This window comes from Photobacterium sp. ABD4_091 (genome assembly GCF_056160145.1).
This window is the reverse complement of record NZ_JBSWWQ010000002.1, coordinates 1-57,671: the sequence shown is the minus strand read 5'-3', so window position 1 is coordinate 57,671 and position 57,671 is coordinate 1. Positions and strand designations below refer to the sequence as shown.

Annotated in this window: 41 protein-coding genes and 3 pseudogenes (1 of these 44 running past the window's edge); 15 read left to right on the top strand and 29 right to left on the bottom strand. The window is 47.1% G+C overall.

Annotated elements, in window-relative coordinates:
• Positions 1 to 851 carry the end of an AsmA family protein gene (locus ACXAGQ_RS14605; RefSeq protein ID WP_475254814.1) on the top strand. Its footprint begins 3,196 nt before the window's first position, so the window shows 851 of its 4,047 coding nt (coding positions 3,197-4,047); its start codon lies beyond the left edge, outside the window; its stop codon occupies positions 849 to 851.
• Positions 852 to 953: 102 nt separating this feature from the next.
• On the opposite strand, the gene ACXAGQ_RS14600 is transcribed toward ACXAGQ_RS14605, so the two are convergent.
• From ACXAGQ_RS14600 to ACXAGQ_RS14590, 3 genes are read right to left on the bottom strand one after another with little or no spacing between them, the layout of a single operon-like run.
• A complete protein-coding gene (locus ACXAGQ_RS14600; RefSeq protein WP_475254813.1) occupies positions 954 to 3,617 on the bottom strand; it encodes a M14 family zinc carboxypeptidase in 2,664 nt (887 codons plus the stop codon).
• Positions 3,614 to 5,074 (bottom strand): ATP-grasp domain-containing protein, encoded by a 1,461-nt coding sequence (locus ACXAGQ_RS14595; protein ID WP_475254811.1) that lies wholly within the window; start codon positions 5,072 to 5,074, stop codon positions 3,614 to 3,616. Before ACXAGQ_RS14595 ends, ACXAGQ_RS14600 begins: the two co-directional genes overlap by 4 nt.
• Positions 5,071 to 6,063, bottom strand: coding sequence for an ATP-grasp domain-containing protein (locus ACXAGQ_RS14590; RefSeq protein ID WP_475254810.1), 993 nt, complete (start codon positions 6,061 to 6,063; stop codon positions 5,071 to 5,073). The genes ACXAGQ_RS14595 and ACXAGQ_RS14590 overlap by 4 nt, the downstream gene beginning before the upstream one ends.
• Before the next feature lie 179 nt (positions 6,064 to 6,242).
• Between ACXAGQ_RS14590 and ACXAGQ_RS14585 the strand changes: the two genes are divergently transcribed.
• Positions 6,243 to 7,346, top strand: a complete 1,104-nt coding sequence (locus ACXAGQ_RS14585; protein ID WP_475254809.1) for a M20 family metallopeptidase — start codon at positions 6,243 to 6,245, stop codon at positions 7,344 to 7,346.
• Positions 7,347 to 7,806: 460 nt separating this feature from the next.
• Complete coding sequence (locus ACXAGQ_RS14580) at positions 7,807 to 9,027, top strand: response regulator (RefSeq protein WP_475254808.1); 1,221 nt, start codon at positions 7,807 to 7,809, stop codon at positions 9,025 to 9,027.
• Between the two features lie 35 nt (positions 9,028 to 9,062).
• Here the strand turns inward: ACXAGQ_RS14580 and ACXAGQ_RS14575 are convergent, their stop codons facing one another.
• The gene (locus tag ACXAGQ_RS14575; RefSeq protein WP_475254806.1) at positions 9,063 to 9,926 is read right to left on the bottom strand and encodes an SMP-30/gluconolactonase/LRE family protein; all 864 of its coding nucleotides are present in this window, start codon (positions 9,924 to 9,926) and stop codon (positions 9,063 to 9,065) included.
• 122 nt (positions 9,927 to 10,048) lie between these two features.
• Positions 10,049 to 10,456, bottom strand: a complete 408-nt coding sequence (locus ACXAGQ_RS14570; RefSeq protein ID WP_475254805.1) for a GNAT family N-acetyltransferase — start codon at positions 10,454 to 10,456, stop codon at positions 10,049 to 10,051.
• Positions 10,457 to 10,787: 331 nt separating this feature from the next.
• On the opposite strand from ACXAGQ_RS14570, the gene ACXAGQ_RS14565 reads away from it, so the two are divergent.
• From ACXAGQ_RS14565 to ACXAGQ_RS14545, 5 genes and pseudogenes are all read left to right on the top strand, one after another.
• A complete protein-coding gene (locus ACXAGQ_RS14565; RefSeq protein ID WP_475254804.1) occupies positions 10,788 to 12,635 on the top strand; it encodes an ABC transporter ATP-binding protein in 1,848 nt (615 codons plus the stop codon).
• 249 nt (positions 12,636 to 12,884) lie between these two features.
• A complete protein-coding gene (katG, locus tag ACXAGQ_RS14560; protein WP_475254802.1) occupies positions 12,885 to 15,086 on the top strand; it encodes a catalase/peroxidase HPI in 2,202 nt (733 codons plus the stop codon).
• A gap of 299 nt (positions 15,087 to 15,385) precedes the next feature.
• Positions 15,386 to 16,141, top strand: coding sequence for a DUF1826 domain-containing protein (locus ACXAGQ_RS14555; protein WP_475254801.1), 756 nt, complete (start codon positions 15,386 to 15,388; stop codon positions 16,139 to 16,141).
• A gap of 281 nt (positions 16,142 to 16,422) precedes the next feature.
• A pseudogene (locus ACXAGQ_RS14550) lies at positions 16,423 to 16,656 on the top strand (IS66 family transposase); the annotation flags it as partial.
• A 229-nt stretch (positions 16,657 to 16,885) separates the two neighbouring features.
• Entirely contained in the window at positions 16,886 to 18,436 is a 1,551-nt protein-coding gene (locus ACXAGQ_RS14545) for a hypothetical protein (RefSeq protein ID WP_475254800.1), read from the top strand.
• Between the two features lie 147 nt (positions 18,437 to 18,583).
• On the opposite strand, the pseudogene ACXAGQ_RS14540 reads toward ACXAGQ_RS14545, so the two are convergent.
• The 3 genes and pseudogenes from ACXAGQ_RS14540 to ACXAGQ_RS14530 form a co-directional block, all read right to left on the bottom strand.
• Positions 18,584 to 18,955: pseudogene (locus tag ACXAGQ_RS14540) on the bottom strand (ISAs1 family transposase); the annotation flags it as partial.
• Positions 18,956 to 19,570: 615 nt separating this feature from the next.
• Positions 19,571 to 21,038 (bottom strand): annotated as a pseudogene (ltrA, locus tag ACXAGQ_RS14535) (group II intron reverse transcriptase/maturase).
• Positions 21,039 to 21,697: 659 nt separating this feature from the next.
• Complete coding sequence (locus tag ACXAGQ_RS14530; RefSeq protein WP_475254799.1) at positions 21,698 to 22,594, bottom strand: LysR family transcriptional regulator; 897 nt, start codon at positions 22,592 to 22,594, stop codon at positions 21,698 to 21,700.
• A gap of 139 nt (positions 22,595 to 22,733) precedes the next feature.
• Here ACXAGQ_RS14530 and ACXAGQ_RS14525 point away from each other — a divergent pair, with 139 nt between their 5' ends.
• Both ACXAGQ_RS14525 and ACXAGQ_RS14520 read left to right on the top strand, forming a co-directional pair.
• The gene (locus ACXAGQ_RS14525) at positions 22,734 to 23,633 is read left to right on the top strand and encodes an NmrA family NAD(P)-binding protein (RefSeq protein ID WP_475254798.1); all 900 of its coding nucleotides are present in this window, start codon (positions 22,734 to 22,736) and stop codon (positions 23,631 to 23,633) included.
• Positions 23,634 to 23,789: 156 nt separating this feature from the next.
• Positions 23,790 to 26,726 (top strand): AMP-binding protein, encoded by a 2,937-nt coding sequence (locus tag ACXAGQ_RS14520; RefSeq protein WP_475254797.1) that lies wholly within the window; start codon positions 23,790 to 23,792, stop codon positions 26,724 to 26,726.
• An 88-nt stretch (positions 26,727 to 26,814) separates the two neighbouring features.
• Here ACXAGQ_RS14520 and ACXAGQ_RS14515 read toward each other — a convergent pair whose 3' ends face one another.
• From ACXAGQ_RS14515 to ACXAGQ_RS14485, 7 genes are all read right to left on the bottom strand, one after another.
• Positions 26,815 to 27,945, bottom strand: a complete 1,131-nt coding sequence (locus tag ACXAGQ_RS14515; RefSeq protein ID WP_475254796.1) for an ABC transporter ATP-binding protein — start codon at positions 27,943 to 27,945, stop codon at positions 26,815 to 26,817.
• A gap of 37 nt (positions 27,946 to 27,982) precedes the next feature.
• Positions 27,983 to 28,705 carry an HAD family hydrolase gene (locus ACXAGQ_RS14510; protein ID WP_475254794.1) on the bottom strand — a complete coding sequence of 241 codons (723 nt, stop codon included), beginning with the start codon at positions 28,703 to 28,705 and terminating at the stop codon, positions 27,983 to 27,985.
• The gene (locus ACXAGQ_RS14505; RefSeq protein ID WP_475254793.1) at positions 28,695 to 30,158 is read right to left on the bottom strand and encodes a CehA/McbA family metallohydrolase; all 1,464 of its coding nucleotides are present in this window, start codon (positions 30,156 to 30,158) and stop codon (positions 28,695 to 28,697) included. The genes ACXAGQ_RS14510 and ACXAGQ_RS14505 overlap by 11 nt, the downstream gene beginning before the upstream one ends.
• 75 nt (positions 30,159 to 30,233) lie before the next feature.
• Positions 30,234 to 31,517 carry an extracellular solute-binding protein gene (locus ACXAGQ_RS14500; protein WP_475254792.1) on the bottom strand — a complete coding sequence of 428 codons (1,284 nt, stop codon included), beginning with the start codon at positions 31,515 to 31,517 and terminating at the stop codon, positions 30,234 to 30,236.
• A gap of 6 nt (positions 31,518 to 31,523) precedes the next feature.
• Complete coding sequence (locus ACXAGQ_RS14495) at positions 31,524 to 32,417, bottom strand: carbohydrate ABC transporter permease (RefSeq protein ID WP_475256586.1); 894 nt, start codon at positions 32,415 to 32,417, stop codon at positions 31,524 to 31,526.
• Positions 32,418 to 32,511: 94 nt separating this feature from the next.
• Positions 32,512 to 33,396 carry a carbohydrate ABC transporter permease gene (locus tag ACXAGQ_RS14490; RefSeq protein ID WP_475254791.1) on the bottom strand — a complete coding sequence of 295 codons (885 nt, stop codon included), beginning with the start codon at positions 33,394 to 33,396 and terminating at the stop codon, positions 32,512 to 32,514.
• A 157-nt stretch (positions 33,397 to 33,553) separates the two neighbouring features.
• Positions 33,554 to 34,420 (bottom strand): LysR substrate-binding domain-containing protein, encoded by an 867-nt coding sequence (locus tag ACXAGQ_RS14485; protein WP_475254790.1) that lies wholly within the window; start codon positions 34,418 to 34,420, stop codon positions 33,554 to 33,556.
• 341 nt (positions 34,421 to 34,761) lie between these two features.
• Here ACXAGQ_RS14485 and ACXAGQ_RS14480 point away from each other — a divergent pair, with 341 nt between their 5' ends.
• On the top strand, positions 34,762 to 34,962 hold the full coding sequence (locus ACXAGQ_RS14480) for a hypothetical protein (protein ID WP_475254789.1): 201 nt from the start codon (positions 34,762 to 34,764) through the stop codon (positions 34,960 to 34,962).
• Positions 34,963 to 35,051: 89 nt separating this feature from the next.
• On the opposite strand, the gene ACXAGQ_RS14475 is transcribed toward ACXAGQ_RS14480, so the two are convergent.
• From ACXAGQ_RS14475 to ACXAGQ_RS14455, 5 genes are read right to left on the bottom strand one after another with little or no spacing between them, the layout of a single operon-like run.
• Positions 35,052 to 36,155 carry an ABC transporter ATP-binding protein gene (locus ACXAGQ_RS14475; RefSeq protein ID WP_475254787.1) on the bottom strand — a complete coding sequence of 368 codons (1,104 nt, stop codon included), beginning with the start codon at positions 36,153 to 36,155 and terminating at the stop codon, positions 35,052 to 35,054.
• The gene (locus ACXAGQ_RS14470) at positions 36,152 to 36,910 is read right to left on the bottom strand and encodes a glycerophosphodiester phosphodiesterase family protein (protein WP_475254785.1); all 759 of its coding nucleotides are present in this window, start codon (positions 36,908 to 36,910) and stop codon (positions 36,152 to 36,154) included. Before ACXAGQ_RS14470 ends, ACXAGQ_RS14475 begins: the two co-directional genes overlap by 4 nt.
• A 9-nt stretch (positions 36,911 to 36,919) precedes the next feature.
• Positions 36,920 to 37,762, bottom strand: a complete 843-nt coding sequence (locus ACXAGQ_RS14465) for a carbohydrate ABC transporter permease (RefSeq protein WP_475254784.1) — start codon at positions 37,760 to 37,762, stop codon at positions 36,920 to 36,922.
• The gene (locus ACXAGQ_RS14460) at positions 37,749 to 38,618 is read right to left on the bottom strand and encodes a carbohydrate ABC transporter permease (RefSeq protein WP_475254783.1); all 870 of its coding nucleotides are present in this window, start codon (positions 38,616 to 38,618) and stop codon (positions 37,749 to 37,751) included. The genes ACXAGQ_RS14465 and ACXAGQ_RS14460 overlap by 14 nt, the downstream gene beginning before the upstream one ends.
• 41 nt (positions 38,619 to 38,659) lie before the next feature.
• On the bottom strand, positions 38,660 to 39,892 hold the full coding sequence (locus tag ACXAGQ_RS14455) for an ABC transporter substrate-binding protein (protein ID WP_475254781.1): 1,233 nt from the start codon (positions 39,890 to 39,892) through the stop codon (positions 38,660 to 38,662).
• A 262-nt stretch (positions 39,893 to 40,154) separates the two neighbouring features.
• On the opposite strand from ACXAGQ_RS14455, the gene ACXAGQ_RS14450 reads away from it, so the two are divergent.
• The 3 genes from ACXAGQ_RS14450 to ACXAGQ_RS14440 all read left to right on the top strand — a co-directional run bounded on the left by ACXAGQ_RS14450 (position 40,155) and on the right by ACXAGQ_RS14440 (position 43,756).
• Entirely contained in the window at positions 40,155 to 41,018 is an 864-nt protein-coding gene (locus tag ACXAGQ_RS14450; RefSeq protein ID WP_475254780.1) for a MurR/RpiR family transcriptional regulator, read from the top strand.
• A gap of 157 nt (positions 41,019 to 41,175) precedes the next feature.
• Complete coding sequence (locus tag ACXAGQ_RS14445; RefSeq protein WP_475254778.1) at positions 41,176 to 42,147, top strand: LysR substrate-binding domain-containing protein; 972 nt, start codon at positions 41,176 to 41,178, stop codon at positions 42,145 to 42,147.
• Positions 42,148 to 42,490: 343 nt separating this feature from the next.
• Positions 42,491 to 43,756 (top strand): dicarboxylate/amino acid:cation symporter, encoded by a 1,266-nt coding sequence (locus tag ACXAGQ_RS14440; RefSeq protein ID WP_475254777.1) that lies wholly within the window; start codon positions 42,491 to 42,493, stop codon positions 43,754 to 43,756.
• Between the two features lie 680 nt (positions 43,757 to 44,436).
• On the opposite strand, the gene allB is transcribed toward ACXAGQ_RS14440, so the two are convergent.
• The 8 genes from allB to fdrA all read right to left on the bottom strand — a co-directional run bounded on the left by allB (position 44,437) and on the right by fdrA (position 55,191).
• Positions 44,437 to 45,798, bottom strand: coding sequence for an allantoinase AllB (gene allB, locus ACXAGQ_RS14435; protein WP_475254776.1), 1,362 nt, complete (start codon positions 45,796 to 45,798; stop codon positions 44,437 to 44,439).
• Between the two features lie 52 nt (positions 45,799 to 45,850).
• Complete coding sequence (locus ACXAGQ_RS14430) at positions 45,851 to 47,314, bottom strand: allantoin transporter (RefSeq protein ID WP_475254775.1); 1,464 nt, start codon at positions 47,312 to 47,314, stop codon at positions 45,851 to 45,853.
• A gap of 272 nt (positions 47,315 to 47,586) precedes the next feature.
• Positions 47,587 to 48,837 carry an MFS transporter gene (locus tag ACXAGQ_RS14425; protein ID WP_475254774.1) on the bottom strand — a complete coding sequence of 417 codons (1,251 nt, stop codon included), beginning with the start codon at positions 48,835 to 48,837 and terminating at the stop codon, positions 47,587 to 47,589.
• A 15-nt stretch (positions 48,838 to 48,852) separates the two neighbouring features.
• Complete coding sequence (gene allC / locus ACXAGQ_RS14420) at positions 48,853 to 50,079, bottom strand: allantoate deiminase (RefSeq protein WP_475244611.1); 1,227 nt, start codon at positions 50,077 to 50,079, stop codon at positions 48,853 to 48,855.
• A gap of 102 nt (positions 50,080 to 50,181) precedes the next feature.
• Positions 50,182 to 51,231: an ureidoglycolate dehydrogenase gene (allD, locus tag ACXAGQ_RS14415; RefSeq protein ID WP_475244610.1), complete on the bottom strand. Its 1,050-nt coding sequence runs from the start codon at positions 51,229 to 51,231 to the stop codon at positions 50,182 to 50,184.
• Positions 51,232 to 51,393: 162 nt separating this feature from the next.
• Positions 51,394 to 52,200 carry an oxamate carbamoyltransferase subunit AllH family protein gene (locus ACXAGQ_RS14410; protein ID WP_475254772.1) on the bottom strand — a complete coding sequence of 269 codons (807 nt, stop codon included), beginning with the start codon at positions 52,198 to 52,200 and terminating at the stop codon, positions 51,394 to 51,396.
• A 51-nt stretch (positions 52,201 to 52,251) separates the two neighbouring features.
• The gene (locus ACXAGQ_RS14405) at positions 52,252 to 53,517 is read right to left on the bottom strand and encodes a YlbE family protein (RefSeq protein WP_475244608.1); all 1,266 of its coding nucleotides are present in this window, start codon (positions 53,515 to 53,517) and stop codon (positions 52,252 to 52,254) included.
• Between the two features lie 12 nt (positions 53,518 to 53,529).
• Positions 53,530 to 55,191 carry an acyl-CoA synthetase FdrA gene (gene fdrA / locus ACXAGQ_RS14400; RefSeq protein WP_475254771.1) on the bottom strand — a complete coding sequence of 554 codons (1,662 nt, stop codon included), beginning with the start codon at positions 55,189 to 55,191 and terminating at the stop codon, positions 53,530 to 53,532.
• A gap of 362 nt (positions 55,192 to 55,553) precedes the next feature.
• On the opposite strand from fdrA, the gene allS reads away from it, so the two are divergent.
• Positions 55,554 to 56,480: an HTH-type transcriptional activator AllS gene (gene allS, locus ACXAGQ_RS14395; protein WP_475244606.1), complete on the top strand. Its 927-nt coding sequence runs from the start codon at positions 55,554 to 55,556 to the stop codon at positions 56,478 to 56,480.
• Here allS and ACXAGQ_RS14390 read toward each other — a convergent pair.
• The gene (locus ACXAGQ_RS14390; protein WP_475245631.1) at positions 56,469 to 57,410 is read right to left on the bottom strand and encodes a carbamate kinase; all 942 of its coding nucleotides are present in this window, start codon (positions 57,408 to 57,410) and stop codon (positions 56,469 to 56,471) included. The genes allS and ACXAGQ_RS14390 overlap by 12 nt on opposite strands.
• Between the last annotated feature and the right edge of the window lie 261 nt (positions 57,411 to 57,671).

The window sequence follows — 57,671 nt, the reverse complement described above, 5'->3', positions numbered from 1 at the left end:
AGAACACCGCTTTGATCAGCACCGACGGTCTGGACATGCTCAACGCCAACTTCGCGTTGGATGTCGATGAAGTTCGCTCTGGCAAAGACTGGTTAGGAGCAGGCCAATTGCACTGGGCGCTGGAAAACGGCGTATTCACCCTCAAGCCGATGACGGTCCAACTGCCGGGCGGCAACATCGAGCTTGCCAGTGAAATCAAGGCTAAGGACGATATGTTCGACATCCAGCTCACGGGTAATGTCAAAAACTTCGATTACGGGATACTGGCCCGTCGCTTAGCACCGGAAAGTGGGATGCACGGCAATATTTCCACCCAGTTCAACCTGACCAGTTTAGCCAATTCACCAGATACCCTGATGAACAACGCCAACGGCTTTATTGGTTTTGCGGCTTGGCCGCAGGAGTTTGAGTCAGACTTGATCGACCTTTGGGCTGTTAGTTTAACCGATGCGATCATTCCAAACTTTACCAACAATGATCCGTCTGTGCTCAATTGTGTCGCTGCCGGTTTGGATATCCGTCAAGGGACGATGAGTCAGCGTGACTTGCTGCTTGATACTTCCCGAATCCAGGTCAATGGCCAGTTCGATGCCAGCTATGCCAACCGCGACTTTGCCCTGTACCTAAGGCCACAGTCTAAGCGGGCGCAGATCTTCAGCTTGCAAACGCCGGTTGAAGTCTATGGCAAGTTCGAAGACTTTGACTTCTCGGTACCACTGTCTGCGATTCTGGAAACCTCGGTACGGTTCACCACCAGCCCAGTTGTTTCCCCACTGCGTTGGCTGGTTGAAAAGCCGATCGCCCAAGATGGCAGCCAGCAATGTGAACTGATTTGGCAAGGCCAGAGTTAGAGAAAAGGCTATAGGCTACGGGCTATTTAACCTAGTGGATTAAAAAAAGCCGCCAGCATAAGTGCTCATGCTGGCGGCTTTTCTTTTGCTTAATCGCCTGAATTAATCACCCTGGCGATAGCGCTGTTCGACCTCGTCCTGGGCTTCAAACTCATCAAACTCAATCGGCGTCACTTCGTTCGAGCTGAACTTGAGCACCGCAGGCGCCGAGTAATTTGGCACATTGTCGTAGTTGAACACCGAATAGTATTTGGCCAGGTTGGCATTGCCGAACTTGTCAAAGGTGTAGCCGTCTTTACCAGCATACAGCTTGACGCCATCAAACGGTGAACGCGGTGGATGGAAGCTGTTACGCACTACGTAAGTGCCTACCCAGTCGCTATCATCGGGGTTATCCCATGTCAGTTTGACCATGCCGCCTTCAATGCTGGCTTGGAAGTTCTCTGGTACCTCAAGCGGCTGCTTGCGGCGCTCAATATACTCAACCACCAGCTGGGTCGACATGGTGCCGTCATTGGAGTCCGTTTTCCACTCAACAACCGCATCTTGCTGCCTGGAAGCCGAGGTCGCTTTGATCACCAGCTTCACCGCCCGGTTTTGGTCGTAGCAGTCTTCAAGGTATTGCCGGGCTGAACTGTCGAACATAAACGTCTGGCGAGCGGTTTTGGCCAGCCCTTCGCTACTGACTTCATAACCAATAAACTCTATTGGCTCACTGGTCGTCAGCAGCTCAAAGTCCGGCTCTTCCACATCGACCATTTCGACCAAGAAGCGCATTGGCTGGTTGATACCCGTCAGCGATGCACTCTCCAGTACAAAATAGGCATCCGTGAACACCACATCACTTTGCTCAAACATCCTCGGCAAGGTGAAGTCCACCACCCCGAAAATCCGCTCACCGTTGGCATCGTAGCCGCTTTGCAGTTTGCCCACCTCGACAGCGTCGGCTTTGACTGTATGGCAAGCGCTGGCTCCCACCGACAATTGGTACGGCTTGCGGTGGTAGATTAAATCCAAGCTCGGACGATAATGGATGCCACCGCCGAAACGGCCATAGCCAATATCGAACTGCATCATCTGCGAGTCATTGCCCATCGGCAAACTCACCGGGCCTTGTAGCCTAAGCAACAAACGTCCTTTCTCAAGCTGCTGCTCAATCAGTTCTTTTTCCATCGCACTGAAATGCCAGCTTTTCCAAATACCCTGGGTCAGCTGATCTGAGTCAATGGCATCACCCAGCGTCTGGATAGGCGCTGCGTTGTGGATTTGCTCGAAGTCGGTAATGTCGCTGATGTCGTCTGGATCAAGGATCGATACCGACCACTCACCGTAATTTTCGATTTTTGCCCCGACCCGGTTCATCGGATAGAGCGAAAACAGCGCATCTTTGATCTTGGCATCCGCCGGTAATCGGCTCATGTCGTAATCAATCACCCCATAGCAAATCCCTTTGGTTTTATTCACCCCGATAAACAGCGAATTATGGCCAAAGTGTTCAGCATTGTTGGCGCGGGTCAGCTCCCCGACATAACCGATTTTTTCCGGGCTGGGGAACAAGGTAAACGAGAACTCATCACGCTCCAGCAAGGTTTTGATCTTCAACTCTGGGGCAAACGGCGATTTAATCCGCGTTACCCGGTTCACCTTGCGTAGGTTATAAAAATAACGGCGACCAGATTTGAGCTGCTTGTCGGTATAGCGGAGCTGTGAGGTGATAGCGATCAGGTTATCCCGGGTACAAGCCGCTTTCGGCGTTTCACTACGGTAGATCTGGTAATAACAGCCTTCATCTTCAGCGCCCGCCTCCCAAATCAAATCAACCGTATTGGCGGTGATTTCCTTGGTCGAGAAACTCTCCGGACGGCTGGGCGCCAACTTTGAATAATCGATAGTGGTACGCAGGGCATAGAGCAGTGCAGGAATGTTTTCATCGACACTCTGTGACATATTGATCAGGTAATCGGGAATATTCCGGCTCCCAACCTCAACTACAGTCGATAAAATCCCCCTGTCATAGTAATACTCACGCCCACTACCGTGTATCAGGTTCGCCGGCGGCTTACCACGGTGAATACCATACTGGCGATTGGTGACCTTGTAGATTTCCCGCGCCATGTTGGCACAGAGAATATTGAGATCGGTACCCTCGATTTCAGCCTCATGGTTGAACTTGTGGGCAGGGAAAAACACATTGCCTTGCGAGTGGTAATCCAACGCGACACAGATATTGTCACGGCTTTCGACAAACTGTTTGATCGCCTGGGTTTCCGGCTCGGAAAATGGCCCTGGACCACCGTAAATATTCGAGCTGGTTTGGGCCGACTGGCGGAAATTAATGCCGAAGTTACGGTTGAGATCGACCCCAAACGTGCCATCACCATTATCACGGCGGTTTTTACGCCAGAATGAGAAGTGCTTACGGGAATACTCAAAGCCATCAGGATTGAGGCAAGGCACCATATATAAAGTGTTGCGGGTCAACGCCTCCACCACATCCGGATTTGACGGGTAGTTATCCAGCAAGTACTGGACGAAGCTTACCGCCAACTCAATGCCAATCCACTCCCTGGCATGAATAGTACCGGTATAAAGTAATGCCGGTTTGAGATCGGCATATGCCACATCCTGCGACATAGTGACCATCATAATGGGTCGCCCTTCATGGGTATCACCAATACTCTGTAAGCGGATCAAATCCGGGTATTTCGCCATCGCCTCTTCCAGGAAGTCCATCATGTCCTGGTAAGAGATATATTGTTTTTTCATTCAACCGCCTCTTCATAGCGATATTGGTGTTCGGCACAATACTCACGCCATGCATCCATGATTATGGCTAACTTCTTGTGCTTGAGGTTTCGGAACTGCAGCAGAATTTCGGGTTGGTGATTGAGCACCCGCAGTGTCTCAACCGCTCCTAGCGTAGAGACGATATCGCTAGCTAAGGTTTTGCCAACGCTCTTCACTTGTAGGAAAAACGCCAGCAGTTCTTCTTCGTTCAGCGATTTGCTATCAGCAGCATTGCTTTGTTCCGGGGCAATCATCACCTCTTGCAGCTGCTCGATACCAGTATCAACCTCCTGCTCTATGTGTGGGTTTAGGCTTGGGCTGGCTTTCTCAATTGGGCTGCCATCTGCTGCAATCACTTTGTAAGGTGTATTGCCCTGGAAGTTCCAGGCTTCACTCGGCCACTCTTCCTCGCGCTGGTAGCTCGTCTCAAGCAGACGGTAACGGTCATCGGCAGGCGCATATTCGCCAGTATCAGTAGAGTAATCAGCCTGGCCGAAGGTGATATAGCGCATAGTTCGAAGCAGCGAAGAATCGATTTTGCCTATTTCTTCCCAATTGCGTTGGGCAAAATACGGTTTACGGAAGTCTAGCGGCGCTAACAGCCACATCAAGTACTGGCCGATCCAGTCACGGATATACGGGAAGGCAGCAAAAGCGGTCGCACATTCCAAGATGGTGTAGTCATCGTCCATGCTCACCGCAATATCGCATGCCCAGTATTCGGCATTGGCCGCCTTTGAGGCTTTTACCGCCAGCTCAAGCACCCCATCAGGTACCGCCTGATAATCCATACTGCCGCCCTGGCTGGTATTGGTCAGCCACTCGCCTTCCGGCGGACGGCGCCAGAAGGCACAGACAGGCTGGTGGCCTACTAGCATTACCCGAATATCTGCCTTCATCGGGACAAAGTCTTGGATATAGGCTGGGTAGTACCGTTTTTCCGAGAACAGGCGCAGCGCCTCCTCGGCATCATCGACCTTATGGACGAAGTAGCCACCGTAATTGGACGGGCCGTATGAACGCTTGACGATTTTCGGGTAATCGGTGCTGGTCAGAAAGGCCAATGCCTCTTCAACTTCGTAGAAAATACGGGTGCGCGGTATCGGCAAATCGTATTTTTCACAAAAGTGAGTCACGTTTTCTTTCGATTTGTTGCTGAACTGGCTATCGAGGGAAGGCAGGAAACGGACGCCTGGCAGCTCGCGGGCTATCTCACGGAATGTCTCGTAGGCAGTCGCCGGAATGTTGCCGATCAGCACATCGATTTTCTTGTGTTTGACCTCGGCAACAAAACGGTCTTTGTCATTACCCCAATGGTAAGTGACCTGTTCGATTTTGTCAGGCCAGCCCTTGAAATTAGAGCGGTTAAAGAAGCGCAGCACATGGTCTAGATACAACAGGCCGATTTTTGGACGAGTGTGGTTCTGGGTGTTCATACTGCAGCTTCCTCGGTAAGCAGGTTAGGTTTGATAAGCGCTTCAGAAAGAGAAGGAATAAAGCCTTTTGCTGGCTCTTTCGTGTCTTTGGTAACGGTGCGGTCAATCAGATCCACTAGGTAGTCTATCTTGGTGTCATTGAAATCAAGCCCGAACAACTCTTGATCCGGAGTGGCAAACGCGGGGATACCGTTAACTTCAATCACCACATAACGTTGGTGCTCAACGTCATAGATAATATCCACCCCGGCGACTTCCAGGCCGGTCACCTTCGCCGCCTTGAGGGCCAGTTCGATAACTTCAGGGACAGGCTCACGTTTAATCACACTGCCACCGCTGGTGACATTGGTTTTCCAGCTTCCTGGTGCGGCTTTGCGGCCATAACAGGCGACAAATTTGTTATCGACAATATCGATTCGGTAATCCGAGAAGTCATTCTCGATAACCCGCTCGATATAAAACTGAGGTGCATGTTGCTGGTTGATAAACGGCGTCAACAAGTCTAGATCCCGCTCACTTTCCAGCTTGATAATGCCATTGCCACCCCAGCCATCAACCGGCTTGCAGATAGCCTTGCCGCCCCAGAAATGCATGTGGGCTCGCACTTGCTCCAAGTTATGCTTATTGCAGATCACATAGTCGGTCGTTGTAATACCGTTGGTCTTCAACACATGAGCAGTGCGGAATTTATCTTCCGTCAACGCAAAGGATTCATAGTTGTTGATCATCGGCATCATCGAATTGAGTACCTGGTACAGGTACACCTGATACGGCGTCTGCTGGCCCGCGTTATATGAGAAAAACAGGTCGAGTTCGTTCAGTTGTTGCCCATTGCATACAATATTGCCGTCAAATGCTGTTGCATACGCCAAGTTCAGCCCTGTTAAAGCATCAATTTCACGTTCTCGCAGCTTGGTGACGATTTTTTGTTCTATTTCTTTGCCTCCACAGTTCTCATACATCCATAAACCGACCCGGTGCCTTGCCATGTGTCACTCCTTTTGTGAGCAGTTCAAAAAAATGCCTCTACGGCATTATGAGTAAAACCTTAATGGTATTAACATAGTTTTATATCATAATGTTGCATATATGTGGTAACAGTGAGCTATGTGGAAATTTCACTCAAACAACGCAGAAAAAACACAAAACCTGTGCAAGGAATCAAATAATGGCACTTATCGATTTCTCTGATTTAAAAACAATTGTTGAAATAAACAGCTGGACTGGAAACAAGCAAGGCGTAGATTTAAGTGGTCAGACCATGAAAAGCTGGTTAAAACCACTAGGCTTTAATGTTGAGGTGTTCCTACGGGAAACTGTAGGAAATCATTTACTGTTCACGACGCCGCAGCAAAATAACGCACCCAAACTGTTACTGCTTGGTCACCTAGATACGGTATTCCCTCCAGGGATTTTTGAGAGCTTCCGTGAAGATGAAGAGTGGGTCTATGGTCCAGGCACTTGCGATATGAAAGGCGGTAACTTTGTTGCCTTGAGTGCGCTACGAAACATTTACCAAAAACACGGGAAAATTCGTAATATTGATGTCCTGCTGGTCAGCGATGAAGAGACAGGAAGCGATGACAGTAAGTTTGTCACCCGTCAGATAGCCCACCAGTATGCCGCCTGCCTCGATTTCGAAGCCGCGGGTTCCGATCATGAAGTGGTTGTCGGCCGCAAGGGGGTAGCCACCTATAAAATAACGCTCAAAGGTGTTGCTGCCCATGCTGGCAATAACTACCATCTAGGCAGAAATGCCAACCTTGCTGCCGCCAAGTTGCTGATTGCTTTAGATGAATTAACAAACATTTCGCAAGGAACAACGGTCAACATCGGGAAAATTCAAGGTGGGATCAGTACAAATACCATTTCACCCAATGCTGAATTAATGGTTGAAGCACGCTTTACCCAACCAGATGAACAAGAAAGAGTACTCGGTGCCATTCCTGAACTGATCCACCAGCATGGTATCGAAGGCGTCACGGCAATTATTGAAGGTGGTTTGCAGCGAGATGTCATGACACCGACTCCCGAACAACAAACCTTGCTCGATAAGATTGCGTCTATTTTGGGCTATGAACTGAAAACCGAGCAGCGCGGCGGTGTCAGTGACGCCAATATTATGGCGGGGGCAGGCGTCCCGACTCTTGATGGATTTGGCCCCTTTGGCGATGGTGATCATACCGAACACGAACGTGCCTCCAAGGCCAGCTTCGAACGGCGGATCAATGAGGTCACGGCCATTTTACAACATTACAGCCAGGGCAATTAACGCCTAAGTGATAGGAAATAAGCGGGCAGCTTTGTTAGACGAACCTGCCCGCCATAATATCCCCCCAAAAAAATAAATATTTCATCCTGGATTTCAAGACTGTGATGAAAAATAAGTTTCCATTTTATTTGTGAGTAATAAATAGGGTAAATGAATGATAGGCTGGGGAAATTACAATATCTTTTTGTACCTCACTTTATATAACTCCACCTATTGAAACCTGTGATAGCAAAATTAAAAAAAACAGCTTGATCACCGCGTAATGCCCCCAAAGGCTGTTCTCAACGAGCTAAAGCCTTTACTGCTGAGCGTATTGCAAAGCAACATTGACAGTTTTTACTGTCATGACAAATATATTTGTTTATATAAGTGATTGTGTTAATTGTATCTCAATATGAAATAGCTCATAATGCTGCGCCTTATAGACAAAGATAATAATAGACAGCTACAAGGTTGAGTGATGGAACAAAAAGTATTGGTCGTCGAGGATAGCCGCCCATTCCGTCGAGTTATTGAAAGTGAATTAAGGCAAGCCGGCTATACCCCAGTTATCGCCAACTCCATTGCTGAAGCAGAAGCTGTTCTCGACAACAGTACAGACTTTCTCTGCGCCATACTCGATTACTGTCTCCCCGACGGGCAAGACGGAGAGATCATCGACGTCTGCCTCTCTGTAGGGATAAAAGTCATTGTTTTGACGGCACTGATGGATGAGATGACACGTGAAAAAGTGCTAGCAAAAACCGTCATTGACTATATTCCCAAAGACAGCCCAACCTGTATCGCCAGTATCATCCCTATCCTGCAACGTCTTGAGCGTAACCACGAACACACCGCACTTGTCGTGGATGACTCGGTGACGGCACGCAAATACATTCGCACCTTGCTGGAACGGCAGTACATGACAGTGCTGGAAGCAAGCAACGGCGAGCAGGCATTGGAGATGGTTAACGCTAACAAATCAATCTCCCTCGTCATTACTGACTATTCTATGCCCGTCCGCGATGGCGTCAGCTTGATCAAAGAGCTGAGAAAGCGTTTCCGCCCAGGGCAGCTTGCAGCTATTGGCCTGTCAGCCAGCGATGAACCAGCTTTGACAGCCAAATTCCTTAAAGCGGGTGCCAACGACTTCCTTAAAAAGCCTTTCAACCAAGAAGAGTTCTACTGTCGGCTGCACAGCACACTGAATATCCTTGACTCAGAGCGCAACCTCTACCTTTTGGCCAACCGCGATTACCTCACCCAAGCTTGGAATCGCCGCTACTTCTTCAACCACAAGTTGGTCAAAAAGAACAACGGGCCCCGCTGCCTAGCTTTGCTTGATGTCGACAATTTCAAACAGCTCAATGATAACTATGGTCACCATATCGGTGATATGGTGCTGATAGAATTGGCAAACACCTTGAAAGTCTATTTTCCTGATGCCTTAGTCGCACGTTTCGGTGGCGAAGAATTCTGTATTCTCTATGGCAACTCGCCTGAAATATTCTCCCAGAGGCTGAACCGCCTAGTCGAAGAGATTGCCAGCTCTGAGCTGACCATTCTAGGCAATACCATCAAGTACACAATTAGCCTGGGGATGACCCATGCTGAAAGTGATATTCACAGCTTGATCCGACGCGCTGATAACTGCTTGTATCAGGCTAAAGAAGAAGGGCGCAACTGCCTTGTTGTTGAATAACTTGGGGAGTGATGCGCCCGATATTTAAAGCTGGCTTAAAGAACCGTTACCAGCGGCTCTTCAATACCCTGCCAATTAACTTGAGCCGTGAGTACCTGGCCTGGGCCATTGGCACTTTCGGCACTGGTTACAACTAGCTGATCCCCTTTCTCACCACCATGTGCAACCATAGTTGGGTTATCCGCAGGGACGGGGATGACATGGGTCACTACACCATCAGTGCCAATGCGCACAACAGACTTACCGCTGTACATCGCGACCCAGTAAGCGCCTTCACTATCAACGCTGGCGCCATCAGGGCGACCATCAAAATCAGTCAGGTCACAGAACACTGTGCTTTCGCCATACTCGCCGGTTTCAGGGTTGTAGTCAGCACGGTAAACCAAACTCGTCCCTGTATCTGCCCAGTAAAGGATCTTGCCGCAAGGAGAGAATGCCAAGCCATTGCAGGTCCAGGCAAACATCGGCATTTTTTCGAGCTGGCCACCTGCCATCAACTGGTGGAACTGGCCTTGATCGCCTTCTTTGGCACCATTTCGGGTACCAGCCATGAAGCGGCCTCCCGGTGCTGCACGGCCATCGTTGAAGCGCATTCTCGGGTGTGTTTTTACCAAAGGGGCAACCTGCTGGCGTTCCGCCTCCCAGCTTTCCAAAAGGTAAACACCCGACTTGGTACCTAGAACGAAGCCACTTTCACCCCACATTGCCGCACAGCCAAGCATATCATCCCACTGGCGTGACTCGACCTTGCCATCTTTCAAGCGCCATAGCTCACCGGCAGGGATATTTACCCAGCACCACGCTTGCTGACGCCAGTCCCAACGAGGGCACTCAGCAAGGTCAAAGCCCTGCTCTACCAAAGGCGAAAATTGGAGGTTTAACTGCTGACTTTCTTTCATGGTTCTTCCTATTTTATATTTTCCGTTCGGTTGCCATTAGCGTATTAGATACCTTGGCAATCTTGATATTAAACCACCCATTACCGGTAACATCCAGCCGAATTATGTTTATATTTCTCATTTCATTCCAGACGCATTGCCATTTTGAAATAAGGCACCTCGCCTTTGTAAAAGCGTTCGCCTTCTAGCACCATACCGAATCGTTGATAAAACCCGCCAGCCGACTCCCGGGCATCACACCAAAAATAGCCGACGCCTTTCTTTTTAAGATCCGCCAATATATGCTCGATCACCGCTGATCCTATTCCTCGCCCTTGGTGTGCTGGCAATGTAGCGAACTTACGCAACCTCGCCTGCTCTCCCAAGATAAATACCGAGGCCACACAGACCAGCACTTCGCCCTCATAGACACCGTAATGCAGCCCATCAGCATCATCAGGGACTCGGCAAAATTCAACACTCTCATTAGGCCATAGTACCTGGTGTCGAATAGGCAATGTTTGCTCTGCGGATATTTCAGTAATTTTCACAATATTGTCTACCTATTCCTTTAAAACAGAAGCTTAATTTCAGACAGATAATCAAAACCTATCCCGATGGAACGCAACATATCAGGAAAAAAGTAGAATTAGGCAAGATTGATATAGAATTAAGTCTTAACCTCTTAGTTGCACAAATGTACAATCGATAACCATAATGTGTATGTCCTTGCACATTCCTTTTTCCTGTCGGGATATCGCTCCGGTTTCATTTCTCCCTATGCCTTTCATGCAATGCGCATCAAGTCATAGTTTCCCCGAGCGTTAGCCTTCGATAGAGCTATTTTGCCAAACACATCTGCCAGACTGGAACCATCAATTTATGTACAAACGTTTCGAAAAGCTCGCACAGGCATTTCCGCCACACGAGCCAGAGCAGCCCCCCAAAGGGCTCTTTGCTTTCTGCCGCCACTATACCCGTGGCTTTGAGTTACCCCTGCTGGCCATGTCAGTGCTTAGTGCGTTGATAGCTATCGTAGAAGTCTCCCTATTTGGTTTCATGGGCCAGCTGGTTGACTGGCTCGCCGTACATAACCCAGATACCTTCTGGGCCGAAGAAGGCGGCAAGTTACTGGGCATGGGGTTATTGGTAGTGATCGTCGTCCCGATCCTAATCACCCTGCACTCTCTGGTTGTGCACCAAACCTTGCTGGGCAACTACCCGATGTCGATTCGCTGGTTGGCTCACCGCTACCTGCTGCGCCAAAGCGTTTCCTTCTACCAGGATGAATTCGCCGGCCGGATTGCCACCAAGGTGATGCAAACCTCCTTGGCGGTTAGGGAAACTGTCATGAAGCTGCTCGATGTACTGGTTTATATCACCGTTTATTTCACCTCAATGGTGGTGATGATTGGCCAGTCTGATGCCCGCTTGATGATCCCAATGCTGCTCTGGCTGGCGGCGTATGTCGGTATCCAGTTTTACTTTGTTCCTAAACTGAAAGCTGTTGCGACCGAGCAGGCCGATGCACGCTCGATGATGACCGGCCGCATTGTCGACAGCTATACCAATATCTCAACGGTGAAATTGTTCTCGCACACCAACCGCGAGACCGAATATGCCGAGCAGGGCATGAGCGGCTTTATGGACACCGTGTACCGCCAAATGCGTTTTGTCACAGGATTTAATATCTCGGTTGAAGCCATTAACTACTTACTGGTATTTATCATTGCCGGTATGTCTATCTGGTTGTGGTCGAGCGCTGCTATCTCAATCGGTGCCATTGCGATTGCAGTCAGCTTGGCACTGCGTATCAATGGGATGTCCAAATGGATCATGTGGGAGGTCGGTAGCTTATTTGAAAACCTCGGTACCGTGGTTGATGGCATGAAAACCCTATCCAAGCCGGTTGATATCCAAGACAAACCAAACGCACCAGATTTGGACGTGACTAAAGGCGGCATTGAATTTAACGATGTCAGCTTCCACTACGGTGAAGGTAAAGGGGTAATCGAAAAGCTCAACCTTAATATTAAACCGGGTGAGAAGATTGGCCTGATTGGCCGCTCCGGTGCGGGTAAGTCGACCTTGGTTAATCTACTGATGCGCTTCCACGATGTTGAATCTGGCGCTATCAAGATTGACGGTCAAACCATTTCCGATATCACCCAAGACTCACTGCGCGGCCAAATTGGCATGGTGACTCAGGATACCTCACTGCTACACCGCTCTATCCGTGAGAACATCCTTTACGGCCGCCCGGATGCAACAGAAGAAGAACTACTGAGTGCCACCAAACAAGCCCACGCCCATGAGTTCATTGAAACCCTGAGCGATCCCCATGGCAATGTCGGTTACGACGCACAAGTGGGTGAACGAGGGGTGAAACTCTCTGGTGGCCAGCGCCAGCGTGTTGCGATCTCCCGGGTACTACTGAAAGATGCCCCGATCTTGATCCTGGATGAAGCAACGTCGGCGTTGGACTCTGAGGTAGAGGCCGCTATTCAAGAAAGCCTGTATCAATTGATGGAAGGTAAAACGGTTATCGCTATTGCCCACCGCCTATCGACAATCGCCGCAATGGATCGTCTGATCGTGCTTGATCAAGGCGAAGTCGTCGAACAGGGCACCCACCAGGAGCTGCTGGATCACAATGGTATCTACGCCCAGCTGTGGGAGCACCAGACTGGTGGATTCATCGCTGAAGAAGTGGAACTGAAACAAGCCTAGCCCCCAGCCTTTCCCTTAACCCCAAACCCTGCTTCAGCGCCTCGCGAAGCAGGGTTTCTTTTATCTGTAAAACCAATATAAAAAGCTGATCTATAACAAGTTATAATTAATATTCTTGGTAGATAGGTCAGCTCTATCACAACTATCGTTACAACCATCTGTGACTATTCTGCTTTGTCGCTATATTCATATTGAGTTTTCCAAATACTTACTCTGTCGCAATATGAGCCGACAGCACAGGAGCTTACAATGAGTAACGATAAAACAAGTTCTGCAGGCAAATGCCCAGTTATGCACGGTGGAAATACCACCCTTGGCGGGAAAGCAACCAAAAACGTCGATTGGTGGCCAAACCAACTGAATATCAAAATACTGCACCAGAACGACAAGAAATCAAACCCGTTAGGTGAAGACTTCAACTACGCAGACGCTTTCAAAACGCTGAACCTAAAAGCCGTTAAAGCAGATCTTGAAGCGCTCATGACCGACTCCCAAGAGTGGTGGCCGGCAGACTATGGCCACTATGGCCCGTTCATGATCCGTATGGCGTGGCACGCTGCAGGGACATACCGTACTTCAGATGGACGCGGTGGCGCTAACACAGGCAACCAGCGCTTTGCACCGCTTAACAGCTGGCCAGACAATGGCAACCTAGACAAAGCACGACGCCTGCTATGGCCTATCAAACAAAAGTACGGCAACAACCTATCATGGGCTGATCTGTTCATCCTTGCCGGTAACGTTGCCATTGAGTCCATGGGGCTGAAGACCTTTGGCTTTTCAGGCGGTCGTGCCGATATTTGGGAACCAGAAGAAGACATCTACTGGGGTGCTGAAAGCGAATGGCTGGGTGATGAGCGTTATTCAGGTGACCGAGACTTAGAAAAACCATTAGCCGCAGTGCAAATGGGTTTGATCTACGTAAACCCAGAAGGACCAAATGGCGATCCAAGCATCCTCGCTTCGGGCCGTGATATCCGCGATACCTTTGCCCGTATGGGGATGAACGACGAAGAAACCGTTGCACTTGTTGCCGGTGGCCACACGTTTGGTAAAACCCACGGCGCAGGCTCTGAAGAAGCAATGGGGCCAGAGCCAGAAGCCGCGCCATTGGAAGAAATGGGCTTTGGCTGGAAGAACAGCTTTGGCACAGGTAAAGGCGATGATACAACAACCTCCGGTATTGAAGGCGCTTGGACACCAAACCCTATCGTTTGGGATAATGGTTACTTCGATATGCTATTTGGCTACAACTGGGATCTAGTGAAGAGCCCAGCTGGCGCATGGCAGTGGGAACCGATTGGTGTCAATGAGGAACATATGGCGCCTAAGGCACATGATGCTTCCCAGAAAGTCAAAACCATCATGACGACCGCTGATATGGCCATGCGTATGGATCCTATCTACGGTCCAATCTCAAAGCGCTTCCATGAAAACCCTGATCAGTTCGCTGATGCCTTTGCTCGCGCCTGGTTCAAATTAACACACCGTGATATGGGGCCAAAGAGCCGCTACATCGGCGAAGACTCCCCGTCAGAAGATATGATTTGGCAAGATCCACTGCCACAAGCCAGTTTTGCAGCTCTTTCAAACAGTGATATTGCAGAACTGAAACAAGCGGTTCTAGACTCAGGACTTACTGTTTCTGAACTGGTATTTACCGCTTGGTCTAGTGCTTCAACTTACCGAGGTTCAGACTACCGTGGTGGTGCAAACGGTGCCCGCATTCGCTTGTCGCCACAGAGAAACTGGGAAGCAAACCAACCTGAGCAGCTAGATAAAGTACTGGCCGTTTTGGAAGCTATCCAAGCTAACTTCAATACCGGTGAGCGTGGTGTATCCCTTGCAGACCTCATTGTACTGGCAGGTAACGTTGCTATCGAGAAAGCCGCGAAAGACGGTGGTTTTGATGTAGACGTACCATTCACAGCAGGCCGTGTAGACGCTACCGCAGAGCAAACTGACCAAGAGTCGTTTGCGGTACTGGAGCCAGAAGCTGACGGATTCCGCAACTTCGCTAAAAAGCTGTTCTCAGTGCCTGCCGAAGAGATGCTGCTGGATAAAGCGCAACTGCTGGGCCTAACTGCGCCAGAGATGACCGTGCTCATCGGTGGCCTGCGTGTACTCGGCGCAAACCACAACAATACGGCACACGGCGTATTCACCGATAACGTTGGCGTACTAAGCAACGACTTCTTCACCAACCTAGTGGATATGGCGACAGAGTGGAAACCCGTGTGCCCTAACAACAGCGCTTACCTAGGTACAGACCGAGCGACTGGCGAGAAGAAATGGACGGCAACCCGTGTAGATTTGGTCTTTGGTTCAAACTCACAGCTACGTGCCATTGCTGAGGTCTATGCGCAAGATGATTCAAAAGAAAAGTTTGTAAATGACTTCATCTCAGCGTGGACTAAGGTAATGAATGCAGACCGTTTCGATCTCAAATAAATAGCTGAAAATGCTCGAGCTTAGCACCCGCTAAGGTACGGCAAACCCTCTGGCCCAGTTTCGCTCCCACTAGCATCCGCTAGGCCGAAGCTGGGCCTGTTTTGACTAAGTTTCTTTGCTGCATCCTGCCATATTAATCCATAAAGCGTTCCTTTCTTCGATGATATTGAGATCAGAATTATTGTTTTCCTCGCCATTATAGCTATGTTATAACATAACAATACCTTTGCGTTCGTATCCGTGCGAGTGAAGGGATTGGAAGACATAAGCAATTCGTTCAAGAAATGGGAAAACGCACAATGAATGCTGCTTTAACAGAACAACTAACCACAGACAGCGGTATTGACGTTGAGGCCGAGGTTAAGATCGAAGTTAAGGTCAAAGATCGGTTCAAAGATGGATGCAAGAAAGAAATAGAACCTGCTCAAGGGCAATCTTTGTCCTCGGGGCAATACCCGACAATATTGACTGACATCTACAAGGAACAAATCAATATTGCCATCTGGCAGCGTTCGATAAGCAAAGAGCTCCGCAATGCCGTTAGCCATTTTCTTGAAGCCAACGAGAAATTTGAAAAGTCCCTCACCCTCTCTCCTGAAACGGCTTACACCGAATTAGAAGCGATCACCAAAGGTACAGCTCCAAAAGTATTTCTCGACAATATGGCAGAGCTTGTCGATATGTTCTGTTGCCTGTTTGACCTAAAACGGGCTGGCCTTCGCCTGACGATATTAGACACCGCAATGTGCCCGCGTTTTCATACTGATAAAGTACCTTGCCGCTTGGTCACGACCTATCATGGTTTAGCGACAGAGTGGCTTCCGAATCATGCTATCAACCGTACCAAGCTAGGGCACGGCAGCAATGGGCGGCCAGACTCGGTATCAGGTTTATATGTTCGAGAGGCAAGTGTTCAACAACTCTCTTCGGGTGATGTGGCGCTCTTAAAAGGAGAACGTTGGGAAGGAAACGAAGAGACAGGGCTTGTTCACCGCTCACCGACATTGCTCAGCGATGACAGGCGATTATTCCTGTCGTTGGACTTCAGTGACTGAGGTCACCTGGTCACCCAAGCAATCGCTATTGTATGTCGCTCTTTAATTAGTACACGTACCAGAATGCTTGCGCTAGCTCGTTTTTGGACAATTCTGAGTTACGGAGATCTAAAAACTCTGATCTTTCGGATAACCTCAATTATACAAAATCTCGCGACTTATCTTCCCCCACTTGTCGGTTAAGTTCTCTAATCCACCACCTTGTTCCATAGCCTGATGCTAATTGCTATCTGAGCATATACCGCTACGTCCGACTCAACAGCATCGACAATGGTCAATGATCTATCAACAATACTCATACTGAACGCGTAATTAAACCGCTGGTCATTGACAGTAAAAATTCTGTTCTCGACCACTCCAAATGGAACTGAAGCGAGCGCGATGCTTTACAGTATCCTGAAGGCTGTGAAAGACAACGGTATTATCCTCTACTATTTCATAGTCAAGTGCATGAAGGAACAGGCTAAGTTGAACCAGATTTCGATGCGCTGCTACCTCGGAACTTCAAACACTAGCAATATCACCCCGTGGGTTCATGGGCGGATACTTATGTACAACAACCAACCTCAGTACGCTCGAAAGCACCTTTCCATAAATAAACATTAATAAACACTATGAAACAGTAGCTTACAAACATAATGTAAAGCCTGACACTAACGTATCACAAATATGATCTAGCTTACCAACAGCGTTTTGGTTAGCTCTTATCATTCAGTGAGGTAATAAAATAAAAAAGGAATTACTGTGAATTATAAATATATCCTATTGTCGATAGCTTTTGCGTTAGGTGGCTGTGATGGGTCATCAGGCGACTCTAATAATGGAGGCGGAGATAATGGAGGAGGCTCAAATCATGAATTGATGGCTAACACTCTTGATGCAGCGGGTTTTGCTTTTGTTGAGAATTCTAACCATACTGCAACCAACAGCCGTCAAAGCCAAATGTTAGACACTATCTCAAATGATGAAGAATCGTTTTTTAGTGGGTCTAAACAAGCTCATTATGGATGTGAACAATTGGTTAAGCTTGTTGAAATAGGCATTCAGCACTCTATTGAAGTCCCCGAGGATGAAGAGGAAGCTGAAAATATTTCTCAAGGCTACCAAACCGTCAAAATATTCCAAGAAATGGATGAACACAGCTGTACCATCGAGGAAGCAATAACAACAAAAGAGAATCTCATCATTAGAGGCTACTTTAACGACCTCGCTGACGCTCAAGGAGAAAAACTCGATAATTGTCGGCTGATTGCGTTACCGCTTGAAGCCAGGTTAGCTGCCCCTCAGTGCTTATTTGTTAGCGATAGCCATGATGAGGATGGTAACTGGTACGCACAACGAGCTGAACCTTCAAACTTAAAAGCAAGCTTAGACGGTAATTACTTTGTCTTTAGCCATGACTTCCCTCGATATTCAGAAAAAGATCTTTACCAATCTACTGTAAGTCAATGGGATGGTATCGGGGATATTGAGCCTGTTATTAACTATCAGATAGATTCGGGGTCAACTCGATATCGCCACCCTTTTAAGCACTGGACGCTAAATGGACAATATCACGGCCTCTTTCTTTCATATAATTACTCATTATTTGGTAAACATCTAGGTCAAGATACTCACCTATTTCAAGACCTCGAATACTTTAATAATGGGTTGTGGGATGATTGGTTAACACTAGGGCATTATCTTGTCACCCCTTACTATAAAACATCTTATGATAACGAGTATCTCGGCAACCTGATTATCAATCTATTCGACGGTAGCCACAGTTTTCAACGATATGGCCCTGAAAACGGTCTATGTGATGAATTTTTTGGATGCGATGGATTGAGTCGAGTATATGCAACGCAACAAGTCCAGGGGGGAGTTTACGCCTTTGCTAACATTGGTCATGATTTCACTTCTAATCCTGGTCGGGGCTTCTACTTCTTTGACAATGAAACGCTTGAAGCTGAGTTGATACATTTACCCGACTCAGCCTACCCTCAATTTAGTCACCTAGGAGAAAGTCATATTGCTTTTTTGCCTGAGGAAAAAGACTTCAGCTTAACTAAAATGACCTATTTTGATATGAATACAGGGCTTTATTATGGAGATAACTTGTTGGATAACAAAGTTTTCGAAAATTCAATGAATATTGCATTTAGGCAGAACACAAACGGCTTGAAATTCATCGTTAATTACATCGACGGAACAGCAAAAGAAGTCTTCTATAATCAAATGACCGGGGAGTTTTCTGATGATCCGATTGACCATCAAGAGATCGGTTCAACGATTCCTCTAATGCCTTCTTACTAGTTGAAAATATAAACAATACTGAGTTCAATACAAAGCTAACACTCAATAATTTCTGATTGTTTTGTGTTAGCTTTATTCCATTTCCAAATATACCGAGCCACGGCTACTCATATTTACGTTGCAGGGCGGGAGAACACTTTGATGGATTTATAACCCAAAGAAGACTCGTGCCCGATAATCATCGCTCCATCCAGCTTTCTTCAACTTCACTTTTTGGCTTGGCGAACCACTATCACATTGTTTGAGCATGTTCATCACGAAGCGTCTAAACAGCGCTATGTTTTCCACCGCACCGTCCAAAGCAATACGAGAGTTATCTTCTTTAAAAACAACGTCTAATACGTAATGCTGGCTGTTTTCAAATCGCCAGTGCTGACGAATATAATAACCTAACAATCTGTGATTAGATGACATTGAGCTTATGTAATACGAGGTATCAACAGTGCCTTTTCCATTAATCACGTAGTGGCGCTCCACTGCTATGATGCTTCTTACCGTTAGCCATTTTTTTGCTAACTCTTCAGTATGAGCGCACCAAAGCATGGATGAGATTAATTTGGTCTATTGCAATGCTCGCAGAACGCTCAGTTCGTTAAGCCTAAGAAGCTTTGGGGCAGATGTGAGTTGTGGCAATTTTCTGCAATCACTGAGCTTTCTCGTTGCTCAGGCAACTATTGCAGAAATTGCAACAGTTCAATTACCGAGCATCCTTCCTGGTTGCCAGCACGGAATGGGGCAAAGGTGAGTCAGTTGGAATTAGCCAGTACGAAGATTGAGAGTTTCGTGCCAGCCTGAAGGGGGGTCAGCTGACACGTCACCAGATTACTCTTTTAGAAGAGTTTTTTATCGCTTCCGTGCGTTTCTATTTTCCTGTTCTACACGTCATGTAGTTGATTGATGAAAAAGTGACCATTATCACATTTCAGCTTGTTCATGAGTTTACATGAGTAATTATGAATTAGTAGGAGTATGGCTATCGATGATTAACAAAAAGTTACTGAGTTAATACTCTAAAACACTTTGGTCGAGTAGACGACACTTGTTACCAAGTGCCGCCCCTCTAAGAACCGTACGTGCAACTTTCACTGCATACGGCTCAAGCCTCCACTAAGGCATCGTTTGACACCCAGCAACTTATAAAGCAGTTAGAGCAGGATCAACCCATGAGTTACGAGCTTGTCTTTTTGACTTCCGCTTTGCCAAGTATTCTTGGTATTCAGGGTCAAAAGGAGTCGCCGCACTCCTGATTTTCACATGTCGCTCGATGGGCACTTTTGCTATTTGGAATAGGTTGAACAGGCAATCCATGTTCATGATCTTCTGCCAGCCGTGAAATTGCCATTGGCCTTTACGGTTGAAGAAGTATTTATGAACAACCCAGTCCTTGGACTTGGCTGGATGACGTCTAACTGCCCAGTGCCATAATGCTTGGAATAGTTTGTGGCCGACATACCCGAATACTTGTTTTGCTACGCAATGGCGATAGTAATTCGCCCACCCCCTAAGTTTTGGATTTATCAGCTTGATAAGATCGTTAACATGGACGCTTGCGTGCCTTTTAATGAGTTCACGTAGGTTTCTCAAAAATAACAGCGTGTTGGATTTGCTCGGTTTAATAAGCAATTTTCCTTTGTACTTCCTATGGTTGAAGCCAAGAAAGTCAAAGCCATCATTAATGTGAGTAAGCTTCGTTTTCTCTACGGAGAGGGTTAACCCTCTTTCTGCCAGAAAATCAGAAATCAACGGTTTGATGTCGTTCACTAGCACTTCCTTTGAAGAGCAGGTGACCACGAAATCATCTGCGTAACCAATAAAGTTGGCTCTAGCGCTCTTTTTGAGCGCAGTGGATTTTATGCACTGCTCTAGCCCTGCGAGAGTCATTAACATCAAGGTCGGAGATATGATTCCGCCTTGTGGTGTACCCTCATCAGTATCATAGAACAGACCTTTGTCCATAAAGCCAGACTTTAGCCATTGTTCCAACATTCGCTTATCTACAGCGATGTTATCAAGAAGCCATTGATGGCCGATCTTGTCGAAACAGGCTTTGATATCCCCTTCAAGTACCCATTTGGCTGATTTCTTTAGAGCCAAACATTTGAAGACTGACTGCGTCAGCAGTACTGCGATTAGGTCTAAATCCATAACTGTTGGGGTCAGCAAGTGTTTCAGACACAGGCTCTAGTGCTAGTAGATGGAGTGCTTGTTGCGCTCTATCAATCATGCATGGAATGCCTAATGGCCTGAGTTTGCCGTTCTTTTTGGGAATGTAGATGCGTTTAAGTGGTTTCGCTTTATAAGTCTTGCGACTAAGCTGATTGACTGCTTTCATACGGCGTGCATCTGTGTTCCAGATGACACCATCTATTCCAGGCGTTTTACTTCCTTTGTTTTGAGATACTCGCCTAACCGCAAGAAGCTTAGCTGAGCGAGAATGAGTTAAGAGCCACTGTAAGGAGTTCACCTTACCGTATTTCTTTTCTCTAGTTGCTTTTGCGATCCGCATTTGAAGCTTTAATACGTGCGCTTCAACGGATTTCCAGTCTATTGACTGCCATTGAGCACCGTCAGAAGATGCACTAATCTCTTTCGAGATCACCATTTGCTTTTATCCTTGAATAAAGTTCTTCAAATTCTCTCGCAAAGGGAGACCAGTCGGAAGTGGGCTCACTTTCGTGATCAGGTATCAACCTGTATCTGCATCATTACAACACAGCTTTCGCTTTTTCCGACCTCCTTTACCTGCATCACTATCGGCCACAAAGGCTTTCCCATAGGGAGCGATACAGGCTTACCCTGTTCCGTATGTTACGTAAATGTCAGGTTAGATGCCCACTCTACTAGTGCGGGGAGCGTGTCGATCACGAAAGAGCATTGCCCAATCCCTTTCCAACTCCCATTGCCTTTTGGCTACAGCGTAATAACCACTTCCGCTGCTTCATCACATAACGCACCTTGGATGGATTCACATTTGTTCATCGTACTGACTACCTAGAACTCACCCGATTTGTGTGGTTATCAGGAGGATCGCCCTCTCACGATTCAGATCCCGAGAGATTTAAAACACTCTTCGTTACATTGTCTGAGCCGCTGCTTTATTCAGGCTCATAGGTTCATCTGGTGATACAGATGGTTCACTCATTAAGCGGTGAACAACGCTTCATACGACTTCAGGTCGCACGGGCACAAATGAGTTAGCTCCCACAGCCTAGCGAGTGACTTTCATGTAAACGTCATAAGCATTAACTGTTCAAAGGGTTATCACACCGATGACGACAACGGATGCGCTTTAAAGAAATCAATCAGCGCCCTCACTTTCTTCGGCATCAGTGTTTTGTGCTGGTACACGGCATAAAGAGACACTGTAACACTATGCAACTCCGGTAGCATCCGAACAATCCGCCCAGTTTGCAGCTCATTCTCAATTATAAAACTTGGCATGACAGCGAAACCTTCCCCCGTTAGGACAAAATCCCTCAGCATAGCCGTGGTCCGCACTGACAAAGCGGGCTCTTTATTCAATACGGTGGTAGTTCCCTGCCCATCATTCAGCACCAAATGCTTGCGCCCATGGACGATGGCATGGCTGAGCCAATTCATCGCAACCAGATCCTTGATATCTTTAACCGGTGGAAAACGCTCGAGGTAGCTCTTTGATGCACAGAGCATGTCGGTAAACTCTCCGATCTTGACCGCATAAAGGCTGGAATCACCCAACGCGGTAGAGGCACGAATCGCGATATCACAGCGTTCCTCGGTCAAGTCTTGGTAACCATCGCTTTCCAAGATATCCAGGCTGATTTTGGGGTGGAGCTTTAAAAACTCGCTAAGTAGCCTAACCAAATCAGGGCTACCCACCGGGGTCGAAATACGTATCAGACCACTTGGCTCGGCAGTGTCTTGCTGCACTTCTGTGTTGGCCAAATTGGCGATTTCCTGTATCTCTTTGCATTTTTGGTAATACAGCGCCCCAGCTTCAGTCAAAGACAGAGAGCGGGTGGTACGGTTAAGCAGCCTTGTAGCCAAGTTAGACTCCAGCCTCGACACCACCTGTGACACCCGCGCCTTACCAAGGCCCAGTGCATCAGCCGCCTTGGTAAACGACTGCTGCTCCACCACCACAGCAAACACCACCATGTCATCAATTGAGATATTCATGCCTGCCTAATTGTTTATCAAAACTAAACAGTAAGTTTATCCTCAAGCTAATTATCAATCAAAGAGTAAACGATATAGTTATTACCAACAGCACATTCGACGGTACAAGCCGTACGATGACACAACCAGGAGAAACACCATGTCAGATCGCAAACTACTAATCACTGGCGCATCCGGTAAACTTGGCCAGCAAGTGATTGAGTACCTTTTGAATGATTTCAATATTGCAGCGAGCCAACTGATTGCAACAACGCGTAACGCCGTAAGCCTCGCTGAACTGGCCGAAAAAGGTGTGGACGTTCGTGAAGCTGACTTCTCAAACCCAGCCTCACTGGAAGCCGCTTTTGCCGGTGCCGACAACCTGCTATTGATCAGTATTGATGCTATTGGACAGCGCAGTGAACTTCACCGTAATGCGGTACTGGCAGCGCAAAATGTCGGTATTAAGCACCTGACTTATACGTCTATGCCTGCCGCTGATACCTCACCGGTTGTCTTTGCCTTTGAACATGAAGCAACAGAAAGAGCGGTTGCTGATAGCAAAATCAACGACTGGACTATCCTGCGCAATAACTGGTATTTCGAGAACTTGGCAGAGTTCTTCGCCAGCACGCTGCAAACCCAAGCGTGGCTAACCGCAGCGAAAGAGGGTCGCTCCGCACAGCTCAGCCGCCTTGACCTTGCCTATGCGGCTGCAGCTTCTGTTGCCAAAGCGCTAAAGGGTAAAAAGACGCTGACGCTTAACGGTCCAGAGTCTCTGACCACCGATGAAATGGCAACCAAGATCAACCAGGCTCTGGGGCTTAATATCCAGGTGATCCACCAATCAGATGAAGAGTTGCAGGCACAACTTGAATCATTTGGTCTACCCGAAGGAATTGTTGCCATGGTCACCACCATGGATCAGCACGCACGTGGCGACTTCTCTGAAGGAACAAGCCAAGAGTTTGAAATGCTGACAGGCCGCAAGCCCCAGAGCTTCTCTCAGTGGCTTGAAACCAATAAAGCCATGTTACGCCAGATCGCACAGGGCGTATAACTCACAAGAGATAAAAATGGGAAGTCTCGATATCGATGTCCTAGTTTGTGGACATCGATATCAATTGTGCACATCACCACACTTTTCATACATTTAACGGCATTAATGCCGATTTTGGCTACACTTTAGGCATCATAACAAGAAAAAGGGTAGCCCATGGAAAGCCAGAATATCCCACCCTACTCCGATCCCAAACAGGCTGCCCATTTATTACTCGAGTTGGTTACTGAACTGGCCAAGGAAATCAATCCGGACAACTTCGATAGCAGCACTGTTCAACTTGATAGCAGCCTCGACCAAGACCTTGGCCTCGACAGTTTAGGTCGGGCAGAGCTGATCCAGCGAACCGAACAACAATTTGCCCTCACCCTGCCCTCACAAACACTGGCGGAAATCGACACCCCACGAGATTTGCTTAATGCCATCTTCAATGCCGAGCAACATCCGACAGCAATTAAAGCTACTGCTGAGAAAATAGAATTACCAACAGCGTCGAGTTATCCGGATCAAGTCCATACCTTGCAAGAGTTGCTGCGTTGGCATGTTGATCAGCATGGTGACCGTCCGCACCTGTATGTCTACCAAGATGCCGACAATGTTGAGTCGATCAGCTACCAAACCCTTTACCAGCAGGCGAAGATCATAGCCAGCCGGCTTCAGGATCTTGGTATCGTCCCCGGTGATACCGTGGCGATCATGCTGCCGACCTGCAATGCCTATTTCTATTGCTTCTTCGGGATATTATTGTCGCGGGCGATCCCAGTTCCGATATACCCGCCCGCAAGGCCATCGCAAATCGAGGATCACCTTGTCAGGCACAGTAAGATACTGCAAAACGCCGAGACAAAAATGCTAATCACAGTAGAACAGGCCAAGGGCTTGTCCACCCTGCTTAAGCTCCACGTACCGGCACTCGAGCACATTGTCACAGCAGAAGAAATTGAAATGCTGTCAGCTGAATCCGTTTCTTCCGAGCATCAGCAAATAGGAAATGCCCAGCCCGACGACATCGCTTTTTTGCAATATACCTCAGGCAGTACTGGGGTACCGAAAGGGGTGCAGCTCACCCATGCCAACCTGCTTGCCAATATACGGGCCATGGGCAAAGCCGTCGGCGCAACCTCCGATGATGTGTTTGTCAGTTGGCTGCCTGTCTATCACGACATGGGCTTGATCGGCGCTTGGTTCGGCAGCCTTTACCATGCGATCCCCTTGGTGATCATGTCTCCGCTCAACTTCCTGACCCAACCCAAACGTTGGCTGTGGGCACTGCACCATCACCGGGGAACCATTACCGCCGCCCCTAACTTTGCCTATGAATTGTGCGTGAACAAGATACCGGATGCCGATCTAGAAGGCTTGGATCTCTCTAGTGTCCGGCATTGCTGGAACGGCGCCGAGCCTATCAGCCCGGCGACTATGAAAGCATTTACCCAACGGTTCCAGCCGCATGGTTTCACCCCAGAAGCCATGACGCCGGTTTACGGTCTGGCAGAGTCTTCGGTGGGGTTGACCTTCCCGCTCAACACCCGTACCCCGAGGGTTGAATGGGTCGACAGACAAACCATGATGAACTCGGGTAAAGCGGTGATGAACTCAGGCGGAGCGGTGATAAATTCAGTCAAAGCCTCTACAGACAAAGCCTTAAACCCTGAAGGAAACCATGACGAGCAACAAGATATCAACGCCCTGCTAGAGCACAGTATTCCCTTGATCGGCCTAGGCCACCCCCTTCCCGGGCACCAAATCCGTATTGTCGACCCCCAAGGTAGGGAGCTACCAGAGCGCCAAGAGGGCGAGTTGGAGTTCAAAGGCCCCTCTTCAACATCGGGTTACTATCGCGCACCAGATAAAACCGCCGGGCTTTACCATGGTGAATGGTTGCGCACCGGCGATCGTGCCTTAACGATGGAAGGTGAGCTTTTTCTGACCGGGAGGGTCAAAGACATCATCATCAAGGCAGGTCGCAACATTTACCCGCAAGAACTGGAGTCTGCTGTTAGCCAACTGGAGGGGATCCGCAAGGGCTGTATCGCTGTATTTGCCAGTGCCAACCCAAAAACCGGTACCGAGCAACTGGTCGTTTTGGCAGAAACCAAACTCAATGATGAGCAACAAAAGCAAAAACTCCGGGATGAAATACAAAACCTGTCTATCAACCTGCTTGGGATTCCCACTGATGTAGTTGAGCTCTGCCCTCCCCATACCGTACCTAAAACCTCCAGTGGTAAAATCCGTCGCTCTGCATGTAAAACGTTATTTGAGGAAAACAAACTCAATGCCCCACAACGTGCAGTATGGTGGCAAGCAACCCGTTTGTTTGTATCCAGTGCCAAGCCAGCATTTAGCCGGTTCAAACGACTGGCCGCTGACTGGGGTTTTGCCTGCTATATGTGGCTGGTTATGGCGCTGTTAGCCCCACCGGTGTGGGTTCTGGTGGCAGCTTTACCTTCTCGGCAGTCCTGCTGGTCAGTAGCACGCTGGGGAGCCCGTTCGCTCATCAAGCTTACCAGAACTAAGATGGAAATAACGGGTATCGACAACCTGCCCAAAAATGACTCTCCCTACCTGGTTATCGTCAACCACGCCAGCTACCTTGATGGCTTGGTGCTCTTGGCTGCAACAGGCAAAGAACATCAGTTTGTTGCCAAATCCGAACTCAAGGAGAACTTCTTCGCCAGAACTTTCCTCGGCAAGCTGGGAACCCATTTTGTAGAAAGGTTTGATACCCAAAAAAGCATCACTGACAGCCGGCAGTTAGCCGCCTTTGCTGATAAACCAAGCCCGCTAACCATTTTCCCTGAAGGGACGTTATACCGTATGGCTGGTGTTCATGACTTCCATCTCGGCGCGTTCCAAATTGCAGTTGAAAAACAGCTCCCTATATTGCCCGTAACACTCAAAGGCACCCGCTCAATACTGAGGGATAAGTCCCTCTTCCCCCGCAAAGGGGATATCGAGGTCATCATTAGCCCCTTTATCAAACCTGAAGGCAGTGACTGGCAGGCAACACTGGCACTACGTAATACCGCAAGGAAAATTATTTTGGAAAACAGCGGCGAGCCCGATCTGGCAAGGGAGAATACCCGCTGATAGAAATAAAAGAGAAAAAGTAAAAAGAGCACCTATCTCTATTTGAATTACAGGCGCTCTTTTTCCATATAACACTCGCTTTCAATTATTAAAGCAAAGCAGCTTCAGTCTCGATATCAAAGAGATGGCAATGTGACATATCAAAATGCAGCGGCTTTAGTTCGCCGTGGCTGATTGACTGCTGAGGAATAAACGGTACCCGCGCCACCAGCTTCACATCACCAATATTGAAATAAAGGTAAAGCTCGTTACCCATCGACTCCACCACATTGATTGTTTTCAGCTCAATGTCCTGGGTTGAGTGCGCCATGTCCTGCTCGTCCACCACACTGATGTGCTCGGGACGGAGGCCTAACCAAACCTGCTGGCCAACTTTATCCATTACTTTACTGGCCTTGTCTGCCGGTAATAACAACTTTGGACCGTTTTCCGGCTGCAGGTAAATATTGCCCTCTTCGAGCGATACTGCGGCCTTGATCATATTCATCGCCGGCGAGCCAATAAACCCTGCCACAAACTTGTTGGCTGGGTACTGGTACAGGTTCATCGGCGTATCGACCTGCATCACCTGGCCTTGGTTGAGGACACAGATCCGGTCGCCCAGCGTCATCGCTTCAACCTGATCGTGTGTCACATAGATCATAGTGGCTGTTTGGCCTTCATTTTTCAGATCATTGTGCAGCTGGGCAATGCTCACTCGAGTCGATACGCGTAGCTTGGCATCAAGGTTGGACAGCGGCTCATCGAACAAAAAGACATCCGGCTTCCTTACCATAGCGCGCCCCAGTGCCACCCTCTGGCGCTGGCCGCCAGACATCTCACCCGGTTTGTTATTTAGCAAGTGGGTGATCTCCAGCGTTTGTGCCGCTTCGCGAATACGACGGTCAATCTCATGGCGATCCAGTTTCTGCTGCTTGAGGCCAAACGCCATATTGTCGTAAACCGACATATGGGGATACAGTGCATAGTTTTGGAACACCATTGCGATCCCACGATCTTTTGGCGGCAGATCATTGACCCGCTTGTCACCGATCATGATGTCACCGTCGGTGACCTCTTCCAGACCTGCAATCATTCGTAACGTCGTGGACTTTGCGCAGCCAGACGGGCCGACAAACACCATAAATTCGCCTTCTTTGATCGTAAGGTCGACCCCTTTCACAGCTTTAAATCCATTTGGGTAGACCTTCTCTACCTCACGAAGTACGACTTCAGCCATAATAATTTCCGTTATGTCTTTTGTTCTAATTAATCACTTACGCGGACTTGAGCAGGCAAGGTGTAAACTCTGCCACAGAATCAAGCACCAACTCAGCATGGGAGGCCAACTCTTCTTGAGACGCTGTACCGGTCAAAACACCCACGCTTCGCGCCCCGCTGTTAATGCCGAACTTCATATCCGACACGGTATCCCCCAGCATTACCACCTCGGCAGCCTGCAAATCACAGTGCTGGCAGAAAGCTTCCATCAATGCTGGTGCAGGCTTTGGCTCAATGTCGCCATCGGAGTAACCGATAAAGTCAAATAGCTCAATAATCCCTGCCTGCTCAAGGGAATAGAGAGTGGCATCTTTGGTATCAGCGGTGGCAATGCCAAGCTTAAATCCCTTTTGTTTCAGATTCATGAGTGTGCTTTCAATCCCTGGTAGGGTTTGGATCAGCTCCGGCATCTGCTCGACTTGCTGGTTGAACAAGCCTTTCACTTCATGATTGAAAGCCACGAAATCGCACTGTGGGGCCAGCATGTCAAACCACTTTTTGGAGGTATCCTCGACCGGGTTCGAAGCCAACAAACCGTAGTTGTCAACCTGCTCACCATAGACACCAATCGCTTCCAGCAATGCCGTTGCCGTGACTTCATCTTGCGCCGGGTAACGGGTCAACAATGCCGCAACAACCCCTTGTGACACCTTGAGCCACATCTGGTGAAATTCGAGCAAAGTCCCGTCTTTGTCGAACAATACGCCTTTAATTTCCATTGTTTTCCATCGTCTCCATCAGCTCACCCCAAGTCGCTACCGAAGGTTGAGCAAATACTGCTTGTAAACCGTTAAATACTGGGTTAATCACCCCTTCAAACTCGCCTTTTTCATCCGCTGCCATGTTAGCCAGATCACCGCGACGAATATCGATACGCACCCAGTTGTGGTGCTGCATATCAATAGCAAATTCAACGCCTTCAGGGCTGATTTGATAGCGTGCTTTCACCTCGCCGTCTGCCACACATTCGGCATAATAAGGTGATGCTCTATCCGCAACTGCAAGCTGGTAATTCAACTCACTTTCACCGACATCCTGCCCCGGCAATACACTGCCGTTATTGATTGAAATTGCCAATCCACACCGGCGCTCCAGGTAAACATGGCCTTGTCTCAGTCCAGCCAAAATACCTTCACCACTCAAGCCATGGGAGAACACAAAGGTTGACGGATCGCCATAGATGGAAGGTTCGGTCGCTTTGGGGTTGCGCTCGTGGGGTTCGAGATGCGAGTCGCTGCCGCCCACGGCATAGATTCGGTGGCCGCAGTTCCACATAGCGCTGAGCACGTCCAGCGCCGATTCAGTAGAAGCCGGAGAAGTCGACCACGTCGGATCGCAGCACAACTCCATAGTGTCGACGCTTGCCAAAGGCATATCATCGTAGTGCCAATGCCAAGGCTTCATCATCGGGTGGTTAATACTGATATTGCCAGCAATCGCCAAACCCTGATGGATCAATGCTTCGCTGCTGTAATCTGCATTACGCATCGCAAGACCAGCCACTGGCCCGTGGACATTGAAATGGCCTTTGTCGGTCGTGACCTCGACACCCGGCAGGATCAGGATTCGGTCACTATCAGGCAAAGCCGGATGGCAAATGTTGTGCTCGGTCAGGAACATGAAGTCCAATTGCTGGCGCTCGATGATCTCTGTTGCCGCCTCTAATGTGTTATGGCCATCAGACAAAACGGTATGCGCATGCAAGTCGCCCCGGAACCAGCGGGACTCTGGCGACTTAATTTTGGAGTAATCAAACTCGATTAGATTCGCTGCGTTCAAACTGGCTGTGGTCGGCACGGCAATGGCAGGAACTACAGCTTGTTCGCTAGGCTCATCGGTCGCAACGTCAAACGCAATATCAGCCTGATACTGCATCGGTTTATGGTTACGGCCTTCGCCTTCCAGGTTATAGATATGCAGTTCCCACTCACCGGCAGGAAGTTCGCCGGCAATGCCGCCAAGTGAAGCCATATCTTGGCTTATTACTACCTGCTTCTCTGGCTTTACCCACAAGATCGCCGTGCGCAGTTGCTGTTTGGCATCATAAAGGTAGGCGTAAAGGAAGCCCTGTTTTACCGTCGTCCCTGTCAACGATATGTTTTGGGTACCTACAGGCACCACAAAGCGTTCGACTTGATGGCCAAAGGCCAACTCACCCGAAAACGTCAGCATGAAAAATTCTCTTAAATGTGTTTTTCGATAGTGAACAGGCATCAAGCACGGTTGGCTTGATGCCTGTACATCAGATTAAGAGCGGTTCGCTCTATCCAAGGCACGTTGCGCACGCTTGGCAGCATCTTTTAGGGCTTTTTCAGCCGGGATGTTCTCAATCTGCACCTGATCTGCGGCGATAGACAGGGCATCTTGGATTCGGCCATTGGTTGGATCCATGAAATCAACCGATGCCGTAGTCGCCTGCTTCAGCGGGATCAGCGCCTGTGGATTCTCTTTGGTGAATGCTTGATACTCAGGTACCTCATTCACGCTCTGGCGGACTGGGATATAACCGGTGAACATTGACCAGCGCGCGGTGTTTGCCGCATTGGTGTAGAACTCCATGAATTCAAACGCGCCCTGTGCGGCTTTGTCATCAGTACCCTTAGGCATGACAAACATCAACGAGCCTGCCTGAGGAGCCGCAGGGTGATCGCCCCAACCCGGCTGGGTCGTTGCAGCCAACTTGGTGAAGTCCAAATCACCTTGGTCACCTGATGAACCGGTGTAGCCCAGTGCATTGTCTTTCATCACATCATCAATAGTCTTGTACCAGTATTCCCAGCCTTGGCCACCGTGGTGGATACGCATCACATTGTCATCATGGATCCACTTACGAAAGCTTTCCCACACTTCAACCCACTCTGGCGAGTCAATCATCACAGTTTTGCCGTCATCACTGATCACCTTGGCACCGTTGGAGAATGCGGCATCAATCAGATTGTCCTTGCCCCACATTGGCTCCCAGCCGTAGTACTCGGTATTGCCGCGGGCATCTTTGACTGCTACTTTTTCAGCAACCTTGGCAAGGCCCTGCCAAGTAGCTAGATCCGCCTCGGTAAAGCCGTGCTCAGCCAGTTTTGCTTTGTTGTAGTAAAGTACCTGCGTTGTACCGTAAGCTGGCAGGCCAAACACCTCACCACCGTCGGCGGTTCCCTGAGCACGGAAAGCCGGGATAAAGTCATCGTAGTTGAAATCATCCGTGATGAAATCTCGCAGGTCACGGGTCAGGCCGCGGTTTTCCATGGAGCTAGCTTCAGAAGCACCTACCAAAACAAACTCTGGCGCGGTCCGTGATGCCATGCCAGCCTGCAGCTTCTGGAAAGTCTCTTGGTAGTTGCCCTGCAATGCGCCGCGAATAACGTACTCGTCCTGGCTCGAGTTAAACTCTTCAATAAGCTTGGTCATCATCTGCTGGGGCTGGGTACCGCCTGAGTACCAGAAGTTCACCTCAGTCTGGGCCATTGCAGTTCCTGAAATAGCCATAGAACCTGTTGCAATGCTTGCACATAGAATTGCGAGTGTTTTTAGTTTCATATCCATTTACTCTTTAACACCGTTATCGGCAATGCCGGACAAAATCGTTTTTTGACAAATCATGAATAGAACAAGCAGAGGCACGACAGCGATAGTGCTGGCAGCCATGATCTGCGACCAGTTAAGGCCGTAGTTACCCTCTGCAATAAAGAACTGGCGGATCCCGGTTGCAATCAAGTGCAACTCTTGGGTTGTGATCACCAAACTCGGCCACATGTAGCTGTTGTAGTTGGTGATAAATGTAATCAGAAACAGGGTAGCCAATGCTGCCTTGCATTGAGGCAGTACGATAGCCCACAGAATTTTCAGCTCCCCAGCACCGTCGATACGTGCCGCCTCAATCAAAGACGGGTGGATTTTCAGGAACACCTGACGCAGGTAGAACACCCCAAACACGCTAGCGGCGCTGGACAAGATAAGGCCGGCATGGCTATCAAGCAGCCCCATATTTGCCAAGGTGATATACGACGGAATGTAAGTCACCGCCCCCGGCAGCATGTAACTACCCATCACCACGAAATACAGCAAGGTACGTGAGCGGAACTTAAGCTGGGTGATGGCATAAGCGAACATGGCCGAATTCACAATTACAAACAGTGTGGTGAAAAATGCCACCGAGAAGCTGTTGAATATGTATTGGCCAAACGGAGCCAACTGGAACGTATCGACAAAGGTCTCCCAGCGGAGCTGCTCAGGAATGATGTTGAGCGGGTTGCTGAAAATCTCATCATTCGACTTCATCGATCCCGATAGCATCCAAATAAATGGGAACACCATGATCAGACCGGAAAAGGCCAGGAATACATGTTTGGCAATGGTCGCCTTGGCAAGACTGGCCGTAACAGATAGCTTGCCGAAAGATGGAGACTTATCACCTGCCGTTATTGTCGTTTCAGCCATACCGCCCTGCACCGACTTGGCCAATTTGAGCGCCTTTGCCGCAGGCTGGTTGCCGGTTGGAAAATCTACAGATTGCATTGTCATAGCGCTGTCCTTAGTAATACACCCAACGTTTACCCATTACGGTATTGATGATGGTTAGCACACCGGTAATAAGCAGAATGATCATCGACGTTGCCGCCGCAGGCCCCATGTCGTATTGCTCAAAGGCTGTCTGGTAGAACAAGTACAGCAGAGTACGCGTGCTGCCGCTCGGGCCACCCTGGGTCAAGATTTGGAACTGATCAAACGCCTGTATCGCATTGATGACATTGACGATAACCAAGAAGAAAGTGGTCGGTGAAATCAACGGTAATGTGATTTTGAAAAAGCGGGTCAGCGGGCTGCAGCCATCAATCAAGGTCGCTTCATACAAGGACGTCGGGATCTTATTAAGCGCGCTGATATAGAACAGCATGGTCCAGCCAATCGCCTGCCACACAGTGACAATAATGACAGCCACCATGGCGGTATCGCCGCTTTCCAGCCAAGGGATCGGGGCTAAGCCCACTTTATCCAGCAATAGGTTGGCGAGGCCTGCCTTGGTCTCGAACACCCAAGACCACACTATCGACACCGCAACGGTTGGCGTGATCCATGGCGAGAAAATCACTGCGCGGTAAAATTGGCTTCCGGCAAAGTTCTTGTGCAGCATCAAGGCGAATACCAAGCCGAGCCCGACGGTAGGAACAACGACTCCCAACGCAAACCAGAATGTATTGAGCATCGCTTGGTGGAAATCGCGGTCTTCCAGCAGATACTGGTAGTTTTCAAAACCGACATAATAGTAGTCAGGTGAAATATAATCCCAGTCGGTAAAGCTGATATAAACACTCCAGCCGAAAGGGATCAGCCAGAATGCCATCAGTGGCGCCATCAAGGGTGCGATAAACAGCAAGACCCTGGCCTTGTCAGTCAATATTTGAGGTGTAATTTTCATGGAATAAGCACTTCCTTTATTCTATGCCGCTATCTTATTTTCCGTCTATGACAAGCTCGTTTGGCTCAACGTCATATTTTCCGATGCCAGCCATAAGAAAAACTTAGGGGGTAATCGAGTTAGAATTAGAAATGGTATGGGGAGCAGCAGATTTGTGCTATGTCTGCTTATGAAGCCAATCACAAAAGAAATTCACCTTGGCATCACGCTTATTGGCAGTGATCAGGTAGTGGCCAGATTCCGAGGGCATACTGCCATCAATGGCGGTGACTACCTCGCCGGACAACAAATCCCGCTCGGCGACTAGCGAGCGCACCAGCATCATACCTATCCCCTGTTTGACGGCTTCAAGGCCATGAAGCGAATTGCTCAGCTCCAACTGGATATTCGGCAATTCTGGCAAGCGCTGATTATGGGCCAGCCACTGCATCCAGCTCTCTTCATAACCTTTAACTTGTATCGCGGGCAAAGAGGCAATATCACCGCGAGCAAGTTGTTCGGCATGGGATTGCTTGAATGCCGGCGAGCACACCATTAACCATTGCTCTTCAAACAATCGTTCAGCTCGGGTCGTCTCGGTCTCCAAGTAACCATTGGTAATTTCAACATCGGCATCAATACATGGCTTCCTTGACGGCCAATCGACCAAGGACAAATCCAGCCGAATAAATGGAAACTTTTCGGTGAAGTCTTTGAGCTTGGGGATCAACCAGTTATGACCAATAGAATGGTTGAGTTTCACCCGCAATACATCGGGCTGCTGCTTGCCAAACAACAGCTCTGTTTGCAGCTTGAGATGATGTAGAGAGCCTGTTACCGCCGGCAAGTACTGCTGCGCACTGGCTGTAAGCATTACACCACGCTGGCTACGCTCGAACAGGGTGCAATCAAGAAACTGCTCCAGGCTTTTAAGCTGCTGACTTACTGCAGCTTGTGTTACATGAAGTTCTCTAGCTGCTGCCCCGATAGAACCTAGCCGGGCAACCGCTTCGAAAGCCACTAGGGCGCGTAATGGAGGCAACATATTTCACCTTTATTTCAGACAAAGGCAAAGTAATTCAGTTATTTGACGCTAAGGTGACAGAGAAAATAAAGTATAATGACAAATAAAATGCAGCTCGATTACAGACTCGAACAATAGTTCGCAAAATTATTCACTGTTTTTGCCTATTCATGATTGTGATCAACAAACTGCCAACAATTCACCCCGCATGCTGGTCACACCACAACAACGGTGATATTACATTGCATGCCTTTTATTTCTGCCGTTTTGGCACATTTTTTGTGTCACACACTTTCGAGACATAAAAGGCATAACAGCAAAGCTGACATGAAGTCAGTAGAAATTATAAGGAGTGTTAAATCATGTTGTGCCCAGATTGCAAACAACCTATGGTCAAAGCAAAGGATAACCAGAACCACTGTGTTGAACTCAACTGCCCACCGACCCGGACCCACTGCCCGAAGTGCGATTCTGAAAACACCCAGATCATCAACAAAAGCATCAGCGATGCCGAAGTCTGTTGTAATGACTGCCAATCAACTTGGGTGATCTCGCGCAGTTAGTCACTGTTGAAATAGAAATGGCTGCACAAGGCAGCCATTTCATTGCTCACAAAAGATGAGCTCAAGATGAGGGCGGCAACGAACTCCTTCTATGCCGCCTGTTCTGCCTTATTTAACTGGATATAAATCCGCTCTTCGGTCTCACCATCAAAAAGCAGTGCATCAGCCACGTTGAAGCCGACATCAATGCTTTGCCCCTCTTCAATTCGGTACTGACGATCAACACAAAGCAAGAACTTATGCCCATCACAGCGGCAATGGATGATTCTATCGCTTCCCGTGGTTTCAACCAGCTCCACATCAGCCTGCCAGCGAATGTCTTTGGTGTAGCTGGCGTCTAAAATTGCCATCTTGTCTGGTCGAATACCCAGCAGGTAGTCTCCTGAAACAAGGCTGCTGTCAGGCACCATCCAGCTTGCAACATCACCCATGATACGAGCGTGACCAGCCTTCACCGACAGCGGCAAGATGTTGGTTGGTGGCGCGCCAATAAATGAGGCGACAAACACATTGGCTGGATTGTCATAGATCTCTTCCGGGCTGGCGAATTGCTGCAGCACACCGCCTTTCATTACCGCGATCTTGTCGGCCAAAGTCAGGGCCTCAATCTGATCGTGAGTAACGTAAATAGTGGTATTGCCCAAATTACGGTGAAGCTGTTTGATCTGCGCCCGCATCGAATTACGCAATTCGGCATCCAAATTCGACAAAGGTTCATCCATTAGGTAAATGCCTGCATCACGGGCGATAGCCCGCCCCATGGCGACACGCTGGCGCTGCCCCCCCGATAGCTGGCCGGGCTTTTTATCCAAGTATTCTTCAAGACGCAGCGTTTTAGCCACTTCCTCTGCCCGCTGATGACGAGTTTTCTTATCGACGCCTCGCAGCTCCAAGCTAAACGCGATGTTCTCACGGACACTCAGATGCGGGTAAAGGGCATAGTTCTGGAACACAAAGGCCAGATCACGATCTTGTGGCAGGACATCATTCATCCGCTGATCGTTGATGATCAGATCGCCACCGGTGATCTCTTCAAGCCCTGCGATCATGCGAAGCAATGTCGATTTACCGCAGCCCGATGGGCCGACGATAACGATAAACTCGCCGCTCTCAATATTCATGTTTACATCGAAGACAACTTGGTTGCCTTCCTGATAGGTTTTATCTACGTGCTGCAATGAAATAGCGGTCATGATGCTTTCTCCAACATGAAGGCGTCGCGAAGTTTGATGGCCAAATCTGGGCGGTCAGTAGTAAATGCGTGTACACCGTGATCCAGTGCTGTTTGGATTAATTCTGCAGTATGGGCACCGTAACAACCGTATTTCAGGCCGCTCGCCAATACTTTGGTTTTGGTTTCTTGGCTCAATTGCGAAACATGGACTGAGATTTCGTTAACCTTCATTGACTGGGCAAGGCTTATCGAAAATTCACTACCGAGCAGGCAAGGCATGTTTCTTTGCATCAACCAAATGGTGAATAGCTCAGGGGCTTTTCCGGCAAGCTCAGCCAATACCTCGCAGTTAAACGACGAGATGATTGTCTGCTGGAACATACCGGTTTGCTTAAGGATTGCCAGCACCTTGTCCACTACACCCGGGTATGGCACCTTATTGACATCTGCTTTGATCTCCAAGCGCAGAATGATTTCGCTGTCCTGGTATAGCTCACACAGCTCTTCCAGTGTCATGATGCGCTGACCACCGGAGTAATTCACACTGCCTAGCGCTAGCTCTTGCCAGGTTTTTGCATTCACCGGGCCAGTCATATCGGTAGTGCGATCAAGTGTGGCGTCATGATGGACAACAATAATCCCATCTTTAGTTGGGTGAACATCAAACTCCACCAGCTCAACTGGCAGGTTCAAGGTATTTTCGAAAGCACGGCGGCAGTTCTCACCCCAGACGAGTGTTCCACCACGGTGGGAAGCGATTTGTGATTTCATCATTTTCATCTCTTACTTTAACGCGCCCATGGCAATACCACGGACCAAGTGTTTTTCTACTAACTTAAAGCACAGCAATGTCGGCAACATGGTGAGCGTTGCACCTGCCATCACCAGCGGCCAGTTCACCATGCCGTCATCGGCGGCACTGGAGTAAAGTCGGGACAGTGCAATCTGAAGCGTACGTACTTCTTCGCTATCAGTGGCAATCAATGGCCAGATATACGAGTTCCACTCTCCTAGGAAGGTAAACAGTGCCATTGCTGCAATAGCAGGGCGGGCCATAGGGACAATGACCTTCCACAGCACCTGCAAGTGGTTGGCTCCGTCAATCCAGGCCGCCTCATCCATCGCCTTTGGGATCCCCTTGAAATACTGACGCAGGAAGAAGGTGACAAAGCCGCTCGCAATAGAAGGTAAAATCAGCGTCCAGTAACTATCCAACAAGCCAACTTTTGCCATGTTGAGGTAGTTTGGGATCAAGCTGATGTGTCCCGGTACCATCAGGGTCGCCACGACCAGCCAGAACAACAATTCACGACCTTTGAATTCAATCCGGCTAAAGGCATAAGCCGCGCAGATCGATACCGTCAGGCTCAGAACGGTCACCGCAATAGAAACAATCGCGGTATTGAGCAGATACAGCGGGAAGTTCATCTCGGTAAACGCATAGACATAGTTTTCCAGCGAAAAACCAATTTGCCCTGATGCATAGGCATCAAACGGCATGAATGAAAGAAACACGCCATAGGCAATCGGAAACAGGAACATCAACGCCATCGCTGTCAGGATCACCATCGACAGTGACCACCGTGTTTTTTTCGGTGCCAGTTGAATCGCTTTAGCTGCCTGCATAGTGCACCTTCTTACCAATCAATTTCGATTTCACCACTGCCAACAGCAGCAAAATGACAAACAAAATCACCGCCAGCGCCGAGCCCTGACCAATATCAAACAAAACGAATCCAGTGCGGTAGAGCAAGTTCACCAGCATATCTGTCGCAAACGCCGGACCACCATTGGTCATCACATTAACAATGGTGAAGATCTGGAATGACTCAACAACAGAGATGATCAACAAGAAATACGTCGTTGGCATAACCAGCGGGAAAGTAACGCGACGGAACACATGCCATTTCTTACCGCCATCAACTTGAGAGGCTTCATAAAGCTCATTTGGGATCGCCTGCAGACCGGCAACGTATATCACCATGTCGTAGCCAAGCTGCTTCCAGGTGTTAACGATAATCACCACCCACAGCGCAAGCATCGGTGATTGCAGCCAGGTGATTTTCTCCATGCCAAATGTGCTCAGAATGCTGTTCACCAAGCCAAAATCAGTGGCGAAGATCCAGCTCCAGATCACCGAAATAGCAACCGTCGAGGTCACCGACGGCAAAAAGTAAGCACCGCGCAGGAACCGAACCAGCTTGGTTTCATTAACCAGGAAGTTGGCCAGCAACAGTGCCAAACCCAATCGCACAGGTACCGAAATCACCACAAAGATCAATGTGATATATAGCGAGTTACGAAACTCCTCGCCTTCTAGCAAATAGCGGTAGTTTTCCAGCCCAACGAAGGGCATATCGCTGCTGAGGAAGTTCCAGCTATGGAAGCTGTAAATAAAGGACGAGACTATCGGCCAATAAGTAAAAATGCCTATTAGCAACAGGCAGGGTAAAACAAATAAATAAGGCGCAATTCTTTTCATGGTCATGCTTTTTAGGCGGGATATCTCCCGCCTATTTCAAGTTAAAGGCGGGACTCAACACGGCGGTTAAAGGCTTTCAGTGCCTTATCCGCATCTTGTTGACCCAGTGCAATTGACTCCCAGATCCCCTGCTCTTGGGCACGGATCCAAGCCATTGCTGGCGGACGGGCACGCCCCTGGGCAACAGGTAGCTGATCCATTGCTGCAGCAAAAACAGGATTTTCTTCAAGCAACGCTTTAGAAGAGTCGATCTCTAGCGCATGTTTGTTTACTGGCATGTAGCCAGTATGCTGGAACCAGGTTGCACTCTGGTTTGCTGACGCTAGGTATTGCATAAACTGCCACGATGCTTCTTTTTTCTCATCGCTTACATTGGCCATCATACCGACACCTGCACCACCGATTGGCACTCGGCATTCAGCGGTACACGGCATAGGTAATACCACCAAATCATCGCCCAACAGACGTTTGTAATCACCTAGGTTGCCCGTGCTGTCAAAATGGATAGCAACACGGCCTGAGCTGAAGTGTTGTTTTACCAATTTCTCATCGGTCACACTTTCTGCTGAAGCAACACGGTGCTTATGGTAAAGATCGCCCATCCACTGAAACGCTTCGATGGTTGCCTCATCGGCAAGACCCGATTTATTAGTAACAGGGTCAACCCAGTCACCACCGTTTTGCATCACCAGACCAAAACGGGTGAACTGGCTCGGCGTATTGATGCCGTAAACATTGTCAGCACCCAACTCGCTTTGTACTTTCTTCGCAACTTCAAGGATTTCATCAAACGATGTCATAGCCGGCACATTTTCGTACCCTGCTTTCTCAAGCAGTGCTTTATTGACATACATCAGCGGTGTCGAAGAGTTAAACGGCATCACGTAGTTACCGTCTTTGTAGTTACCTATCTCCAGCGCAAATGGCTGCAGCTCTTCAGCAAATTCGGCATTGGCTTGGTAGTAACCATTCAAGTCGTTAAGCACACCCGCTTCGGCAAACACACCATACTGAGTCACTTCCAGTATCGCCATTTCCGGGTTACGGCGAGCAGGAATAGAAGCTTGCAATTTAGTGATGATATCGGCATAGCTGCCGTTGTAGGTCGCTTTAACCTCAATGCCATCATTGGCAGTATTGAAGTTATTGATCAGGTTCTGAAGGATGACTTCATCGTCACCCGATTGGTTATGCCAAAGTTCAACTTGTACCGGTTTTGCCATCGCCCCTGCCGCAACAAGCGAAAGGGCCAAAGCTGAAAGACGCAGTTTCATGATTCATTCCATGTTTATCTGAAGGACTGCGGAGAATGCTAGGCAGGAAAAGTGACAATACTGTTTCAGTTATTCGTCTGTTCATTGAAGAGAACTCTGCAACCGTTGCAGAGCTAATGTAATACCCTGTTTATCTGCGGCTTTCATACTTTGCAATCAAAATTGCAATTGCATGAATTCTGCAACTTTGCCATTTAACAGTCATTTTTGATGATTATATTCAATGGCTTCAAGGTGCTAGGTTATAAATGACGATAGAACAATGAACGACAGACAAATTAGTTACCAGGTTAGATTTCGCAGTGCCATTCAACAGTTGATCACAGGGATTGAAGGCAAGCTGACCAAATCAGAAGTGAAGGTGGTCGACTATTACCTTGCCAACGCCGAACATGCTGGCCAAAGCGGCAAAGACATCGCACATGCAATAGAGGTTCACCCCTCTACATTGGTCAGGCTAGCGCAAAAACTGGGCTTTCGCGGTCACCCCGAGCTCAAGCAATATCTGATCAAATTTGCTAACCAGTCCGCCGATGCCGGTGACCGCCACCAGCATACCTTGTCGCAAATGGAAGGCTCGGTATTGCAATCAACCATTAACCAGGAAATCGAGCACCTGAAGTTAATTGCCAGTGCAGTAAACCAACCCCTGCTCGATGACGCTTGCCACATGATCCTCTCTGCCAACAAGGTATTTATCAACGGGCAGGACAATACAGAAGGGTTTGCCGAGCACTTTTCCCGCCGCCTCAATCGTTCCGGTATCGACGCAGAAACCGTGTCGCTCGGACGTTCGAAACTGGCCGAGTGCCTAACGACCTCAAAGCCGGAAGATGTGCTGATACTCATTTTCAACAATACGATGAATGAGATGACAGAAAAGCTGATCAAGATTGCCCGTAATTTGCAGCTTCAAGTGATTGGTATCAGCGATCTTAGTTCACTGAGTGTACCGCAGGATGTATTGCTACTGAGGGTATACCGCGGTGAAACCAAGGGGACAAAGTCTGTCAGCCCACCGCTGGTGATCACCAATGCGATTATCCGTAACCTCACTGTGCTAGACGAAAAAAGAGTGATACAGGGTCTTCGCCGTTTTGAAATGATACGGGCGCTAGAAAACTAAGCCCAAAAGGCATAGTTGCAACATCACGGATTCCTTCACAACCCAATCTCATAACCAAAAGGAAAGGGAATATATTATTACCACTTGTTATATGAAAATTTTGTTACTTCAGGCACAATCAAGGGTATGAAACTATTGCAGAAATAATGAGAAAGCAATGAAATTACAGCAACTGCGTTACCTTAAAGCGGTGATAGACAACAACCTGAATATCTCGGTTGCTGCCAATTCCCTGTTCACCACCCAACCTGGCGTCAGCAAGCAGATCAGGCTGCTTGAGTCAGAATTAGGCGTTAAGATCTTTGAACGCAAGGGAAAATCCATCAGTACGGTAACCCCTATCGGTAAGCAGATCATCGATGAAGCCATCGAGATGCTGGAAAAAGAAAGCCGTATAAAGACTATTGTTCGTGATCACATCAAGCCCGAAGAAGGCTTTTTGAACATCTACACCACCAATACCATTGCCCGCTATCTCATTCCGGAAGCGGTAGAACGGTTCGTCAAACGTTACCCGAAAATCAAATTTCACATCGGGACTTCCCAGCTCGATAAATACGGCCATATCCTAAAGCGTGGCCAGTCTGATTTCTCGATACTGGCGCAGAATGTTGAGCGAGAAAAAGACATCATTGTACTACCGGCCTATAAATGGAACCTGAGCCTTATCGTGCCCAAAGACCATCCGCTGGCCAATGACAGTGATATTTCCATCGAGAAAATAGGTACTTACCCACTGATCAGTTACGAACCGGGGTCAACCGGGCGCTCGGCACAAGACAAAGCCTTCAAGGAAAAAGGGATCTCGCCGTATTACTTCATGACGGTGATGGATGTCGAGGTTATCAAGAAGTACGTTAACCTCGGTTACGGGATCGGGATAATTGCCCAAGTAGCTGCCCAAGATGTGATAGACGAGAACCTAGTCAGCATTCCGCTCAATGATATCATCCCAGCCTGTGACGCCTGGCTTTGCTACAGCCGTAACCTGTTCTTGCAAAAGTACATGTTAGATTTCATCGAGCTGTTCTGCCCTCACCTCACCCGAGAAGTGATGGAAGATATTGCCCACTGCTCGGATAATGAGATCCTTAAGATTTCCGAGCAATTTGAGCTACCTGAGTATTAAAACTACTCATTCATCTTCTTAGTAAACTCATCTTTCGATATGCTGATATATCGAAAGATGTACTTCTGATATCTCCCCCCTTTCTAGAATAGTATTTAAACTTTTCTAACTATTCATTGTTGTTTCACAAAACAATTTAATATTTGCTTAATATTTAATCACCCTCAATAATTTCAAACTTCTTTACGCCTATTCTATATCCCATAAAGAAATACAATAAATACGAAATAATGCTTCGATACAAAAGAGGTCAATGCAAGTTGTAATGTTATTTCTTGCTTTATGAGCTAAAACATTTTGCCGACCTTAATATCAGGAATATAACTGAAATGAGGGAACGAGTATGTCACTTAGTATGTCTGAACCCAAACCAAGACTGTCAATATCGTTGACAAATCAGATACTTATTGCAACTGCAGCAGGTATAATCTTTGGGGCAGTAGTTGGCCCTTGGGCTGAGAACATCAAATTTATTGGGGATATCTTTATCCGCCTAATTCAGATGTCCGTTGTTCTGCTTGTCATGACTGCAGTCTCCGCTGCAATCGGAAACGTAGACAGCAAAGGCGCCGGTAAAATGAGCCTTCATACATTCAAATGGATCATTTCAATGACCATTGTCTCTGCTTTTGTCGGATTATTTCTTGCCCTCACAATAAAGCCTGGGGAAGGAATAATTATTGAAGGTGCAGCAACAGCGGTCGCCACACCCGATGCTTCGATCAAAGATACCATTCTGGGTTTCTTCTCTACCAATATCGTTGATTCGATGGCAAATGGCGCCATGATACCTTGTATTGTCTTTGCCATTATTTTCGGGCTAGCCATGGGTTCATATTCTCGAACCAGTGGTAACAAGGTTATTACGGAATTTATCGTTAGTTTTAATGCCGTGATCATGAACATCATCAAGATGGTTATGAAACTGGCTCCCATTGGTATTTTCTGCCTATTGGCTAACGTTTCTGGTGCTATTGGCTTTAAGGTAATAATACCTATGCTTAAGTTCCTTGGTGCACTAGCAATAGGCGATATTATCTTGCTGTTAATGTATGGCCCTCTTACAGCTATGTTAACCAAGGTAAGTCCTTTCAAAATGCCGAAGAAATTTGCAAAGTTGTCGATTATGTCAATGACCACAACATCTTCTGCAATTTGTTTACCGACCAAAATGGAAGACTCAGTGACTAAATTTGGCGTTAGCCGCAAAGTCTCAGACTTCACTGGCCCAATTACCATGTCAATGAATGCTAATGGCGCGGTGATGTGCTACGTCCTAGCCATTTTCTTCATGAGTCAAGCTACCGGTATTGTCCTCGAACCCTTCCAAATGGGTATGGCTATCCTACTGTCAGTGTTGATGTGTATGGGAACCATAGTCGTACCCGGCGGGATGATTATTGTATACACCTTCCTTGCCAGTTCGATGGGGCTTCCGCTCGAGAGTGTGGCTATCCTTATTGGTATTGATTGGTTCTCAGGCATGTTCAGAACCCTGCTTAACAATACGGTTGATGTCATGATTGCCATGCTTGTTTCAGACAAACTAGGTGAATTTGACCGGGATGTTTACAACGAAGAGAAAAGAGCGGAATACGTGCAAGCATAAGCCGTTTTAATAATTAATCCCAACAAAAAACTAAGCCAGCAAGCTATTATTGCTGGCTTTAGCATCTTAAAGTTTCATTATTTCCCTCAACCTACCCACCTCTTAAAACAGATGAAAAAATAATAATAAAACCTAACCCTTGAGGCAATTGATATCTAAATGGTTACTATTAATCAAGAGACAATTATATTATAAACCTAATTAATCTCACCAAAGAAAAAACCAAGCCTATTCTGCCGCTATATAGTCAGTTTCAGGAAAGTTATAATTTCATATAACCAAGCCACTTCAAGATGCAGGCTCAGAGAGCATTTATAGGATTATAGACAAGGTATTGTTTTAAAGTATTGTGGTTATAAACCGGAAAATATCACCCTATAACAGATCAGGAAAATCGCCTTTAGAGAGCCCCCATCTCACCCTCTACAGCGAGTAAGCATTAAAGAAAGAATGCTATTGTTTCAAACCTGTATATTAAATAAACCAGCAACCAGAACGCTTTTTGCGATGTTATACCGATAAACCCAAAAGTGTCCTACTTCCTTACGTTTGGCTTGCTACTTTTATCCGTACTCAACTCACAAGCAATTATAAAAGACAACCTACTGAGGTTGGTGGTTTAGGGCTGACAATAAAAAAGCAGCCATTGGCTGCTTTTTTATATCACTTTTATTAATCACTTATACAGTAACAAAGTCACCTTGGTAAGGGTTAGTTACCCCAATCTCAAGATCATAGACAACCTGGCCTCGTAGCAGCGTCTTGGCAACCTGCGCACCAATATTACGCCCTTCATAAGCACTAAATTTATTACGGTATTCCAAATCGTCTGCGGTGAGTACATAAGATGAATTCGGTTTGATGATGACAATATCGGCATCTTTACCAATAGCAATTCGCCCTTTCTGCTCTAAACCAAACAATTCAGCTGGGTTGGTGGCCATCAGCTTAGCGAACTGAGTCAACGCCATACCACGCTTTTGTACCCCTTCGTCAAACATAATATCAACGCTATTTTGCAACGAAGAAATACCGCCCCACGCATCAAAAATGCCTCCCTCTTTGAGATCTGGCGTACAAGGTGAGTGATCTGAGGTAATAAAATCAATCTCTCCGTTTAGCAGCTTCGCCCACATACGGTCCTGGTTGTCCTTATCACGGATAGGCGGTGAACACTTCGCCTTGGTACCGATTTCCTCAAACTGATTATCATCCAGAGCAAAATAGTGACCGCAAGACTCACAGGTTACATCCTGGCCTTCATTGCGCGCCTTGGTAACTTCTTCAATTGCTTCAGGGCTGCTCAAATGACAAAGATGCAGCTTACAACCTGTTTGTTTCGCTAGATAGATCGCACGACGCACAGCCTCAACTTCAGTGAAGACTGGACGAGAAGCAATGTAATCCTTGGCTGTTAAGCGGCCTTCTGCCACCGCTTTCTTGCCCAAACCATCACAAATCTCGGCGTTTTCTGCATGCATCAGTAAAATTTTGCCCAAGCGGGCTAGTTCGGTCATACCTTCATAAAGCTGATAGTTGTTTACGTTACAGAAGTCACCTGATGTCGGATCTGGGTTACCGCAAGTCGACACAAAGCATTTGTAGCCAACCACACCTTCCTCAGCCAATTCATGTAGGCGGTCAATATTGTGTGGAACGAGCCCCCCCAGAGAAGCAACATCAACCGAGAGCCTCCCCTTACCGGCCTCGTATTTAATGTGTAGAGTTTCCCGATCTATCGTAGCGGGAACCTGATTCAACGGCATTTCAACACAGGTCGTTACCCCCCCTTTAGCCGCTGCTTTCGTTGCCGTTTCATACCCTTCCCACTCACTACGAGGGCCTCCTGGATCGGTGATATGAACGTGACCATCAACCATGCCGGGTGCAACGATCAAACCTGCTGCATCAATGTACTCAGAAGCCTCTCCCAAATTGTTGCCAATAGCGGCAATAACACCATTTTTTATCGCGATATCCGTTTCAATCGCTTCATTTTCTAAAATAACAGTACCGTTTTTAATAATTTTATCGTAGGACATGTTTCACTCCATTTTATTGGTTTAATTTAAACTACTTTGAAAATAATGTTAATTATCGGAACGATAGATAAAGATCTGGATTACGTTTTTCGTCAAGCTTCATCAGTGCAACGTATGTCACAAAGGCAACAATGACACCGGTGAACCAAGACAGACTATTTAAAGCACTTAGCGAAGAAATATACTGACCGCCTAATGAAAGCACACAAGCAAAGATCGTGGCATAAAAGGCAATGAGGTTAATGCCATTTTTATAATAATTAAAACTGTCGCCAGATACATAAAGTGAATCCAATTTAATCTTCTGCTTCATAATAATGAAGTAGTGACCCAGCATAACTCCAATTACAGGGCCCAGAATACCGCCGATAGTATTAAGAAAAAGGAAAATACTTTCCTGGCTTTCCATCAATTTCCACGGGCAGATTATCACGCTGATCACCCCAGCAATCATAACCCCTTGTCGGTAAGTAAGGCGTGGGAAAACCGCTACAAGCTGATATCCGGCCGGGATAATATTACCCGTCGCATTGGTTGAAATCGTCGTCATCAATACAACAGCTCCGGCAAATATCACCAAGAATAAGCTGTCCCACTTAGCGATTATATCGAGTACGTTCCAGGTATCAGTTTCGAAATGGATACTGGCTCCAGCCAATACGCAAACACTAGAAACAGCAAAAAGCAGATAAGCTACCATTAGGCCGCTAAACTGACCTGCAGCTTGGTCACGAAAACTACGGGCATTCTGAGTAAAATCAGAAGCACTCACCGCTGGAGCAGCCCATACGGCAACAATCGCATTGATTACAATGAGGAATTCGAAGAAGCCTGCATCACCCTGCTGAACTTTAGCGGGAACGTAAGCGAGGATACTATCAAAACCTACCAGGTATACAGCCCAAATTGCCATGCCACCGAAAACAAGGTAAATGCACGGATTAAGAAAAGCCGTAAAGCGGTTTAGGATAGCGCCTCCGCCTAAACCAATAAGCATATTAATGGCCCAAAACGCTAAGAAAGCAATCAACCCTGGCGCAGAAATACCTATAAAGGACCAGTCACCACCAATCGCCAGAAACTCAGGCCAAATCTTGGTAATAATTATGAGTAAAGCGATAGAGCCAGCGTAGTTTTGTAAGCCAAACCACATAATAGCGGCAATACCACCGCGCAACACGCCTGGGAAAAGTGCACCTTTAACACCATATGAAGCCCTTAAGAGCATAGAGAAAGGAACACCATATTTAGAGCCGGGAGCTCCATTGAGAATCATCGCCAGTGCAATCACAGCACCACTTAACAATATGGCGGCCATAATACCGACGGTGCTAAGGCCGAGCATGAAAAAACCACCCACAGCAACATAATTAGGGACGTTATGTACCGATCCCTGCCATAAAGTAAAATAATTTAACGCTCGCCATGTTCTTTTGTCTGTGGACTTCGGTAATAGATCATTGTTATAACCTCGAGATCGATATTCATCGATTAACTCCTTAGTTATTTCAGTCATGGTATTTCCCTTATTATTGGACATCAATTCATTTTGTTAGGAAAACTATACCGATTAGTATTTCACTTGTATTAGAAAGTAACCACACTATATGCAATGTTTTTATTTTTTTGCTTATTACAATGTTATTGTTCAATCTGTTTTTATACTCCACCTTTATTTTTTAAGTATTAATATACGGTTAATATAAATTCCAATTTTAAAAACATTGAATTTTGAAACGCAAAAAGCCAGCTAACAGAGTTAGCTGGCTAACATAATGAAAATTAATATTATGCTGCTTGTACTTCTGTTTTTTGGTTGGATCGTAGGTTGATGACGATAAATAACAAGGCCCCAACAATCAGCAAGCCTGCAGACAAATAGAAACCAATCGCTTTAGATCCTGTTATATCTGAAATAAGACCTGTCAGTGGTGGCGCAATAATCGACGATGACATGCCTGACAAGTTAAAGATTGCCAAAGCCCTTGCCATTCTTACTTTCGGTGCACGGCCCGTAACATAAGAGATCAGGATCGGATCCAGAGCCATCTTGCCTAGGAATCCATAAACGACAAGGCTAATCATCAAAGCCGTAGTATTCGGCGATAACACCGTAAAAGCCAACATTAAGCCACCTGCGATTTCCATCGCAACAACCAACTTGATCATTTGTGACTTAAATTTGTCAGCCAATGAGCTGAAATACAGTGCGCCCGGAACAGCAACCATGGCAACTAAGGCGGATGCCCCACCGATTGCAGCACCTTCGAACCCACGCTCTGTTTGTAAGTAACTCGGAAGCCAAGTTACGATCATGTAGTAACCATAACAAGTACAGAAATATAGGAAATATACCGCAATCAGTTCCGGGCTAAACAACGAAGAGCCTTGCTGCTCTAGCTCTGTGCCAGCAGAATCATCTTGCTTAGACCCGGTAGAAACCTGCGCTTTCTTTTGCGGCTTTATCATCATTGCAAAGACAATAAGCATTGCGAAAATAACAGCTGCAGAAATGTACAGCACACTATTCCATGCCACTCCCATGTTCTTTACCAGAACACTTGATCCTATCAGACCAACCCCCATCCCTAGAGCAGCGCCACTGTTGACGATCGCAGAGGCAAATGCACGCCGCTCCTCAGGAACATGCTCACCAGATAGTGAGTAAGCCGAGCAGAAAAATGACGCACACCCTAATCCTGACAGCAAGGAACCTGCGTAGACTGTATTGATAGATGGAGCATTCGCAATAACAAGCGTACCCACAGTAAATAAGCTGAAGCCACACAATAGCGTTAGCTTCTGCCCCATTTTTTCAACAACAATCGAGGCGGGTATTTGACCTCCACAGTATGCTGCAAAATAGAATGTGGCAATAAGGCCAATCTGGGTATCACTGATATCACCGAGTGCAGATTGGATTTCTGGATAAATCGGAGTTAAAACAGTACGATAAATCCAAATAGCAACCCAACCAAAGCAAAGTATTACGACAAGCTTTTTCCAGTACTCAGTACTGGACTGATTTTTAATTTCCATATTAGTTTCCGCATATTATTTGTATGCTAGCTCGTAAAGCACACTGATAAGTGCTTCGACACCAACGGTAAGATCATCAAGATTGGTTTGCTCTGCTGGGTTATGGCTAATACCTGCAACACTTGGAATAAAGATCATTCCTGTAGGAACGCGAGGAGCAAAAATCTGCGAATCATGCCCGGCACCACTGTGCATGCGCATATAGTTTTTGCCTTGCGACTCAAACGTCGTATCGATGAGATCAACCAACGTTGGATCCATAGGGATAGGCTCTTCATCCATAAACAGATCAACATCGATTTCAATGTCCATCTCGGCACAGATTTTCTGCATATCTGCAATAATCTGATCACTGAAGCCGAGTAGCTTTTCCTTATCGGTATGGCGACAATCCATGCTGAATAAAATATCACCAGGCACGACATTAACGGTATTTGGTTTCGGTACCACCTTACCAAAGGTTAATACAAGTGGATCGCCCTCTGCTTTGGCTTTATCGATAGACTGGCTACAGATCTTACTGAATGCGTAAACAGTATCTTTTCGGTATCCCATCGGGGTGGTACCCGCATGATTCGCTTCCCCTTTGAGGGTAATATTGTAGCGTCGTTGACCTGCAATACTGGTTACGACACCAAGTTGCTTACCCTCTGTTTCTAGTACTTTACCCTGCTCGATATGGAGTTCGACAAAGGCTTTAATATCTTTTCTGACCGTACGATCTGTTGCAAAATCAAATCCGCACTTTCTCATGGCGTCAACAAAGTTCACACCCTTATTGTCGGTCAGATCTTTAACCGCATCATTATCCGCAATGCCAACAATGTTCTTGCTTCCCCAGAAAACATAAGGAAAACGGCTACCCTCTTCTTCAGCCAAAGAAACAGCTTCAATCGTACGCTTTGGAGAACCATGCTTGTCTTTTAAGTATTGCATGGCAATAAATGCTGCCTCGATACCAAACTGACCATCGAGATTACCGCCGTTCACCACAGTATCGATATGTGAGCCAGACATGATCACTTGGTCTGGGAACTCCCTTCCTTCCAAGCGTCCATAAATATTACCTACATCATCCGAATAAGCTTGGAAGCCGCTTTTTTCAAATAACTCTAAGAATGTATTTTGTGCTGATAACCACTCTTCGGTATAAAGCAGGCGGGTCATACCAGCCCCTTCTTGATAGCCGTATTGAGTGATTTTTTTCGACGTCTCTTCTACTTTAGATTTTAATAGCTCCATCTTTTCATTCCTTATTTTGTTTCAAAATATGTATTTATCACAGACAGCTCATAACGATAAAGGTACTTATTTAGCTATTTTTATTATGAACATTTATTCTATTTATCCATTAAACGCAGATTTGTGATCGTAGGAGTTAATGTAGGTATGCTCAGATATTAAGTAATCGTAAACTTCATCTACAATCTCTATTCCATCTTTTCTTGATTTAGCTTCAATGAGGTCACTGTTTTGTCCAGGGTATAATACCTTATCAAAACCTGGGGCTGGACGAATCTCACCCAATTCCTTCATAGTTTGAGAAATCGATTCAATGAAATATTCTTTTGTTGTGAAAAATTCAGGGTTAATCACAATATGTAGCTGACCCAAATTTCGCCCTTCGGTTAAATCGTCATACATTGAACTGACATTTTTACCGAAAGGTAACCCCAGCATCACACCAGACAGAATATCCACCATCATCATCAGGCCGTACCCCTTCGGTCCAGCAATCGGTAATAGTGCTCGAACTGCATGTGGGTCAGACGTAGGATGACCATCGCTATCCACCGCCCATGTATCTGGGATGGATTGGTTCCGGGAACGAGCGTCCAATACCTTACCCCAAGCCTGTATGGTGGTAGCCATATCAAAGTTGATTGTCTTACCATCCGGCCCTGGCGCTGAGAAGGCTATTGGGTTGGTGCCATAGTAGACTTCGCTGCCTCCAAATGGGACTACCATTGGGTCTGATTGGCACATCGATATTGCTATAAGTCCCTGCTCGGCCGCATATTTTGTAAAATACCCAAGCGCACCGCTGTGACTCATGCGCTTTACACCAATAACAGCAACACCTTTCGTGTTTGCCATCTCAATGGCTTTATCCATTGCTTTTTTTGCAATGACATGGCCTGCGCCATTATCGCCATCATAAAGCGCACTACAGGGGCCTGTTTCTTCATAAGTAAATTGAGGGTTCGCATTGATCCCCCCTTTAGAGATACGCTCCGAGTAATATTCTACCCGCACAGCGCCATGTGAATGCACGCCTCGCGCATCAGCAAAAACGAGGACATCTGCAACAATATCAGCATGTTCATCAGATAAACCGGCTTGTTTAATTTTATTTTTAATTAACTGATGAAGCTGCTCACTGGAAAGATTCATAAGATACTCCATGATGAATATTCTAATTCACGGGCTAATAGTTTTATATCACTTATAGATAATTCTATAATAGTGAAGGAAATATATTGTTTTGTGATCCATAAACAGCTCATAAAACTGCATGATTTTTTCTGTTTATTGACGATCAATAATTAAATCGTTTTATATAGTTTCTTGTAACTTAAGGAATAACCACATACCTAATAATGTATCGGCACCAGAGTAATGACCATGACTTAGTAGTCGAGAAGCAAAATAGCTAAATTCATCTGGATTTGAGTTAATTAGGTTTAATAGTGAAACAGAGAAATACCCGTTTCGTGCTTGCTCTAAATACCCGGCACTAACTGATGTCGTCCAGAAATCTAAATCTAATGATAAAGGCAACATTCTGTGTGCTTTGTGCTTCAAGTCAGGATTACTATAAGCACAGGCCAACATGCCAACGAGCATGTCATCGTGACTAGGTGTTAAACCAGGTCCTGCTCCGATGATATTTTTCCAGCATGGCGTATCACCATTAAACCATCGGTACAGTTGCACCAAGATTGGATAAAATGGTGTTTTATCTTCACCCTCCACAACTTTTGCCAACGAACCATATAAGCCCGTTTCCTGCTTTTGCCTGGAAAGGAAGTCTGTCAATTCCGCTAAGGAAATAGACGATACGCCCTGTGCCTTTAGCCATACGCCATTTGTCCCTTTTTGTAGGTGTAAGCCATTAACGATAAGCCCATTACTGACCAATCGTATATGACTCGCCTTTGGCACAAGTGCAGTCAATTGATGGAACACCGGGTCAGATACTGTCCAGCCAGAAGGGCTCATCCCCGTGTCACTACGATGTAAGGTCAGTACCTTGTTATCTTCAGTTAGAAAATTAATCGCCTGGCTGCCACCTCCTGCAAAGCGTAACTCCCCTTGCTTACTAGGGGCAGACAAACTGTAGGCTAGCGCTTCTTTTACCATCTTCTTCTCCGTCGGCCTTAGCAAGGCAGCCTAGAGGCCGCCTTATTTCCCTTACTCAGCCTGCAGATCCATCTCTTGAGCCAACGCTTCAAGCGCTTTTTCAAAACATGCCAACGGCGCCCTTACGGTTCCCGCTCCAATTTGGCCAATACCAGCTTCCTTATGGGCGATACCTGTATTAATCACTGGGGTAATACCGGTCTCCACGACATGACGCACATCCAATCCAAGGCAAGCACCTTGGAAATTCCACGATGGAATTTGTAGCAAAGAGTTATTTTCGATGAAAATCTCAGCCATTTCTTCTGATACATCGAGTGCAACATCTACCCCGCCAACTCCAACAAAGCGTGTTACCCCCGGTGCAGCGACCATTGCGGCACCACCTATCCCATAAGTTTCCGTAATAGCGCTATCGCCCACATCCGTATTGGCCTGCTCTTGAGAATAACCGGTGAAGTACAAGCCCTCAGGTGTATTGACTGGAGCTGTGAACCATTGATTGCCTAGCCCACTGACTCGAATACCAAAATCCTTACCGTTTCTCGTCATCGCGGTAACAATACTGCCCGCCTCTACATTTGCGCCAGCGTCCATCGCACACTTACAAAATGCCATCGCCAAATTGAGGAAAAACTGGTCGGTAATACTTAAGAAATCAAACACCCGCTTCAATACGCTCTTGCTGGTATCGACAGCAGCAATGCTAGGTGCAAGTGTTCTCAGTAACAGTGAGGAGGTCGCAATATTACGTTGGTGGAACTCATCTCCCATCGTGATCCCTTGGGCCATGATAGAGCCTAAATCTACACCGCCATCTGTTTGCTTCAGTGCATCCTTAAGAACAGGCATCAGCTCTTCACGCATCCAATGCAATCGTTGCTGAACTTCTTCGCCATAAGCACCGAAGCGCATCACTTTGCCAATACCTTCATTCATATTACAGTATGCAAAGTTCCCATCGTTTTTATTCTCAACCACAACGACCGGCATATTTGCAGAAGTAATCCCCCCCATTGGGCCAACAGCATTGTGATGATGACATGGACTAAATTGAACCTCGCCTCGTGATAGCATTGCCATGGCTTCAGTGTCAGACGTTGCCCAACCTTCATACAAACAAGCACTGACGCAGGCGCCTTGCATTGGGCCGGTCATCTCTTCCCAGCAAATATTCGGGCCAGCGTGGAGCAGGTGCCGGCCTTCTGACAACCAAGGTATTACTTCACCGGCAGAGGTTACATCGACCCAAAATGGACGAGCGGATTTCACTTTTTCCAGTACGGCTGCGTTGGCTTCATTAATTGATGAATACATATCTTTGCTTCCCTATTGCATTTGTTTTAGTAGATTGGCTAATTTGGTGTTCCCGCCCGCGATTGGCGCCCATTGATAATGCACAACAGGCGTAGAAGCAGACTGCAAGTCATCGGCAAAGCTACGCAAACCTGCATTCACCACCTTGATCCCATCAAGGAGAGAAGGACGTTCATTAACTATTTGTCTTTCTTGTTGCTCAATTAACGCTTCAGACAACAACACAGCTTCTTCTAGGGTATTAACGACCGCGACCCCAGCTGCAACCAATTTGTCAATTTGTTCCGAGCGCTGCTGTGGATCTTCTTGTGTACCTGTTACTGTGGCGATAACGTGCAGCGGGCTTTGGCGCTTGGATTTAACATTTTCGACGGCATCAACAAGTGCCGCGGCAGGATCTGCTGTCGCACCATAGCCAATAACTACATCCAGCAGCAGCACTCCGACAGTTTCATCTGCGGCACGCTTTTCTATTTCTAAAGAGCGGGTTGTGGGGTCAATCATTGGATGAGGTCGGCCAACCGTGTAATGGTCATCGCCTAAATCGATAATAAGGTGGCCACTGTCATTAAGCATCACGCCTTGCTCGTGCGTATCATCCACTCTCAACCCTAACTGCTCAGCGGTGAGCATCGCGGCCTCAGCAGCCAGCGTACCGCCAGTGTAAAGACCTAGAATGCTTTTTCCCGCTGTATGGTTACAACCAGGAACATTCTGGCGGACATTCGCTAGCATCGCGGAAAGCCTGCCTGCTTCAGCGAGACTTTTAGCAAAAAAGACATTGCCTTCACGGGCCTTGGCTTGGCGCGTCCCCAAAAATAGCGCAACAACAGGCTTGCTCATCCCTCTCATTGCCTGAATCACTTTTTGTTCCACTTCTGGAGCTGGCGGCTTGGAGACAAAAGCAACGACTTCTGTTTCTTGGTCATTTTCCATCATCTTGAGGGCGCTCAAAGCACTTGCCCCGCCGACCTGTGCAGATAAATCGCGGCCACCTAAACCAATGGCATGGGTGATACCTTGGCCAGACAGGCAAACTTGCGAGGCTAACTCTTGAATACCGGTACCAGAGGCACCGACAATGCCAATAGGTCCTTTGGGTAACACGTTAGCAAAAGCCAGTGGCGACCCAGCAACCATTGCAGTACCGCAGTCAGGTCCCATAACAAGCAACCCTTTGCTGGCAGCTTTATGCTTCAATGCGACTTCAGACTCAACAGGAACATTGTCCGAGAACATCATCACATTCAAACCATGATCTAATGCCTCATCTGCCAAGTCAGCGGCATAATCGCCAGCTACTGAAATCAACGCCAGATTTGCTTCTGGCTGTTTCGCCAATGCGGTCTGCCAACGGCGAGCTACATCTAACCGCTTTCCGCCCGAAGATGCCTGCGCCACCGAGGCAAGTGCTTCATTTAACTGCTGGGCTATTTCATCTGCTACATTGCCACTATCATCGGAGGGACGAATGGCCACACAAATATCATTTGGTGTTGCTTCAGCGAACAGTGGATGCCACAGACCTGTGGATTCCAGCAAAGACTTGTTGGCGGGAGTGCCCATCATAACCGAGACTTCTTCAACCGCGTCCCCGTTACTCAATTGCCTTGATATCAGCATCAGGCTCACCGAGTCCTGAAAACAACCTTTTTTTAAAAATGCCTGGACCATGTATGACCACCTTTCTAATCCCAATATTTAAAACATCGAAAACTCTTTTATCTTCAATGTGATTACCTGTATTTAGTTAGAGATTAAGGCAGTCATGAGTTAAAAATATTGAGCAATGTCACACACGATTTATTGTTATAATTTTTTCAAGAATAGAATTAATATATTTCAATCAGTATTAATGACGCAGCATCAATGAACTGTGACAATTAAAATTATTTATATAATCAAGTATTAATTATTAAAAATGATTATTTACAATAATATTTGTAACGCATATTGGAATATCGACATAGATCAATTTTAATATCTTATATTCTTTTATAAGATGAATGGAGTCTCATCAACTTTAAAGGGCTCACATGCTTGACAAGGAAACTATCCGATCTTTTATGAAAGTAGCAGAGTATGCTAATTTTTCTAAGGCTGCTGAAGAATTACATAAAACGCCGGCTGCCATCAGCTATCGGATTAAAGTATTGGAAGACGCTGTAGATACTCAACTTTTCACTCGAACCACACGCAGTGTCCACCTCACCCAGGCCGGTGAGCACTTACTAAGCCAATGCCAAAAATGGCTTGATTGGATGGAAAGCATGCCAGATGAGCTACGCCAAATCGCAGATGGTGTAGAGCGACATATCAATATAGTAATCAACAACTTGCTGTTTGATGAAAATGCTGTCTCTCAGCTCATTTTTGCCTTGCATGAAGCATTCCCTTTTACCCAAATCAACATTTCTAATGCTGTATATATGGGGGTATGGGATGATCTTTTAAATAATGATTACCACCTGGCAATCGGTGTACCGGGCCTTGATACGATTGATAATGCGGTAAAGCTAAAGCCACTTGGAAAGATGAGTTGGAGCTTTATTCTGGCCCCCGACCATCCATTAGCCGCGCTTAACGTGCCACTCAAAGAATCTCAACTCAGGCACCACCCCGCCATAAACATTGAAGACACATCGCAGCATATAAATAAGCGCACAGCTTGGTTGCTACGCGATCAAAAGGAAATCAAGGTGCCAGATTTATCGACAAAGGTAGCTTGTCACAAGAGCGGAACGGGGATCGGCTTCTTACCTAAAAACTTGGCTAAGCCTATGATTGAAAATGGGGAGTTAATTGAAAAAGAGGTGCAATGGAGCCGGACTCCTTCTCCACTATCGATTGGCTGGCGTCAAAACTCGGCTGGTGAGGTAACCCAATGGATTATAGAACTATTCAACAATAATGATCCCATAATCCAAGGGTTCCTGAAAAATATCGACCAACTACACCACTAGTGGTTCTTCGGGGACAACAGTGCATGCCGGCCTGACACATGTCCCCTTTTCACCCAATAGAATTTGCTCAATGTCTTGTAGCGCGCCGATAAAAGCGCGTTGACCTGTTCGCTCAACAAACTGAATCACAGCCTCGGCTTTTGGCCCCATTGCGCCATCAGGGGCGGCAAAAGGACGCATCTGGCTAACAGTTACATCCCTCAGCGCTTTTTGGTTCGGTGTACCCCAGTCTTGATAAACGGCATCTGCATCGGTAAGAATCATCAAATAATCTGCGCCAATTTGCTCTGCGAGCATGGCTGCTACCAGGTCTTTATCAATAACAGCTTCTACCCCAAGATAACCAACCTCCTGCTGCACGACAGGCATACCACCACCTCCACAACATACAACGGTCCGCCCCTGTTCCAATAAACGGATAATTGAATTTGATTCAAGCACTTGAACTGGTTTTGGCGAAGCAACAACTCGGCGAACAAATTGACCATCTTGCTTCATTTTCCATCCATATTGCTTTTCCAGATCGGCCTGGTCTTGTGGCGAATATACCGGACCTATGTACTTTGTTGGCTCCAAAAAAGCGGGGTCAGAGGCTGACACTTCAACACGTGTTAACAAGCAAGACACATCGCTCATGCCTTGCTCCGTTAAGGCATGCAATAACATGTAACCCAACATACCTTGTGTTTGCGCCACTAAGTTGTCCAGCGGATAGGTTGGTACTTCATTGTAGGCAGAGTTTTGCAGGGCCAATAAACCAACTTGTGGGCCATTTCCATGTACGATTGCAATATCACAATCTTGCTCAAGTTGCTTAATCAGTTTGGCGGCCATATTGATGTTGCGCTGTTGATTTTCAGCCGATAACACCTCACCACGTCGAAGCATAGCGTTGCCACCTAAAGCTATAACAATTCTTTTTTTATTCATCATACACCTACTAATATTCTTCATAATGACTTTTAAATACAATGAGCATTTCCAGACCACATATTTAAAATATTAACGACTGTATTTCATGTCTAGCTCCAGGATATAAATTACATCTTTATAAAACATTTTTATTTAATTATCGCCCCAACATACAATTAAACCTTTAAGTGAAAGATGAGTTACCAAGATCACATTTTTATTATTCATAACCGATAATATTTCTATACCAACACAGCTTCTGGTAATAGGGCCCAACGA

Coding starts and splice junctions, on each gene's coding strand:
- ACXAGQ_RS14390 (WP_475245631.1), bottom strand. CDS start 57,410: ATGAATAAAAAAAGAATTGTTATAGCTTTAGGTGGCAACGCTATGCTT.
- ACXAGQ_RS14525 (WP_475254798.1), top strand. CDS start 22,734: ATGTCAGATCGCAAACTACTAATCACTGGCGCATCCGGTAAACTTGGC.
- allD (WP_475244610.1), bottom strand. CDS start 51,231: ATGAATCTTTCCAGTGAGCAGCTTCATCAGTTAATTAAAAATAAAATT.
- ACXAGQ_RS14580 (WP_475254808.1), top strand. CDS start 7,807: ATGGAACAAAAAGTATTGGTCGTCGAGGATAGCCGCCCATTCCGTCGA.
- ACXAGQ_RS14510 (WP_475254794.1), bottom strand. CDS start 28,705: ATGGAAATTAAAGGCGTATTGTTCGACAAAGACGGGACTTTGCTCGAA.
- fdrA (WP_475254771.1), bottom strand. CDS start 55,191: ATGGTCCAGGCATTTTTAAAAAAAGGTTGTTTTCAGGACTCGGTGAGC.
- allC (WP_475244611.1), bottom strand. CDS start 50,079: ATGGAGCTATTAAAATCTAAAGTAGAAGAGACGTCGAAAAAAATCACT.
- ACXAGQ_RS14475 (WP_475254787.1), bottom strand. CDS start 36,155: ATGACCGCTATTTCATTGCAGCACGTAGATAAAACCTATCAGGAAGGC.
- allB (WP_475254776.1), bottom strand. CDS start 45,798: ATGTCCTACGATAAAATTATTAAAAACGGTACTGTTATTTTAGAAAAT.
- ACXAGQ_RS14600 (WP_475254813.1), bottom strand. CDS start 3,617: ATGAAAAAACAATATATCTCTTACCAGGACATGATGGACTTCCTGGAA.
- ACXAGQ_RS14460 (WP_475254783.1), bottom strand. CDS start 38,618: ATGAAAAGAATTGCGCCTTATTTATTTGTTTTACCCTGCCTGTTGCTA.
- ACXAGQ_RS14425 (WP_475254774.1), bottom strand. CDS start 48,837: ATGGAAATTAAAAATCAGTCCAGTACTGAGTACTGGAAAAAGCTTGTC.
- ACXAGQ_RS14530 (WP_475254799.1), bottom strand. CDS start 22,594: ATGAATATCTCAATTGATGACATGGTGGTGTTTGCTGTGGTGGTGGAG.
- ACXAGQ_RS14590 (WP_475254810.1), bottom strand. CDS start 6,063: ATGGCAAGGCACCGGGTCGGTTTATGGATGTATGAGAACTGTGGAGGC.
- ACXAGQ_RS14410 (WP_475254772.1), bottom strand. CDS start 52,200: ATGGTAAAAGAAGCGCTAGCCTACAGTTTGTCTGCCCCTAGTAAGCAA.
- ACXAGQ_RS14500 (WP_475254792.1), bottom strand. CDS start 31,517: ATGAAACTAAAAACACTCGCAATTCTATGTGCAAGCATTGCAACAGGT.
- ACXAGQ_RS14515 (WP_475254796.1), bottom strand. CDS start 27,945: ATGGCTGAAGTCGTACTTCGTGAGGTAGAGAAGGTCTACCCAAATGGA.
- ACXAGQ_RS14565 (WP_475254804.1), top strand. CDS start 10,788: ATGTACAAACGTTTCGAAAAGCTCGCACAGGCATTTCCGCCACACGAG.
- ACXAGQ_RS14555 (WP_475254801.1), top strand. CDS start 15,386: ATGAATGCTGCTTTAACAGAACAACTAACCACAGACAGCGGTATTGAC.
- allS (WP_475244606.1), top strand. CDS start 55,554: ATGCTTGACAAGGAAACTATCCGATCTTTTATGAAAGTAGCAGAGTAT.
- ACXAGQ_RS14505 (WP_475254793.1), bottom strand. CDS start 30,158: ATGCTGACGTTTTCGGGTGAGTTGGCCTTTGGCCATCAAGTCGAACGC.
- ACXAGQ_RS14455 (WP_475254781.1), bottom strand. CDS start 39,892: ATGAAACTGCGTCTTTCAGCTTTGGCCCTTTCGCTTGTTGCGGCAGGG.
- ACXAGQ_RS14495 (WP_475256586.1), bottom strand. CDS start 32,417: ATGGCTGAAACGACAATAACGGCAGGTGATAAGTCTCCATCTTTCGGC.
- ACXAGQ_RS14465 (WP_475254784.1), bottom strand. CDS start 37,762: ATGCAGGCAGCTAAAGCGATTCAACTGGCACCGAAAAAAACACGGTGG.
- ACXAGQ_RS14585 (WP_475254809.1), top strand. CDS start 6,243: ATGGCACTTATCGATTTCTCTGATTTAAAAACAATTGTTGAAATAAAC.
- ACXAGQ_RS14405 (WP_475244608.1), bottom strand. CDS start 53,517: ATGTATTCATCAATTAATGAAGCCAACGCAGCCGTACTGGAAAAAGTG.
- ACXAGQ_RS14450 (WP_475254780.1), top strand. CDS start 40,155: ATGAACGACAGACAAATTAGTTACCAGGTTAGATTTCGCAGTGCCATT.
- ACXAGQ_RS14430 (WP_475254775.1), bottom strand. CDS start 47,314: ATGACTGAAATAACTAAGGAGTTAATCGATGAATATCGATCTCGAGGT.
- ACXAGQ_RS14470 (WP_475254785.1), bottom strand. CDS start 36,910: ATGATGAAATCACAAATCGCTTCCCACCGTGGTGGAACACTCGTCTGG.
- ACXAGQ_RS14480 (WP_475254789.1), top strand. CDS start 34,762: ATGTTGTGCCCAGATTGCAAACAACCTATGGTCAAAGCAAAGGATAAC.
- ACXAGQ_RS14575 (WP_475254806.1), bottom strand. CDS start 9,926: ATGAAAGAAAGTCAGCAGTTAAACCTCCAATTTTCGCCTTTGGTAGAG.
- ACXAGQ_RS14595 (WP_475254811.1), bottom strand. CDS start 5,074: ATGAACACCCAGAACCACACTCGTCCAAAAATCGGCCTGTTGTATCTA.
- ACXAGQ_RS14490 (WP_475254791.1), bottom strand. CDS start 33,396: ATGAAAATTACACCTCAAATATTGACTGACAAGGCCAGGGTCTTGCTG.
- ACXAGQ_RS14520 (WP_475254797.1), top strand. CDS start 23,790: ATGGAAAGCCAGAATATCCCACCCTACTCCGATCCCAAACAGGCTGCC.
- ACXAGQ_RS14440 (WP_475254777.1), top strand. CDS start 42,491: ATGTCACTTAGTATGTCTGAACCCAAACCAAGACTGTCAATATCGTTG.
- ACXAGQ_RS14485 (WP_475254790.1), bottom strand. CDS start 34,420: ATGTTGCCTCCATTACGCGCCCTAGTGGCTTTCGAAGCGGTTGCCCGG.
- katG (WP_475254802.1), top strand. CDS start 12,885: ATGAGTAACGATAAAACAAGTTCTGCAGGCAAATGCCCAGTTATGCAC.
- ACXAGQ_RS14445 (WP_475254778.1), top strand. CDS start 41,176: ATGAAATTACAGCAACTGCGTTACCTTAAAGCGGTGATAGACAACAAC.